Source organism: Bacillus sp. S2(2019) (assembly GCF_005144805.1).
In the GTDB taxonomy this organism is placed as follows: Bacteria; Bacillota; Bacilli; order Bacillales; family Bacillaceae; genus Bacillus; species Bacillus altitudinis.
Genome location: NZ_SWFL01000003.1, coordinates 56814 through 114484, shown reverse-complemented (window position 1 = coordinate 114484; position 57671 = coordinate 56814). Strand labels below are relative to the sequence as shown.

Genomic DNA, 57671 nt, shown 5'->3' with positions numbered 1-57671 from the left:
TATTTAGGCGCTTCAAGTACACACGCCATTGGTTTTGTTGGAGATGGTAGTAAAATCTTGGCTCAGTCTTCACAATTTCTTTTTGGCAGTTTAGGTAATATTGTGTTAGGCGCGGCGATTACGGTTGCCTGTTTAACCACAAGTATCGGTCTTGTGACATCGTGCGGAGAGTATTTCTCAAATTTATTACCTAAACTTTCTTATAAAATGGTCGTTACACTCGTCACATTATTCAGTTTTATCATTTCAAATTTTGGACTTGCTCATATTATCGCTTTTTCAGTACCTGTGTTAACTGCGATTTACCCGTTAGCAATTGTGATTATCGTTTTATCACTTGCTGACAAATGGCTTGGTCATAGAAGACCTGTGTATGTCCTTACTTTGATTTTAACTGGCTGCGTCAGTCTGTTTGACGGTTTAGCAGCGGCTAAACTGCCTATCGGTCCTGTGAAAGATCTCTTTCAAACGATCTTGCCGCTATATGACCTTGGCATTGGCTGGATTGTACCTGCCATACTCGGAATCGTGATTGGATTTGTTATCTCTCTATTCACTTCTTCTGCTTCAGAAGAACGCCAAAAGCAAGCTTCATAACATGGAAAAAGCTGAAGTCCTAAAATGGACTTCAGCTTTTTTATTGATGCTGATATTCTTTTTCTTGCTGAGTTAAAAGCTTCTGAACGGCTCCAGGTGATGCTTTTTCGACAGCAGCTGCTGCCACATCAAATGAATCGTTATAATCATAGGCATAAAATCTTCGTTCTGCCTCTTTTAATTGCTCTGAAAGAATATGGTTTTGACTTCTAAACCGGTTGCCGTATTGTATAATCCGTTCAATTTGATCCACTTTACGAAGCATGTCATGTGTTTCATCAACGACATGTCTAACTGTTTCAGAGGCTTCTTTTAATTGCTGGTTCACTGCTAGCATATTCAGCGGCAAATTCTCTAGCTGCTCCTGCACTTGCTGAATCATCTCCTGCGCTTTTTCAGCACGGTCTTTGATGTCAGCAGGCACACCTGGAATGTTGCTTTTGTGCAGCTGGCGCACTGTATCTGTCAGCATGGTTTTAAGTTCAGCCAATGTTTCTCTTGCCTGTAATTCTTCTTTTCGTAACGATTGAAGGTGATCTTTAAACGCTTCATGAAGCGTTTTGGCTTCCTCAATAAAGTTCTCAAGCTGATTGATTTCATCCATTAATAATGTGTATGCGACATGGTCACGATCAAGCTTCTCTCGTATTTGCTTCATGAGCTTTTCAATTTCTTCTAATCGTTTTTCGAAGGCTTTCTGCTGATCCAGTTCTCCTGCAGTCAGCTTGTAGCTTTCTTTCACAAGAGCCGTTTCTGCCTTAGTCTTCGTGTGGTCTTGTTCAAGTTTTTCAAATGCCTCGGTCAGCTCAGGCATTTTGCTCTTGATTTCCTGACCTGCTTCTACTTCTGCTTCTAGCTGATCATACAGCGTCTGAATCGCATCATCAATCATTTGCAGAATGCTTGATGCTTCATCTAAATTGAGTTCATCAATCAGCAGTTTCTCCGCCCGGGTCAGCTGTTTATTCAAGTTCTCCAGCTCTTTTGTGATCTGGATGTGCTCTAGCTTGTAGCCTTTGTCTGTCATTTCTTTATAACCGTCTTTCAGCTTCGTCAGCTGACCTGGCACCGTTTGTTTGCAGTCTGCGATGAGCTTCGGTACATCATTGATATATAATTGTAGCTGATCGAGTCTGCGGTCTTGCTCAAGCAAAATTTTCCTTGCTGTCATGTAGTTTCCGTTTTCTGTCTCTTCCTCGTACTGCTTAATCCCTTCCCAGGCCTCGTCCAAGTCCTGCTCCATTTTGTCATAAAGGGTGCCGTATAAATGGCTGTAAGCAAGTAGATTTTTTCGTACCGTTTGATATTGCTCTTTGACCTTCTCGATGTCTTTTCGGTTTTGCTCTTCACTTGTGACAAGGTCTGCAATCTCTTTTAAAATGTCTTCGATGTTTGAATCAGCAGCGGTGAGCAGATCTCCTATATGTGCAAGAACTTGCTTTGCTTTGGAGAATCGATATTTATCAGAATACTCCTCTGCATCATATAATAGCTCCTCTACCTTTGGAAGATGGGCTGTGACGATATCGTCCCACTCTGCACGCCATCTTTCAAAAAACTGCTCTGTTTCTCCGGTCATTTTTAAATGTTTGATTTTTGAAATTTCTTCTACAATTGATCTGTTTAAAATTTCAATTTTCCATGCTTCCAATCGGTCAATCTCTTTATATATATTTTTTCTGAGGAAATAACCGACTGAAAACAAAGCAAGCAAAATGACAATTAAACCGATGATAAACTCCATAATGAGCCCCCTTGTTGTGATCTAAGTGATGTCAGGGTAGTGTCCCGAGTAGACCTGAGAACCCTTTCGTGTCCGCTTTGCATTTGTTTTTTATAAGCAGGATTGTATTTTTTCCAATACGATCCATTCACCGTTTTATGTATGTTTTTTCAAGAAAGTCATTCAGGCTTTCTATCATTTGGCCACATGTATTGATGTGACCTGTTTTTATGTATGCGGAAGCTGTCGTTTTCATTGTTATTATGATACCATGTAACCAGCATTTTTGGTCATGATTTTTCATTATTTTCGCTGATAAACATGACGTTTTTCAAAATATCGACAAGAGGTGACGACATGTTGAAACAAGATGCACATTTACATACGCCATTTTGCCCGCACGGTACGCTTGATCCTTTTCATTCTTATATTGAAAAAGCAATGAAAAAGGGATTTGATTCCATCACCTTTACCGAGCATGCCCCGCTGCCTCCTTCGTTTCGAGATCCAACGCCTGAGCAGGATAGTGCCATGAAGCTTCAAGACCTTGAAGCGTATTTGACGAAGCTGGATCAGCTGAAACAGGAATACAAAGGACAGTTAATAGTAAAAACTGGGCTTGAGGTCGACTATATCAAAGAGTATGAAGAGGAAACAAGTGCCTTTTTAGACTGCTACGGCCCTGAACTAGACGATAGCATTTTATCTGTTCACTTTCTTCCTGCTGGCAATAATTATATTTGTCTTGATTTTGATGAGCACGCCTTCAAGCAGCTGATCAGTATCTATGGCAGCACCGAACACGTCTATCAAAGCTACTATGACCAAATTCATTCTTCTATTCTATCATCTTTAGGTCCATATAAGCCAAAGAGAATCGGTCATATCACCCTTGTCCAGAAATTCAAACAACTTTTCCCATACGAAATGTCGCCAGAACTATGTCAAAGGGTCACCCTTTGTCTTGAAGAAACGGCAAAAAAAGGCATGTCCTTAGATTTTAATACATCAGGTCTTCGTAAAACATATGCCAGAAGTATCTATTTAGATCAATGGATGATTGATCTTGCAAAACAGAAAAAAATTCCGCTCATATTCGGGTCTGATGCCCATCAAGCGGAAGATCTCGGATATGCGTATGATCAATTTGAAGACATCATGAGTTTCAGGTGAGGATCAAGTGCGGGTTCATTTGGTTCTAACAGATGATGAAGCGACCGGCTCAGTTCCTTATAGTACGTTTGATAAAAGTAAGGCTCGTTTGGGTTGATATAAAGCACCTCTGTTAAATATTGCGGCTGCAGATATGGCATCATCAGAAGTGATTTTAGCTGGATCATAAATGATGAGAGTGACAGCTGCTTACAAATCACATGGGTGCTTTTTCCTTTTTCAATGATGAGCTGAAACAAGTATTTTTCCTTTGTTAAATAGGTGGACATGATTTCCCTGATCAGCGTTGAATCAATGGTCACTTCTCGATAAACGAAACGGGTTAATTGACGATTTTCATGCTGATAAGATAAAATATCAAAAACCACATGAAGTAAACATTCTTTTGCATGACGGGTTTCCATGTGCTGGATGTGCGATTCAATCATCTGAATATAGCCTTCATAAAAATCGGATACGAGCTGCTCGAGCAGCCCTCCTTTTCCTTGAAAGTAATAAGATATATGGGCAACGTTGACGTTTGCTTCCTTCGCAATCTCACGGACAGAGGTTCCAGAAAATCCTTTTTGGTTAAAAAGTCTGATGGCAGCTTCAATAATACGGTCTTTTGTTTGCACGGTTGTTGATGTTTTCATCCGCTCACCCCTCTTCATGTGTACATACTTCAAGGTGAAGGCGGAAGTTCCTTTAATCATTGCTCGACAAATCCCACATGCGAAACGCAAGTTATGTATTTTTGAGATAGAAAGTAGGAGATTTTCATGTTTCATGTCGAAAAACAGTCTGGCGATCCATCGAAAGACTATCAATTACTCATCAAGCAAGTAGAAGCGATTACGGATGGTGAACCTGATCTCATTGCCAACCTAGCCAATGCTGCGGCGCTACTTTATCACTCGCTTCCTGAAGTCAATTGGGCAGGATTTTATTTAGCAAAAGGCGGAGAACTTGTGCTTGGTCCATTCAATGGACTGCCCGCATGTGTACGCATTCCTTCTGGAAAAGGGGTTTGCGGTACAGCATTTGCGACAGGTGATGTACAGCGTATCGCTGATGTCCATGCATTCCCTGGTCATATTGCATGTGATGCAGCATCGCAGTCTGAAATTGTGATCCCACTTAAAGTAAATGGACAAATCATTGGGGTACTCGATATTGACAGTCCAGTGAAAGATCGTTTCAATGAAATAGATGAAACGTACTTAGTTCAATTTACAGAGGTTGTCCAAAATGCGTTATCAGCCTCTACTGATGCGTCATGATGCTTGATAAAGCAGACAATGTGTCTGCTTTTTTGTTTTGCTTTCTTCCCGGATGAATGCCGACCACGTTTGACATTCTCCTCTTTAAATAGGTTGACTTCTCCTATCTGGCGTCATATAATAGAGTTTGTGTGAAATATGGCAGCCTTTTTGTTCGGCTTTTTTGTATCATTTTGTTCCTTCTATATGGAGGTGCATCTTGTAACTCCCTGCTGCTGGAGCGAGGATGCATGAAAACATAATGACGGAAAAGACAAAGAACAGACGGTTTTTATTTTTCACAAATAAAAACAATAAGGAGGAGTCACATTATGGCTCGCTATACAGGTCCAAGTTGGAAGATTTCCCGCCGTTTAGGCATTTCATTAAGCGGAACAGGTAAGGAACTTGAAAAACGCCCTTACGCTCCAGGCCCACATGGTCCAGGACAACGCAAAAAACTATCTGAATACGGTTTACAATTACAAGAGAAGCAAAAGCTTCGTCACATGTACGGTGTCAACGAACGTCAATTCCGTACACTATTTGACAGAGCTGCTAAACTTCCTGGTAAACAAGGTGAAAACTTCATGATCCTTCTTGAAACTCGCCTTGACAACCTAGTATACCGCCTTGGCCTTGCTCGTACGCGCCGCCAAGCTCGTCAGCTAGTAAACCATGGTCACATCCTTGTTGATGGAAGCCGTGTAGACATCCCATCTTTCTCTGTGAAACCAGGTCAAACGATTGCTCTTCGTGAGAAATCTCAAAACCTTGCAGTTGTGAAAGAATCAGTTGAAGTGAACAACTTCGTACCTGAATACCTTACTTTCGATGCTGAAAAGCTTGAAGGAACTTTCACTCGTCTTCCAGAGCGTTCTGAATTAGCGCCTGAAATCAGCGAACAACTAATCGTTGAGTTCTACTCTCGTTAATTTCATGACTCTCTCAGAGAGTGATCAAACAAACCCTAGAGACCTTGATTGTTCAAGGATTTCTAGGGTTTTTTGTTTGGTCTTTTGTACGATACTCTCTAGCTACAAATTTACACACAAGAAAATTAGAACACCGATTACTCTTTACTCTTTTTCGTTTTCCTCTTACAATTACATTTACTGGATAACTCACAACTTAAAACAATAATGTAAAGAACGTTAAGGAGGAAAGCAATTTGTCGATTATTTCATTTATGTTAGCACTTATGCTCATTTCAATTGTTATCTATGCGATTTTGAGAAAGACAAAAGTTGTCGATGAAGCGCCTGGAGCTATCGCTGAAATTCTCCTCATTTTACTCATCTTTTTTTCGATTAGTTTTGTCATCATCATTCCAAGTTCTGTACTTTATGTTGTTTCATTAGGAGTGAATTTTCTTTTTGGAGAATATATTACCTATGCATCATTTCTTTCATTATTGACCTTCTGTCTATTCGTCAGTGGGATTGTTCTTTTTTGGTCGATCTTTTTAGTATTCATTGGTAAAGGAATTTCCTCTTTGCTAAGATTTCCTCAATGGTTCACGTTTATCTTTGAATTTTTACTCTCATGGATCGTTGTGCATTTCTCAATTAAGTTTGTCCTTAATATGAACATAGTCAATGTCTCCATTTGGGAGCACGGCACACTCATTTTATCTTTCTTTGTCAGCTTCTTATTTATTGGAATTGATCTCATCTACTCAAGTATTGAACAACGAAAACAGCCGCTGGATGAACAAGCAAAAAGCTCCTAGAGATGATTCTAGGAGCTTTTGCTTGCCCAATTTGTGATCAGCTGCTCAGTTGTCAGGATAGTCGCAAATTCGTCATGCAGTGTTGCAAGTGAAAGGCGATGGATCGTTTCTGGATCATAGTATGTACCGGTTTGATCTGCGAGTCCAAAGGCGGCTGTTGCATCCGACATGAGGTATGTCTCAAAGCCTAGGTTTCCACTCATTCTTGTTGTGGTAGATACGCAGTGCGGTGTTGTAAGTCCAGCAATCACAACAGTGTCGATCTCGTTTGATCTTAGTTGTTCCTCTAAGTTTGTACCTATAAAGCTACTGTTGACTTTCTTTTGTATGACCGTTTCTTCATCTAGCGGTTTGGCGATCTCTTTGAAGGAGTGCCCTTCATTTGCTGGATGAAATAAGGAGTGCGGCTGATCCGATGTATGCTGAATATGAATGACTGTCCAGCCTTTTTCTCTCCAAAACGTCAATAGACGACTGATATTCTTCTCTGCATCTAGGTTATTCCGTTCTCCCCATTTTTCGTGCTCGAATGCTTTCTGTACATCAACCATAATCAAAGCCTTTTGATGTTGTTGCACAAATCCCCACCTCCAAAGAATCTGAATCATTACTTGTAGTGTAAGGAATGGTGGTTGATTTGTACATGTTTTTATTTGGCTATGTACGATGTTTTGTCTGTTTTTGCACTAAAAAGAGAAACCACACACTGGCTATCAAGTAATAGATGCCAATGATGGATGTACAATTAGATATGACTTCTGCCCATTGCACTGATTTGACGATTGCCATCCAGATCATATAGATAATCAGAAATGAACATGGGAAATAGAGAAAGTAGCCTAAGAAAGCATATTTGAGTTTTTGCGTCATCTTTTATCCTCCTAAAAATCTTCTTCAACACCTAGCAGCACCCATATAACCATGACATCAAAAAAGACAGCACAAATCGCTGTCTTTTTCATTTTTTAATTCGTATTCTGTCCTCCGCCATTCAATCCTTCTTTCACATAGCCTTTGACTTGGCTTGAGGTTAATAGACCGATATGTCCAACGCCGTGGATGAGGACGTTTCTCGCGCCAATTAAACGTGAGAGGCTGTTGACGACAATGAGATCGGCTGAACTATAGACAGATGTGTAAAGAATTTTTTGATTTGGATCGGTGCCTGGTAATGCTCTGAGTGATACGAGTCCATTCGCTCCACCAAGTGTGACGACGTTTTCAATTTTATCTCCGCCGTCTAGGTTTTTAATATAGTATAACGTGTTCGCACCACCCATACTATGAGCCACAATATCTACTTTTTTGGCGCCCGTTTTGGCTAGTACATCTTTCACGAATCTAGAGAGCCTCGGGCCATTGTTCAGGTTATTGCCTGTTTTGTCTATGAAATCGATTGCAAAAAGTTGGTTTTGATCCCAGCCCTGTGATACTAAGTATCGTTTGATCGAAGCAAAGTTATAAGACGCACCGCCCATACCATGCACCATCACAACCGGATTATGCGCAGCCGCTTTGACTTCTTTCGGCTGGATGAAGGCCATTGAACCTAGCACTAAGGCAAGGGCAACAAGAATTTGCAAACTCTTTTTCTTAAATCGAATCACTTTCATTCCCCCTTATTCATCTTATTCGACTCTATTTTATACAAGAAAAATATGTCAGAAAAGTGAACAAGGTAATGTTTTATGAGATGATTTTACAGAAATATAAATAATCATAAAGCACCTTGGACTTTTTTAAATTAAAACAAAAAGACTACGAGCCTCTCTATCTTTCATATATAATGTGAATAGACAAAAGGAGGTTCTACTAGATGCTATTTACCCAAACACCTGCACCACCTTACTATGCAGTCATTTTCACATCAAAACGAACGAATGTTGAGCAGAAAGAATACGCTGCTGCTGCTCAAAGAATGGAACAATTAGCGAAAGACCTAGACGGGTTTCTTGGAATTGAGAGTGTACGAGATGAGCATGGTGTTGGGATCACTGTATCGTATTGGGATTCATTAGCAGCAATTAAAGAATGGAAAGCACATACAGCACATCAGCGTGTTCAAAAAAAAGGAAAAAAAGATTGGTATGAATCCTATACAACCCGAATTTGTAAGGTAGAACATGCTTATACAAACGAAGATTCACTTCTTGAATAAGAAACAGACAAATGAGAGAAAACCGCTCTGTAAAAGCTTAATTCCTACTTCTGAATAAAAAAGAAAAGCACCTCAATGTATATGAACATTTGAGGTGCTTTTCATGATACTTACTGTTTCATAAGGATTTATTTATACGTTACAAGGAAGTATTTCTTTTTCCCTCTTCTTAAGACTGTAAATTGGTTTTCAATTCGGTCTTCAGCTGAAAGGACATAGTCTTTGTCGGTTTGTCTCTCTCCGTTGATGTAGATGGCACCGTTTGTGATATCTTCACGTGCTTGACGTTTTGATGGAGACAGTTTTGATTCGACAAGAACATCAACAAGTGTTAATTCTTCTGCACTGTCTTTCTCCATTGATGGCACATCTTTAAAGCCTACTTTCACTTCTTCTGCTGTAAGAGATTTGATCTCGCCTTTAAATAGCGCATTTGAGATGTTGACAGCCTGTTCTAGTGATTCACGGCCATGCACAAGTGTTGTGACTTCTTCTGCCAAACGGCGCTGTGCTTCACGCTTTTCAGGGGCTGTTTGCACTTTTTCTTCGTACGATGCGATCTCTTCTTTTGATAGGAACGTAAAGTATTTTAAGTATTTCACGACATCACGGTCATCTGTGTTAATCCAGAATTGGTAGAATTCATATGGTGATGTTTTTTCTTTATCTAACCAGATGGCACCACCTTCTGTTTTCCCAAACTTCGTGCCGTCTGCTTTTGTGACAAGCGGCATTGTGAGACCGAATGCTTTAGCCCCTTCTGCTTCAGACTTACGGATTAACTCAAGCCCAGATGTGATATTTCCCCACTGGTCACTTCCGCCGATTTGCAGCTTACAATTTTCATTTCTGTAAAGGTTCAAGAAGTCTAACGATTGTAGAATCACGTAGCTGAATTCTGTGTACGAAATCCCTGTTTCAATACGGGAGCTGACGATATCTTTTGCGAGCATGAAGTTGACACCGAAGTTCTTTCCAATATCACGAAGGAACGTGATGACATTCATTTGACTGATCCAGTCATAGTTATTCACGATGACAGCTGGGTTGTCACCTGCTTCAAAATCAAGGAATTGAGAGAGCTGGCCTTTGATTTTCTCTGACCACTGTTCGACGATTTCTGCTGGGTTTAGTGAACGTTCTGCTTTTTTGAAACTTGGGTCACCAATCAGTCCAGTTGCGCCGCCAACAAGTGCAATCGGATGATGACCTGCTTCTTGGAATCTGCGCAATGTTAAAATTGGCAGTAAGTGACCAATGTGCAAGCTGTCAGCTGTTGGATCAAAGCCGGAGTATAGCTTGATTTTTTCTTCTGCTAATAATTTTGTTAAACCTTCTTCATCTGTTTGTTGCTGAATTAATCCTCTGAACGATAATTCTTCCATCAATTGACTCATATCCAAATCTCCTTTTTTTACAATTCAACATAAAAAACGCCCCTTCGAATGAACGAAGGGACGATATATATCGCGGTACCACCCTGCTTAAAAGACAAAACAACACGTCTTTTCACTTACACTGATAACGGACAGATCCGTTCTTTCACTAATCAGATAGCATATGCTCCTTTTCGTAAAAGCGGTTCGTGAGGGTAATTCGAATATCTCTTTGTACTGACTCGCACCAGCCGTCAGCTCTCTTGGACAGGGAAAGATGATTCTACTGAATCTCAGTCAAAACCTTTTCATATTCAACTAAAGTCATTTTTAACATACTTTTGATATCAAGTCAACTGACGGAAGTGATTAATCTTCCATTGTCGAGAGATCGCCAGCAGGTAAATTCAGTTCCCACGCTTTTAGCACACGTCTCATAATTTTACCGCTGCGTGTTTTTGGCAATTTGTCTTTAAACTCAATTTCTCTCGGTGCTGCATGTGCAGCGAGTCCTTTTTTCACGAACGTACGAATTTCTTCTTTCAGGTCATCAGACGGTTCGTATCCGCTTCTAAGCGCTATAAATGCTTTAATAATTTCACCGCGCACAGGATCTGGTTTTCCGATGACACCAGCCTCTGCAATGGCCGGATGTTCCACCAGTTTACTTTCTACCTCAAATGGACCGACCCGCTCTCCTGACGTCATGATGACATCGTCGACACGTCCCTGGAACCAGAAGTATCCGTCTTCATCCATATAAGCAGAATCTCCTGAAACATACCAATCTCCCGGCATAAAGTAAGATTCATATTTTTCAGGATTGTTCCAGATCGTATGCATCATAGACGGCCAGCCTTTTTTGATGGCAAGGTTCCCCATCCGGTATGGCGGAAGTTCATTTCCGGCATTATCCACAATCGCAGCTTCAACGCCTGGAATTGGTTTCCCCATCGAACCTGGTTTGATATCCATGGATGGATAGTTACAAATCAGCTGTGCACCTGTTTCTGTCATCCACCAAGTATCATGAATTCGTTTACCGAATACAGCGTCTCCCCAGCGGATCACTTCTGGATTAAGTGGCTCTCCTACACTTAACACATGACGGAGTGAGCTGAGATCATATTTTTGAATGAGATCGTCTCCTGCTCCCATCAGCATTCTGAAGGCTGTCGGTGCACTGTACCAAACGGTCACACCAAGCGATTCAATGGTTTCGTACCACGTATCAGGATTGAACCTGCCGCCTAAAATCACATTCGTCGCTCCATTCAACCACGGAGAAAAAATACCGTACACCGTCCCTGTTACCCAGCCTGGATCAGCTGTACACCAGTAGACATCTTCTTCTTTCAAATCAAGTACCCATTTACCCGTCTGGCCTTGCTGCACCATTGCGCCATGAACATGGAGCACACCTTTTGGCGTACCAGTGGACCCTGACGTGTAATGAAGCAGGTATCCATCTTTTTCATCCATCCACTCAATTTCAAGTTCCTTCGCTGCCTGCTCAAATGCTTCTTCAAAGTGAATTGTCCGCACACCATCTGCATCCTCTTTTTCACCACCGACAATGATGACGGATTCAAGCTTTGGAAGTTCTGCAAACGGAATCCGCTCAAGCAGATCAGGCGTTGTCACAATCACTTTTGCCTCACTATTTTCTAAACGATCTTTGACGGCACCTTCCATAAATGCCTCAAATAACGGACCAACGATTGCACCAATTTTGACAGCACCAAGCAGTAGAAAATAGAGCTCAGGTGATCTTGGCATAAAGATAAACACGCGATCCCCTTTTTGCACATGTGCCTGTTCTCTTAATAGATTTCCTGCTTTGTTTGTCTTGATTTTCATATCCCTGAACGTATACTTTTCATCCCGCTGTGAATCTTTGTAGTGAAGCGCCACCTTGTTTTTACGAAACGAGTCCGCATGTCTGTCAATCGCTTCATAAGCTGCATTTACTTTTCCTGTTTCATACCAAGAGAAATTTTTTCTCGCTTCCTCCCATGAAAATTCTTTGTATGCTTGCTCATAATCATTTAAATGATAGTCCCCTTTTACTGATGGTAGCGTTTCCACTTTCATCAAACAGTCCCCCTTTGCATACGTTTACAATGACCATTATAGTATAGATGACTTTTTTTCTCAATTTTTAAAAAACTTCCGATGAAACCGTTTTAATTATTGCAAGATTTAAGATAGAATAGAGACGACTCACTAGAATTTGAGGCGGTGGATACGTGGAGCATCCTAAAACTTATTATTCAAAAACCATTGAGCGAGAAACAGGTTCCATCCTGATTGAAGGACCGGTACCTGCATCAGAGCTGGCGAAATATACGTTTCATGAAGGACTAACAGCATTTCGCACGCCTGAGGAACAGAAACAAGCACTTGTTGAAATAGCAGATCTTCCTGAAGGACGTATTATCATTGCTAGGGTGGATGAGCTTGTCGTAGGCTATGTCACGTATTTGTACCCTGATCCGCTTGAACGCTGGTCAGAAGGCAACATGGACAATTTAATTGAGCTCGGTGCCATTGAAGTCGCTCCTCCATTCAGAGGCTGCTCACTTGGCAAGCATTTACTGGATGTGAGCATGATGGATGAGCAAATGGAAAATTACATTATCATTACAACCGAATATTACTGGCATTGGGATTTAAAAGGGACGAAGAAAAACGTGTGGGAGTACCGCAAAATGATGGAGAAAATGATGAACGCAGGCGGTCTTGTCTGGTTTGCAACAGACGAGCCAGAGATTAGCTCACATCCAGCCAATTGTTTAATGGCACGGATCGGAAAACATGTGAGTCCAGATTCAATCGAGCGTTTCGATCGTCTTCGCTTCCATCAGCGCTTTATGTATTAACGTTCAATTCGTTTTTTTGGCAAAGGGGATTGGTAAACATGATGATTGAACAAATTATGGAGCGTGATGTGATCACGCTGCGCAAAACCGATACGATTGAAGAAGCCATTCAAAAAATGAGTGCACATCACATTCGGCATATTCCCATCGTATCTGAGCAGGGATCTGTCATTGGGATGGTGACAGATCGGGATATTAAAAATGCCAGTCCAAGTATTTTTGAAACAGAGAAAAGGCAGCTTTTTATTCAGCGGCCGGTTGAAGACATCATGGTGCTAGAGACGATTACCGCTCATCCGCTTGATTTCGTTGAGGAGATTTCAAGTGTCTTTTTTGAACACGGAATTGGCTGTCTTCCCGTTGTGAGACGTGGCAAGCTTGTAGGGATCATCACAAAAACAGATTTACTTCGTACGTTTGTAAGACTAACAGGTGCAGATCAGCCTGGATCACATTTAGAGGTTGAAGTAGCGCAAGTGACAGAGGGTCTTGCAGACATTACGGCCATTTTAAAAGAGCAGCATATTCAAATGCTGAGTGTACTCGTGTACCCACATGCCAATGAAGCCTCTAAAGTGCTCGTCTTCCGCCTTCAAACGATGCATGCAGATCATGTGATGAAGCTGATTCGTGCAAAAGGCTATAAGGTGCTCTGGCCTATGGAGCAGACGATCAAATGAAGGAAGCGACCTTTGTTTTTTCACCATCTTTTCAAACGTACCAGTTTCATCAAGATCATCCCTTCAATCAGCTTCGCGTCTACTTAACTTATGATCTTCTTCAAAAAATGAAGGCGTTAACGGATGATGAGATTGTCGCACCTCGGATGGCGACGCTGGAGGAGTTGAAGCTCGTCCATACAGCAGACTATATTCAAGCAGTACAGCGAGCAAGTGAAGGAAAACTGTCCACCGTAGAGGGGGAACGTTATGGTCTTGGCACTGAGGACACCCCGATGTTTGCAGGGATGCATGAGGCAGCTTCTCTCCTAGTTGGCGGGACATTAACAGCGGTTGATCAAGTGATGCTTGGGCATTCGCAGCATGCGCTCAATCTTGGCGGCGGGCTTCACCATGGATTTAAAGGGCGTGCTTCTGGCTTTTGTATTTATAATGACAGCTCTGTGGCCATTCAGTATATTCAAAAGACATATGGCGCTAGAATTTTATATATTGATACAGATGCTCATCATGGCGATGGTGTCCAGTTTAGCTTCTATGATGATCCAGAGGTATGTACTGTTTCCATTCATGAAACAGGGCGCTATTTGTTCCCTGGAACTGGACAAGTACAGGAAAGGGGTCATGATAAAGGCTATGGTTATGCATATAATATCCCGCTTGACGCATTTACAGAAGACGAATCATTTTTAGAAGCCTATCGAACAGCAGTGACAGAGATTGCTGCTTTTTTTAAACCAGATGTCATTTTGACGCAAAATGGAGCAGATGCCCACTATTACGACCCTTTGACGCATTTATCTGCTACCATGAAAATATATGAGGAAATTCCTAGAATTGCCCATGAGCTGGCGCATCAATATTGTGATGGAAAATGGATCGCTGTGGGCGGAGGCGGCTATGATATTTGGCGTGTCGTCCCAAGAGCATGGAGCCGCATTTGGCTTGAGATGAAAGGCATTACACCACCAGATGCGCTTCCTCAGGAATGGATTCGGGCATGGGAAAAACAATCTCCTGTTCCGCTTCCATCCACATGGCTAGATCCTGACGATTTATATCCACCGATTCCAAGAAGAGCAGAAATTACAGAAAAAAATGCGCAAACGGTAGAAAAAGCACTCATGCCTGTTAGACGAGAAAAGAAAAAGGCATAAAAAAAAGCAGGCGTCCACTGATCAAGTGAGCCTGCTTTCTTTTTTATTTCGTCGATTGTCTTTCTTCAATTCTATGTGGCAATTCAACAATTTGATCTTCTACTTGTTCTTTGTTCATGAGCTTTGTCAAAAGTCTCATCGCAACAGCGCCAATATCATAAGTAGGCTGAACAACTGTTGTCAATTGAGGGCGCACCATGAGGGATAGTCTTGTGTTATCAAAGCCAATCACTTCTAAATCTTCAGGAATTGATACGCCTCTGTCCTGCGCTCCATGAATGACACCTAGCGCCATTTCGTCAGTCGCTGCAATCACAGCCGTCGGCTTGTCAGATTGCTCAAGCAGATTAGCGAGCGCTTCAATACCAGAGTCATATGAGTAGTCTCCTTCAGCAACAAGCGCTTCGTCAAACGCGATACCAGCTTCTTCAAGCGCACGCTTATAACCAGCAAGCTTTCTCATAGAGTTAATTGGTTCTGACATTGGTCCAGATACAAACGCAATTCGTTTATGTCCTTTTTCAACTAATAGCTGAACTGAATCATAAATGGCTTGTTCATAGTTAATGTTGACTGATGGTGTTTGTGCCTGCTCTTCAACAGATGCTGCAAGTACAATTGGTACAGGAGAGCGCTTAAATTCTTCCACATGCACATCTGTAATGTTTCCGCCCATAAAAACGATTCCATCTACTTGTTTGCCAAGCATTGTGTTTAACAAATGAAGTTCTTTATCAGTATTTTGGTCTGAGTTGCTCAAAATAATGTTGTACTTGTACATCGTCGCAATATCTTCAATTCCTCGTGCAAGCTCTGAATAGAAGATACTTGAAATATCAGGGATGATGACCCCAACTGTTGTAGTCTTTTTACTTGCAAGGCCTCGTGCGACTGCGTTCGGACGGTAGCCGAGACGATCAATTGCTTCAAGCACCTTTTTTCTTGTTGTTGGTTTTACGTTTGGATTACCATTAACAACGCGTGATACCGTTGCCATACTTACGTTTGCTTCTCTTGCTACATCATATATTGTAACATTATTCACATAAATCACTCCTTCAAATACACTTCATATCTATAGCATTCACCAATTGGATAGAGACATGTCAGATACGAGGAAAATAATATCCTATTTGTCATTAAAACGATGAAAAGAGACACATAATTTTTCAATCTACATCAAAATGACCTTCTTTTATGAAATTATACACGTTTTTTCATCATATGAAAACGTTCCCTTTCTTTTTATAACTAAATTAAACAAACTTTAATGAGCTTGTTACCTGTAAATTGAATCATATTTCACCAAAAGTCGTCGTGAACGTCAGCTATGACAATGATCTTAGCAGATTCTATCGAATTTTAAAAATGAAAACATTGTGAACAAGCATATTTTTAGCTTGCAATGTGCTCTCTTCCTTTCATTGCCAATCTTAATCGTATTTTTTCATGAAAAAACCGCCGGGCTGTCATCCGGCGGCTTTTCTATTTATGATTATGCGTGAATGTTGACAAGTGGTCTTAACGCATCTAACCATTTTTCGAATTGTGGAATGTCCATTTGCTGCGCTGAGTCAGATAGGGCAACAGATGGATCTGGATGCACTTCTGCCATCACACCGTCTGCTCCAATCGCAAGAGCTGCTTTAGCTGTTGGAAGAAGTAGATCTCTGCGTCCTGTTGAGTGTGTCACGTCAACAAAGACTGGTAAATGTGTCTCTTGTTTCAAGATTGGCACAGCCGAGATATCTAGTGTATTTCTTGTGGCTGTTTCGTATGTGCGGATGCCTCGCTCGCAAAGGATGATTTGGTCATTTCCTTGTGCGATGATGTATTCAGCTGCATTGATGAATTCTGAAATTGTTGCTGCTAGACCGCGTTTTAAAAGAACTGGTTTGTTCACTGATCCAGCTTCTTTTAAAAGCTCGAAGTTCTGCATGTTACGTGCTCCAATTTGGATGACATCGATATGCTCAATCGCTTCTTCAATATGAGCAGGATTCACGATTTCACTAATAACTGCAAGACCGTATTCATCTGCTACACGTTTTAGAATTTTTAGACCGTCTACGCCAAGTCCTTGGAAGTCGTATGGACTTGTGCGAGGCTTAAATGCGCCGCCACGAAGAAGTTTTAGTCCCTGCTGTTTCGCTGCTGCCGCTACTTCTGCAACTTGCTCGTAGCTTTCAACGGCACATGGTCCAACGATGAAACGTTGTTTTCCGTCACCGATCGCTTCTCCATTGATATTTACAATTGTATTTTCAGGTTTTTTCTTACGAGAAACAAGAAGTGCTTTGCTGTGGTCATCTTCTTGAAGCTCTAAACCTGCTTTGAAAATTTCTTTGAAAATATGTTGAATCGTTGAATTTTCAAATGGGCCATCATTTTCTTCAAGAATTTGATTAAGCATTGTGCGCTCTCTGACAGGGTCATAACGGTTGACACCTTGCGCTTCTTTTGCCTTTCCAATTTCTTTTACAATGTTTCCTCTTTCATTGATCAGTTTTAAGATTTGAAGATTTAGTTCATCAGCTTGCTGTCTCAATTGTTCCAATTCATTGTTGCTCATTTTTGTCATCCTTTCCTCTGCCCGCTCTCGCTTTTTATTTTTGATCTCTTATAATAGGGTTTATTATAAACAAAGATTTCGGAATTGTCACGAAAAAATTCTTTATTACCCAAACGCTTTTAAGCGATAAAGTATTATGTGTAAGATTATAGCATACTTTTGATGCAAGTAAACCTTTTTTATAAAAAAAACGTCAGCTATCGCTGACGTTTCAGCGGGTAGACAAACCCTCGCATTCTTTGTCAGTCCTGCGCGCTGGTACTCACGAATGACAAATTCGCTCCGTGCCAGTGCTCGTCCTTCCTAGACTGCAAAGGTTTTCTATCACGCTGAAAAGAAGACAAAGGGCTAAAATAAAATTCATTTTAGCCCTTTGTCCACAATCTTGAACGTCAGCAATCGCTGACGTTTTTCTACATGTTATGTTCAAGCGCTTCTTTTGTAATGCTTGAGTGAGAAGCATGCCACTTTACTTTGCCACCGCTAAAGATGAGTGCCTGCGGGCTTTCGTGCTTGATCCCTGACTTTTCAGTCACATAGGATGAAAGCTCTCTTGTGTTTTGAATTTGCAAGAAATAAGCAGGAACATCCTCATGTTCTGACGCAAACGCTTCAAACTCTTGAAAAGCAGCTTGGCTGATTGGACATGTCAAACTGTGCTTAAAAAAGACAAAGGTTCCGTCTTGATTCGTTAGTTGATCAAACTGTTCTTCTGTTTCTATGAGTTGTTTAGACATGATGTGCTCCTTCCTAACTTAAGCAGCGAGTTAGCCTTTCGTAGATTGTTCTACTTTTTCTTTGACATCTTTGATGCCGTCTTCAATGTCTGCTTTTGCTTCTTGTGCTCTTACTTTTGCTTCATCTGCTACATCTGAAGCTTCATTTGCAATATTTGCTGCAGCATCTTCTGCTTCGCTTTTTACTTGTTTAGCTTTTCCAGCTGTACGATCTTTTATGTCTTTTACTTTGTCTAAAATCTGGTTTGACTGCTCTGCTACGAGCTGAGACAATTCAGATGTTTTGTCTTTCGCAATCGTCACATATTCAGTGCCTTTTTCCTTTGCATCTGTTGTGAGACGATCTGTTTTTTCTTTTAGGGCATTCGCTTGGGTGTTCAAATCATCGCGAAGCTCTTTCCCTGACTTTGGTGCTAAAAATAATGCCGTTGTTGCACCGATAATGCCACCGATAAGTGTTCCGATCAAAAAGTCTTTGCTATTGATTCCGTCTTTGCTCATGATTATTCCTCCTATGCGAAAATGGTTGATTATTGTTGTTTACGTTGTTTCCATTTTTTATAGATTTCAAGTGCTGCGTTACTCCAGCTTACCACATCCGTGACTTTCTCCTGATTTCGTTCAACGGATGAAGAAACCGCACCAGCTGCCTGCTTTATGCTTGTATTAAATTGGTTGATCGAGCCGCCAATTCCCTGCACCGCATCCACAACTGTGTTAAGTTTTGCCGATTTGTCTTGAATATCTTCAGCAAGCTGATTGGTCTTATGTAGCAACTGTGCTGTCTCTGTGGTGATGCCTTGCATCTGTCCTTCAAGACCTTCTAAAGTTGATGCGACATTCTTTAATGTCAGCTGTAAGGATTTCAATGTTTTGGACAAGTAGATGACAAGAATGAGGAAAGCGATTGCGATGAGTGCAACGCTTAAATAGAGAATAATAATCATCTGATACCTCCTTTGCTGCGGGCATATTCAATTCAATACCCTCTCGTTGTATCATTCAAACATCGCCTAGAATGACCGATTGAATAATAATTCTACACTTATTCGCCAATTCCTGTCCACAGCGAACGAAAAAAAGCGGCACATCTTGTCACATTTAGCCCCTTTGTCACATTTTATTCAAAATAAAAAGCGCCGATTGAATCGGCACTTTTTGACAGGCAATTATACTGCGACTTTCTCATAAGCACGAAGATACTTTTGAATATCTCCTGCTCCCATAAAGACCAAGATCGCATTTTCATGTGCTTTCAGCACAGATGTCTCTTCTTCTTCAATCAATTGGGCTTGCGGAATTTTTTCCCGCAAATCTTCAATGCTTAGTTTCCCAATGTTTTCACGAGCTGAACCGAAAATATCACAGAGGTATACATAGTCTGCTTTTTTCAGACTGTCCGCAAATTCACTTAAAAATTGCTGTGTACGAGTGAAAGTGTGCGGCTGGAAGACTGCTACAATATCACGGTCTGGATACTTTTGGCGAGCTGCTTCGATCGTGACTTCAATTTCAGTCGGATGGTGCGCATAGTCGTCAATTAAGACTTGTTCACCGACTACTTTTTCATTAAAGCGTCGTTTCACACCGCCAAATGTCGTTAAAGCACCTTTGATAAGCTCTACATCAATGGCCTCATAGTGGCATAATGCAATGACCGCTAATGAGTTAAGGACATTGTGGTTTCCGTAAGCAGGAATGTAGAAGGTATCATAAAACGTATTACGTACAAATACATCAAATGTCGTGCCTTCTGTGTTTTTCACAACATTTCGTGCTTGGAAATCATTTTCTTCATTGAATCCGTAGTACACAACAGGTACTTTTGCTTGGATCTTGAGAAGATGCTCGTCATCACCGCAAGCGATGATGGCTTTTTTCACTTGAAGTGCCATGTTTTGAAACGCATCAAACACGTCATCAATATCCGTGAAATAATCAGGGTGATCAAAATCAATATTGGTCATGATCGCATAGTCTGGATGGTAGCTGAGGAAATGTCTGCGGTATTCGCACGCTTCAAATACAAAATACTCGCTGTTTTCTTTCCCCATTCCAGATCCATCACCGATTAAGTAGGAAGTTGGTTTTGCCGCTTGCATCACATGTGCAAGCAGACCTGTTGTCGATGTTTTACCATGAGCACCAGTAATTGCAACGTTTGTGAATGAATCCATGTATTCTCCAAGAAATTTATGATAACGAATAACAGGAATCCCTTCAGAAAGAGCACGCTCAATCTCAGGGTGTGTATCTGGGAATGCATTTCCTGCAATCACCGTCATCCCTGGCTGAATATTATCTGGGTCAAATGGAAGAATTTTAATATTTCGTTCTTCTAATGCTTTTTGTGTAAAGATATGTTTTTCGATATCCGATCCTTGGACAGTATACCCAGTATCATGAAGAATTTGGGCCAGTGGACTCATACCTGTCCCTTTTATTCCAACAAAATGATAAACAGTCATAATTGTACCTCCAACAAACGTCTATCTGACTTACAGTATATGACGCTCATTTCAATTTGCAACTTGTGATTTTTGTCTCTAGCTGATCACAAATCGCAGCTCCAAATAAAGATTTTTTTCCGATCTTCCTATTCTAATCAATATTAACTATGATTAGTATCCGACAACTTTCCCATTTCTAACACCTGCTTTCGCTCATTTTCATTAAAAAGCGTTCAGACAGGCATGCGAAAAGCGTCCAATTCAAAAATTGCACCTATGTGCTATCATACCATGTTTATCAAAAAAATGAAGTGGTTTGTTTAGATCAATTGTTCTAAGTCACTCAGTGTCATGAGGACCTCTCTTGGCTTACTGCCTTTTGCCCCAGAGATCATTCCTTCACGTTCCATCATATCAATCAATCTTGCTGCTCGATTGTAGCCAATTCTAAATCTTCTTTGCAAACTGGATGTACTTGCACTATTTTGCTCGATGGCGAATCTGCATGCGTCCATAAACAATTCATCTTCGTCTGTAATGGCAGAGCCTTGGAGCATCAATTCTTCCTGTTCAAAAAGGAACACAGGTTTGCGCTGTTTTCTCACATGCGCTACCACTTCATCAATCTCTCGATCTGATACAAAGTTCCCTTGTAGTCTTGTCGGTTTGCCAGAGCCATTTTCTAAGAACAGCATGTCTCCTTTTCCGAGAAGCTTTTCAGCACCTGCCATATCAATAATGGTTCTTGAATCCACTTGGCTTGAAACAGAGAAAGCAATTCTTGTTGGGATGTTTGCTTTAATGAGACCTGTAATGACATCAACAGAAGGTCTTTGCGTCGCAATGAGTAAGTGAATCCCGCATGCTCTTGCTTTTTGGGCAATTCGGCAAATGCTTTCTTCGACTTCATTTGGTGCGACCATCATTAAATCAGCCAGCTCATCAATGACAACGACGAGATATGGCAGTTTTTCACCCATTTGTTTTTCTTTCACCAGTTCGTTAAATCGTTTGATTTCTCTCACACCAGAGTGTGCAAACAGTTCATAGCGTCTTTCCATTTCATCTACTACCCATTTCAAAGCAGCTGTTGCTGTCTTGGCATCGGTAATGACTGGGCTCACAAGATGCGGAATGTGATTATACGGCGCCAGTTCAACCATTTTAGGGTCGATTAACAGCATTTTCACTTCATCAGGTGAGGCTTTAAACATCAGGCTTACGAGAATGGTATTAATACAGACACTTTTCCCTGAACCTGTTGCTCCGGCAATTAAGCCGTGCGGCATTTTTTGCAAATCAACCACAACGGGCTGACCGGAAATATCCAATCCGAGCGCCGCCGTTAATGGAGATGGATTGTCTCTAAAGGCACTGCTTCTGATCATTTCTCTCAAGAAAACCATTTTACTGTGAAGGTTCGGCACTTCGATTCCAATCGTGTTCTTCCCAGGAATCGGCGCTTCGATTCGAATATCTTTTGCAGACAAACTGAGTTTGATATCATCTGACAGGTTTGTAATTTTGTTCACTTTCACGCCTGGTTCAGGATGCACTTCAAATCTTGTAACAGAAGGACCTTGTGTCACATGAACAACACTTGCTCTGACATTGAAGTTTTTCAGTGTGGCATTGAGCAGTTCTGCCCGTTCTTTCACCCATGTTCCGTCCTCTACTTTTTGTGCTGGCGGAACGTCTAGAAGAGCTAAACTCGGAAATACATATCCTTGTGCATCTGCCGTTTTCTTCTGTCCTTGCACGCGCTGATCACTTTTTAACATCATGACGTTAAAAGGAACGGTGGAGGTTTGACCGCTTGAGCGCTTTGGCTGTGGAGAAGACGGTTTTGGTTCTTCACGTTTTATTTCAGGCGTTTCTTCAGGTGTTTCCTCAAGCTCTTCTGCCATATCCGCAGCGATCTCTGCTTGTCCAGAGTCAGCAAATTCATCTGATGCTTCTTCAACTGACATGACTTCATCATCTGTTAATTTTTCTTCCGGCAGAGAATCATCATCTAGCGAATCTTGTATGATCATCGGTTCTTCTTGTTCAAATGCTGCCGCTGACACGTCTGCTTGACTTTCTTCTATCCATGCAGCTTCTGCTCTTTCCTCCATAGCCTCTATGTTCTTCTCTTCCAGCATCGCAGTTTCTTCTACTGGGCTTTCTATCTCCATGTCGAGTGCTGGTGATGGGCTTTCAGCTGTTTCAAATGTAAAGCTCTCTTTTTTCTGAGCATCATCTTCAAGCGGAATCATCGGCTCTTCTTGTTCAATGGTGACTGCCTGTTCTTGCTCCATCTCTAGAGGCTCGTTAGATGCTTCAGCTTGCTCCATATGTAAGAATGCTTCCCGATCGTCTTTGGTCTGTGACAAAGCTTGATCTTGATCCTCTGTCTCACTGAAAGGCTCGTCATATAAACGTTCCATCGTTGATTGAACGTGATCTTGATAAGCGAGTTCCTCTTGCAAAGTAAGCGGCGTCGTGACAGGTTGCCTCTCTGCTTGTTCTTCTGTTTGGGCTGACATCATGTCTTCCATACGTTGTTCTTTTCGTATAGACGGGATGTTCATTTGCTGTCTTACATTCCGTTCACGCTCTGCTTCTTCTGATAACAGTGTGACACGCTGTGACGTTTCTTCTGCCGATTTCATTTTGACAGAAGTTGTGTCTTCTTTGGCTGCTGCATGTTTTGGACGCATATCCTGGTGGTAGCCATAGATGGGTGAAGGGATTTGCTCTGGTTTAAAAGGCTTTTTATTGAGATCAGGCTGCACCGTTTGTTTTGGCTGATAGGTCGTCTGCTTTGCCTTTGGCTGACTTGGCCGCGTGCGCCTTCTTTCTTGTTGCTTTGCTGCCTCACGTGCAGGTTTATCTGGAACGAGAGGAAAGCGGAAATTGCCTTTTGGATATTCATAATACACTTTCGTATCTTCAACTTTTTTATATTCTTTATGCTGTTCAACAGCTGGCTGCTTTGGTGCAATCGGACCTGTTTCAGGCCTCTCAGCTTTTTCTTCTTTTTTTTCTTCTCCTAAAAATACACTAAAAAATTTATCTAACCAACTCATCATTTATCACTCACTTTAACTCCCCTTACGTTTTCTTGGGCGATTTTTAGTATACCATTGCTTTTTCATGCAGAAAAGCGAGAAAAGTGCTACGCTTTGCTGTTCATGCTGTCTGTAGATGAAAAAAAGTCACTAAGTGCGTACTTAGTGACTTTTGGTATAACACATTCTTCGCTCATTTGTACCCGTTTATGGGAGGTTACGCTTCAAATGGTTCGCCAGCTTGGCGACTTCCTTCTAGAACAAGGATTCCTTTTTCAGCAGGCGCATTCGGAAGATCTAATTCTTTTGCAGAACAAATCATTCCGCTTGAAGGAACACCTCTTAGTTCAGCATCTTTGATCACCAAACCGCTCGGCATCACAGCACCGACCTTTGCAACCACAACATATTGACCTTGATCAACGTTTGGTGCACCGCACACGATTTGTAAGGTTTCATCGCCAACATCTACTTGGCAAATGTTCAGTTTATCTGCATTCGGATGTTTTTCTTTTTCCTTCACATAACCGACCACAAACTTAGGTGATAGATCAACTGTTAATGTTTCACTGACACCGTTGCGGTTCAAAATTTCATTGATATCTTGAACAAGCGTTTCAGAAAGCGGTACAGATCCGTTTTCTTCAATTTTCATGTAAGTAGATGCATTGAAAATATTAAAACCTGTTGTTTCTTTTGTGTCTTGATTGAAGATTCTTACGACATCTCCAAACGTTTCATGACCTACTTCTTCTCTTGTTACATCTTTCAATGAAATAAGGAGTGTGTCGCCGACACCTTCTGCATTATAAAAAACGTTCATTCTTCAAAATTCCCTTCTACTGCTGTTTTGGTCTACTTTTTGCAAGAATAAAGATCGGTTCAAGCTTGCCTTCGTCATATAAAAATGACAAGGCCGTAATCGGAACCGTGCCGCTGGCGAAGAAGCTCATCGACATTTGCCCTAAAATATCATAGCCTGATTCATTGCGTACATCTGCAATGATGAACACATCTTGATGGGGAACGGAAATAGCCATTTGCCCCTCTACTTTTTGCGCGTATTCTTGTAAAATCGATTCATTTAATATTCTGCTTGCATCGTACCCGTCGTTTGCACGGAAGAAATAAAAACGGTTGCCCGCCACTTCATCCATCTTCACGACAGTCTTTAGTGAACGGACGTTAAAACTTGCGGTTTCTCTGATTCGTTCTTTTGTCCAGTTTTCCTTTTGCAGCATCTTCTCGTCAATTAATCTGTAGGTGCTTCCAAGGTCAAGTGCATAGTAGATTCTTGTCTCTGCTGTATGCTCATCAAAAACGAGCGGAATCTCATCACTCGATGTTTCTGGAAAGGACGTTGAACGAATGACCGGATAAATGTGCTTCTCTTTACCTGAGATGTGCTGCGCTTCACCTTTCATAGCGCTGAGCGCTTCTTTCACATAATAAACGATCTCATCCAGTGTTTCATCAGGCTTTACTTCCCACTTTGCAATAATCGGCGGGAGCTCAAGCGTGATGCCCTTTCCTGTATGTTTATCTTCCACACGAAGCGTATCTTTTTCCCTGTCAAACTGGTGGGTCCAGCTGTCGTTCGTCAGACGGCTTTTCAATTGATTGGCAAGCTGTCTTGATGTCATTTTCGCCATGATAAGACCCTCCTTTCGTTATTTAGAAAGAGAATCTGTTAAAAATGCTTCAATCTCTTCCTTTGTCTTACGATCTTTGCTGACAAAACGGTTGATCTCTTGTCCGTTTTTAAAGACTAAAAAGCTTGGAATTCCGTAAATTTCCCACTCTGCACAAGTGTCGATGAACTGATCTCTATCCACATAGAAGTATTCAAATTCTGGATAGTTTGCTTCAAGCTCTGGCAAAAACGGCTCAATAAATGTGCAGTCCGGACACCAGTCAGCTGAAAATAGTAATACGGTTAAGTCTTCTTGAATCACTTTTTGTAATTCTTCGTTTGATTCAATTTTTTTCATGTTTGATTCCTCCAGTTTGTATACTTAAATCTCCGAATTGTATATAGCCTTTCTTTCTCATCCATTCTGATACTACCAAACTAATCACTGCCGGGCCAACGATATGCAAAAGAGCAATTGCGAGGAAAACGGATGGATGAAATCCCATGACTGTGAGTGTCATGAGCTGGCCGACAAGACCGCTCGTTCCCATACCCGCTCCTGCCGCATTATTGACCATCCCAAAGCCAATAATACCAATTGGCGCAAGAATCAGTCCTGCAATCGTCGGCGGAATGAGAATGAGCGGATTTTTCACAATGTTCGGCAGCTGTAGTTTTGATGTTCCAATGCCTACCGCAGCAAGACCGCCAAAACGATTTTCCCTAAATCCTGCAGCAGCAAAGCCGACCATCTGCGCGCAGCAGCCAATCGTTGCCGCACCAGCAGCAAGACCGCTTAAATCAAGCATCAGCGCAAGCGCAGCACTTGAAATCGGTGAGCTAAGAGCAAGTCCAACAATGGTTGCAACCAGCATGCCCATGATGAGTGGACTTTGGTCAGTCCCCCATACGATCAGCCTGCCGAGCCCTGTCATCACCGCCTGAATTCCAGGGCCGATGAAAGCAGCGGTGAGAAAACCTGTGATAATCGTAACAAGCGGCGTTAAAATAATATCAATTCTTGTCTCACCACTGATCAGTTTGCCTAATTCCACACCAATGAGAGCAGCCACGAAGCTTCCAGCAGGTCCCCCAAGCTCTGCTCCAGCGGCACCTGACACAACACTTGCGAAAATAATTAAAGGAGAAGCGTTTAAGCGATAAGCAACCGCTACGCCAATTGCTGGTCCCATCAGCCCCATTGCGAGCGTTCCCATTTCCACGATTAGAGGAAATGATAACAGGCCGCCTGCTGTTTTTAAAATCAGCCCTACCACTAATGTAGCAAATAGACCTAAAGCCATATAAGAGAGTGCATCAATAAAATACACCTTTGGCGAAAGGGAAATACCCTTTCTTTTTAAATAAGTCATCAACGTCGTCTTCCTGCTTTCTCATAGGAAAGACGAAGAGGCCTGTCCTTCCCATTATATGTAGTCTTCTTACGATGAAAAATAGTCTCTACCATGAATATCATAATCATATTTTTTTTGCTTTATCAAGCACTTCTTGTGTAACATGAAAAGAAACAGGGCAAACCTTTACTAAGTTTGTGCACAAGGAGGAGATTGTTATGCAATTAACGGTTTATTTAGCTGGAGAAATTCATAGCCAGTGGCGCGATGAAATTAAGGAAAAAAGCCAGTCGTTGAAACTACCAGTAACGTTTGTTGGTCCAATGGAGAATCATGACCGATCAGATAACATCGGAGAAGATATTTTAGGCGGGCAGCCAAATGCCATCTTGAAAGACGATGCGGCTTCTGATTTGAACAATTTCCGCACCGAACTATTATTAAATAAGGCAGACGTTGTCATCGCCCGCTTTGGTGAGAAATATAAACAGTGGAACACGGCAATGGATGCTTCTTCTGCCATCGCCAAAGGGAAACCCCTTATTTTGATTCGTCCTAAAGAATTACATCATCCCCTAAAGGAATTATCAAACAAAGCAAATATCACTGTCGAAACAGTGAATCAAGCGATTAAGGCGTTGTCATACGTGTTTGAACAGGAATAAGAAAAAGGCTGTGCTCTTAATGAGGCAGCCTTTTTCTTATCGTTTACACTTGTTGATAAATCGAATCCACCGTGCTTTGATCACAATTTTTCACAAGACGAACAATTAATTCTTTTGCCGCTGCATAATCATCCACATGCAAGACAGAGTGACTTGTATGAATGTAACGCGCACATACACCAATAACAGCAGACGGTACACCTTGATTTGAGATATGAACACGTCCAGCATCCGTACCGCCTGGCGATACGAAATATTGATATGGAATATTGTTTGTTTCGGCTGTATCGAGGACAAATTCTCTCATGCCTCGGTGCGTAATCATCGTGCGATCATAAATACGAAGAAGTGCACCTTTTCCAAGCTGGCCAAATTGTGATTTGTCTCCCGTCACATCATTTGCAGGACTCGCATCTAGAGCAAAGAACAGATCCGGTTTAATCATATTCGCAGCTACCTCAGCCCCTCTGAGCCCTACTTCCTCTTGGACGGTTGCGCCTGAATATAGATGACATGAAAGAGCTTCGTCTTTTAATTCTTTCAATAATTCAATGGCAAGTCCGCACCCATAGCGGTTATCCCAAGCTTTGGCTAAAATCTTTTTCGGATTGGCCATTGGGGTAAAGACCGTTGCAGGAACGATTTGCTGCCCTGGGCGAACGCCAAGCTCTTTCGCTTCTTCTTCACTGTCTGCACCAATATCAATCAGCATATCTGACGGTTTTACTGGTTTGCTTTTTTGTTCTGGTGTCAGAAGGTGCGGAGGTGTGCTCGATACAACGCCCGGAATTGGCCCGTGATCCGTATGAACATCCACTCGCTGCGCAAGCATCACTTGACTCCACCAGCCGCCAAGTGTTTGAAAACGAATCATTCCATTTTTCGTAATGGATGACACCATAAAGCCGACTTCATCCATATGACCAGCCACCATAATCTTCGGCGCGTTCTCTGGGCCTTTGCGGACACCAAACACTCCGCCAAGACGATCCTGAATGAGTTCATCGGAATATTTCTCAAGTTCCTTTTTCATAAAAGCACGCACATGGTGCTCATTACCTGGAGTCCCTTGTAATTCTGTTAAATTTCGGAAAAGCGACATTGTTTCTTCGTTCATTTGACAGTTACCCTCATTTCTATGTAATGACCATATAAATTCCTATAAAAATAACACTCACTTTATACTATAAGAATTCTTTCGGTTTTCCAAGTATCTCTCCAGAAATTTTGAATATGCTTTCAAGTATTCGGATTTCTTAACATCGCTGGACAAGTTTTGTATAATGGAAAAAACAGCAATACGGAGGTGCAGCACGTTGAAGTTAAAACATGTTCTGATTGGTGCGAGTATTGGCGTAGCCGCTGCAATTGTTGCAAAGAAAGTCTTTTTCCCGACGTATATCTCGTCTGAAAAAGCGTTAAAAATTGTGAAATCCGCTTTTAAACAGCGCGGCCCGATTGATGGCTCTTGGATTTATACTGTACCAGAACCGTATACCGTAAATGGTGAAACGATTGATGTGTACAAATCTGGCATTACACGCTCCGCCTTTGGCGAGCTGGAACAGTATGAAGTCATGATTGATGCAAAAACAGGCATGATCGTTGATGTCATTGATTCTGTTGCTTAATAAGAAAGCTTCGCAAAGACAAGTCCTTGCGAAGCTTTTTTTAGATGGCTTTGATTTTTTTGTATACAGGGTGCCACATGGCGTCTTGCACAGCCTGAATGAGATCATCAGGGGTTTCTTCCGCAATTCCTTCGTCAATCGCTGCTTGTGCCACACGGACAGCCACTGTCGCTGAAACTGTTCTGAGCTGATCAACACTTGGAAGCATCGCAGCACCCGGTTTTCCGACATTGACCATGCTCGCAATCGCTTCAGCACTCGCAACAAACATGCTGTCTGTCATGAGGCGGGCTTTACACACAATCGTTCCAAGACCAAGCCCTGGAAACACAAGAGCATTATTTGCCTGCCCAATTTCATATGTCACACCACCATATTCAACCGGATCAAACGGGCTTCCCGTTGTGACAAGCGCACGTCCTTCTGTCCATTCAATGAGATCTTCCGGCTTTGCCTCTGAAAGAGGTGTCGGGTTTGACATCGGTAAAATCGCTGGCCGCTCTACATGTGACGCCATTTCTTTCACAATTTCCTCTGTAAATGCCCCACCTACAGTTGAGGTACCAATTAAGATCGTAGGTTTCGCCTGCTTCACGACCTCTAACAAATCAATTGAATGCTTTGGACCATTACGTGCATAATCCTTCACTTCATCAGAACGTCTTGCATACGGCTTTTGAAATGGCTGAATGTCGGGTGAATCATCTGTGAGCAATCCCGTTTTATCAATACACCAGAAATGATCATATGATTCCTCTTCTTTGACACCGTCTCGCACGATCGCATCACGAATTTGCTCGGCTATACCAATCCCTGCTGTACCTGCTCCAAAGATCACGATTCGGTGATCTTTCAGCGGAACCTTCGATGCTTTTGCACAAGCCAGAACGGCAGCAAGTGAGACGGCTCCAGTTCCTTGAATATCATCATTAAATGTACAAATACGGTCCTTATATTTTTCCAAAATGGCGCGCGCATTTTTTGTACCGAAGTCTTCCCAGTGAAGAAGTGCATTTGGAAAAGTCGCACGGGCAAGCTCAACATATTGATCAATAAACTGATCATAGCGCTCTCCTCGAACGCGGGAGTGCTGATTTCCCACATAAAGCGGATCATTTAAAAGGCTTTCCTGGTTGGTTCCAGCATCAAGCACCACTGCCAGCACACGGCTAGGATCAATACCTGCTGCGGCTGTATAAACAGCCAGCTTCCCGACTGAAATGGCGATTCCGCCTACACCCCAGTCGCCGATGCCTAAAATTCCTTCTGCATCTGTTGCGACAATGAGATCAATTGATTCATCCACTCCGTAAGATGCAAAAATTTCTTCCATTCCTTCTAGGTCATCAATGGATAAATAAATTCCTCTTGGCTTTCTATACTCGTGGCTGTAACGCTGAATCGCTGTTCCTACGGTCGGTGTGTAAACAATCGGCAGCATTTCTGCCAAATGCTCATTTAATAATTTATAAAAGAGCACTTCATTTCTGTCATGAAGCGCAGTTAAATAGACATTTTTCCCAAGTGCGTCTGGCTGTGCTTTGAACTGCTCATATGCACGCTTTGCTTGATCCTCTAGTGTTAACACCTTCGGCGGCAGAAATCCCTTTAACCCAAGCTCTTCCCGCTCTTCCTTTGTAAATGCGACCCCTTTGTTTAAATAAGGGACAGACATGACTTCCATCCCTCTTAACGGTGTCTCGATGACATCACCATGTACACGATAAAATTGATTCACCTGCACTCTTCCTTTCACAAGTTCATTTTGTCGTTATTTTGTGTGAAAGGCGAAAAAACATACAGATGATCTTTTATCTTCCGGTTTCTCTTTTGACCTCATGGGTCATTGCCCCGTCTTCATCCCACTTTACAGCACGGTAGATGGCATCATGATAAAACAAGTACCATGCATTGTTTTCTTCGGCGAATGCCTGCCATTTTTGCTTCGCTGGGATCGAGGTCATTGGATAATCATCGTATGCCAAGACCCATAGCGGGTTTTTATGAGCGTGTGTCGGCATGATATCCGCTAAATGAATAGCCGTTTCTCCCTGACTTGTGAGCGTTAAGATGCTATGCCCATCGCTATGTCCGCCTGTATGATGCAGGCGGATGCCTTCTGTTACTTCGATGCTATCTTCAAATGTCATGACTTGATCGGCAACAGGCTCCCAGTTTTCTTTCCAATATGTATTTCTTGAGCGAATGTTCGGCGCTCTCATTTCGTCCCATTCAATTTTGGACGTGATGATTTTTGCCTGCTGAAAAACAGACACGAGCTCATCGCCTTCACGTTTTGTCAGCCCGCTTGCATGATCAAAATGCAAATGAGTCATTAAGACGTAATCTATATCAGATGGGCGCAAACCGAGAGCCGCAAGTGATTCTTCTATTTTCGTTTCCTCTGTGACGCCATAATTGCGTTTTTGTTTCTCTGTCAGCTTCCCTGACCCGATGCCGGAATCTACTAACAGATGAAGACCGTTCCACCGTATAAGCATTGGATCACACCGTAATTCAATTTGATTTCGATCATTCACAGGGTATTTTTTTGACCATAATGGCTTTGGCACCACGCCAAACATGGCACCGCCATCCATGTGTGTATCTCCCCCATTTAACCAGAACAGTTCCATTTCACCTATTTTCATTGTCTCCATTGCTGTCATCCCTCCTTTTTCTATCGTAGCAAATACAAAGGAAAATCGCATGTGCTAATCTTTTCATCAAAAAAGCTGACCGCAATCGTTCGTTGCAGCCAGCTTTGTTCGCTTTTTATTCAGGGAATTTTACTTCTGATCGATAGATCGGTTGTCCCATGGAAGAGAATTTCTCTTCATATTCTGTCATGACATTTCCTTCGAGACCATCCTCATGTAAATCAAGGCTCACATACGTTAAAAGGAGTCCGTAAGACGAAAAGCTTTTCAAGGAATATTCAAATAGTCCGCGGTTATCGGTTTTGAAATGTAATTCACCGCCTGGACGGAGGATCTGTTCATATCGCTTTAAAAAAGCTTTAAATGTCAATCTCCGTTTTTCATGCCTTGATTTTGGCCACGGATCAGAGAAGTTCAAATACACCCGATCAATCTCATTTTCCGCAAAGACATCTGTCAGTGTCTCTGCGTTGATGTTTAGAAGCTTTACGTTTTCTACATCTGTTTCTTTGATTTTATCGACTGCCGTCACAATGACACTTTTAAATAATTCAATGCCGATATAGTTTATCTCAGGATGAAGCTTGCCCATTCCGGCAATAAAACTCCCTTTTCCTGTACCGACTTCGATATGGATTGGATGATCATTTCCAAACAGCTCATGCCATTTCCCTTTGTATTGTTCAGGGTTGGCTAAAGCAATATGAGCATTTTCAGCTAAGTAATCATCCGCCCACGGTTTATGTCGCATTCTCAATTTGATACACCTCTATTTTCTTTACATTTTATCAAGATACCATGAAACATAAAGAGCCGCAAGACAGCAACTTATCCGCACATATGAAAAAGACCAGCTGCTATTTGGGCTGGTCTGCTTCATGTATAAAATCAAAGCTGAATGCACAGTTTAACCACATAAATGACACGCTTGAAAGGAGCATACGTATGGGATTAAACCGCCAACATCAGCTTCAATTAATCAAAGATATTTTAACTGATCACCAGCTGGATTGCTGCGGGACTGTTGCAGAATATGAACAGGTGGGACGCGTGATTCAATTAATGCTGGCAAAAGAAGATTTGGATGCTGACGTTCGTCAGCTACTAACCGATATTTATGATTACAGCCAAAAAGGCACCTCTGTCAGTTCAATTGATGCACATATCGAAGCGCATCAATCTCATCTATCTAACTGGGTCGAGAACATTCCACTGTCTTAATGGATGTTTAACCGTTTTAAGAGTGCATGTAGCTCGGCTTGCACTTCTTTTTGCGCCTTTTCATTTCCTTTTCTTTTATGCCAAACGACAAACGAGACAGTTTCAGCCAGCACATACCATGCCATGCGTTTTCGCAAGTTGTCGGTCAGCGGAGCACCATACATAGAGAGCCAGCTTTCCCAGTTCTCTTCTTCAACATAATGGTATAAGAGCGGTCCAAGATCAATCGCTGGATCTGCAATCATTGCCCCGTCCCAATCAATTAAATAGAGCTGATTTTCATCTGTCAGCAGCCAATTATTATGGTTGAGGTCACAATGGCATACGACCTTATCCTCGAAATGAACTGCGTCCACATGTTTCTCTAAATACTGGATGGCGCGCGTGATATCATGTGAGTCAATCTGCTCTTTTAAGATCGATGCCTTGAGATGCATCAAGATCGATGCCGGGTCAAGCGAGTGCTTTTCTAATCGTTTCAGCATATCGAGCAGCTCTTTTGATGTATGAATTTTTCTTAGCTGCTCCGCTACAGGACGGTCATTCATGTCCTTTGGCTTCAGCTCTCTGCCGCTCAGCCAGTGCTGTGCAGTGATGACATCCCCATTTTCCATCCGTTTTGTCCAGACAAGCTTCGGCACAATGCCTTCAGCTGACAAAACCGCAAGAAACGGTGACGTATTGCGTTTTAAAAATAGCTTTTGGTCATTGTGTGTTGCGAAGTACGCATCTCCCGTAGCGCCTCCAGCAGGAGAGATGTGCCATTCGCTACCTAATATTTGTCCCAACCAGTTCATATCAATTTTCAACCCATCATTTCTTAAAATATTTTAAATCATGCTTTTTTAGTCGACAAAATTCAGCCGATTGAGATCAATTGGCTGTTTATTTTTTATTTATATGATCATAAAAACAAAAAGGACAGCTATTGAGAATGAGATGCTAAACAATAGCCGTCCTATAGATTTTATCGCTACCTTCTTATACTCGTCAAGCAAAACTAGAAAATCAGGACAAGAACCTTATGAAAAGGGAAGTCTTTTTTCATGTTTCTTTTGCTCGTGCGCACACTGGCTGCTTCTTAGCCACGTAATTTTAACGATCGCTCACTAGCCTTAACAAACACTGGAGTGGCGCCAATCACTTCTCCATCGGCATGAAATAGGATTTTTTCATCTGCCTCCAAGTAGGCTTCTTCATGCTGAAAAAGGGTGACTCCCTCCATTACAAGGTGCTTTTTAAAAACCATTGCACTTAAAAATAAGAGGACTTTCAATGGATTCAAATCAGTGACAACGATTGTTTGAAATCCTGATTGCCTCGCACTTGCTTCCGGCGCTGCTTCCAGCCCGCCTCCATAATATGGGTGATTACATACGATCACAAACCACACTTGGCGAAAAACTTTTCTCTCATTTTCAATAAAAAGAGCAAGGTCAAACGGTTTGAATGACCATAAAGAATGTAGAAAAGACAGCGGGTAGATGATAAACCCGAGTTTGAGTCGATTGAGCCACTTTTTCCCTCTAAAATGGACCGTTCTCTTCAAGACATGTGCATCAAACCCTACACCAATATGATTGAGAAAAAGAACAGATTGCGGACTTTCTGCATGATCTTGAAAGGAGCCGAGAGAAAATGTTTTCGTCAACATCCTCTTTTGTTTTTTCACTTCTTTGATCACATCATGACGCTGGATGCCCAGCCCCTTCGCTGCATCATTCCAATGACCTGCTGGGACAAAGCTTAGCTGCACATGATCGATTTCTTTTAAACCATTTAGCACTTCATGAAATGTGCCGTCACCGCCAATGACGATCAGCCGTTTCAATCTGTCGTCTTGCATAGCGCTAATCTGTCTCGCCAAAACTTCGGCATGTCCTTCATGCTGGGTAAGAAACGATCTGTAGGAGATCTCTACCTTTTGTAATTCTTTCTCTATGCTTCTCCAAGTGCGGAGTCCTTTTCCTTGTCCTGCTGCTGGATTGACGATAAAGTACCATTCATTCATATATTAGCTCCACTCAGGTCTCATTTTTTTGGTGACCTTGATATGCCTTTAATCGAGCCATTCCTGCCTTCTTTTGCTGTCTGATTCACCATAAGCGAGCAATGCCTTTGTCGCTTTGAATTGCTGGTGCTTTGTCGGCGCGGTGTTTTTCCGCTGCTTTTCAAACCAATCCTCCGCTTTCTTCTTATCGACAACCTCCATCCCGAATGGAACTTCGGGCAAATCAATATACGAGGTGCGGCTGATGAGGATTTTTTTCACAGGAAGCTCTACACCACTTTGCTGTAAAATTTTTGACACAACAGTTCCAGAGCGCAGAAGACTTGCGCAAGGGTTCAAGACGGATTGAACAGCTTTTCCCGTCGCCCGTTTTTCCCAAAAACGTTCCTTCGATCCAATATATACGCTGTCTGGCTCTGCTTCTAAGAAAGATAAACAGATGACTTCAAGCGGCGTAATGAGCACTGGACACAATTCCATCTCAGCTTTTTGAATGAGCAGCACCGGCTTGTACATCACAAAATAAGAATCTGGCAGCTGCCTTGCAAGCATCCGCAGCTTTTCATCATATCGAATGTGGTGAGAGACAGTTGAAATATGAGAAATCGTCGAGCTGGCCCATTTTAACTGAACATCGTAAAGATGATCTTTAAAAAAGTGAATCAGCTTCGTTTCATCGGTAGGAACGTTTGTAAAAACACCTTGTTCTATATCTGTTGGCTCGTTAAAAAGACTCAGGTCCCGTTCCTTTTTCATATCGGCTTCTTTTTGCTTTCTTTTTAAGGAGAATTTCTTTCTCTTTTCTTCCTCTTGTTCAGGTGCTTGCTCGATGGCTTGGTCAGCCTGCTTTTGCACCTGCTCTTTTGAAGCCTTTTTTAACTCGTCCCACCTTTGTTTTTTCAACCGAATAAATTGATTGATGTAATGATGCGGGTCTTGTTCATATCGTGATATATAATCTTGGATTTTAATAATTTGCGCCATCTGCTGCTCACTCCAACCTCTAGAATCATTTATGTAGTGTAAATTGTTTGATCGCGTGATAACGTGGGGTTTCTTTTAGACGAATTTCAAATAAAGCGATACTAGAAACCTCCATCGAATATGGTTCTTTCCGTAAGGGCGCTTGTTCTATATAGGACTGTTCTCTATTCCATTTGCGCGCAATCGTCATATGTGGATGAAAGGGTCTCTTTTCGACAGGATGACCTGCTGTCAAAACGGCTGCTTTCACCTTTTCTCTTAAATCCATCAAAGGCTTACTTTCACTAGGCTTTGCAAAAAAGACTCTCGGGCGCTCCTTTTGACCAAATACCCCTATCTCCTTCAGCTTCAGCGGGAAAGCAGACACCTCATGAGACAGCTGTGCAAGTAGCTCAGATATCTTATTTAAACGGTCTTCTGGAATCGCGCCTAAAAACACAAGGGTGACATGATAATCAATGGGTGCTGTCCATTTTTGAAAGGAAAGTCCGCTCCTCTTGTCTATATCCGCTTTCATTTGATACGCGAGTTGTTCAGGGATTGGAATCCCGATAAAATAATGACGGCTTTCAGTCATATCTTCACCTGTCCTTTTTAACAAACTTTACGAATCCCCATTGATGATAGTATAACTAAAGTAATGCGGAATGAGAAGAAAGGGTGTCACATGATGAAGGTTGCACAAAATATAGCTGAATTAATAGGTCATACACCACTTGTAAAATTACAGCGCCTTCAGCCAGAACATGGCGCTGCTATTTATTTAAAATTGGAATCATTTAATCCTAGCGGAAGTGTAAAAGATCGGGCTGCTTACAATATGATCCTTGAGGCAGAAAAACAAGGAAAACTCACAAAAGGGGCAACGATTATTGAACCAACAAGCGGGAATACAGGAATTGGCTTAGCGATGAACGCTGCAGCAAGAGGCTACAAAGCCATTCTGATCATGCCTGATACAATGACCCAAGAAAGAATCAATATTTTAAAGGCATACGGCGCACAGGTCGTCTTAACCCCAGGAGAGGAAAAAATGCCAGGCTGTATTCGCAAGGCAGAAGAATTAGCTGCTCAAATTCCTAATAGCTTTATTCCCATGCAATTTGACAATGGTGCGAACCCTGATGCTCATAGAGGGACAACGGCTGTAGAATGGATGCAGTGCAACAGATTGGGCAGCCGCTTGCCGCTTTTGTCGCCACTGCTGGAACGGGCGGAACCATTACAGGCACTGGAGAGGAACTCAAAAAAGCATTCCCGGAATTGACGATACATGTGGCAGAGCCAAAGGGGTCTCCTGTTTTATCAGGCGGGAAACCTGGCAAACATAAGCTTGTTGGCACAAGTCCAGGATTTATCCCACATATTTTAAACGAACAGGTGTATGATGAGATTGTGCAAGTGAGTGATGAAGATGCTTACGACATCACACGAAAGCTCGCCCGTCTTGAAGGTATTTTAGTCGGTCCATCATCTGGCGCGGCATGCTATGCAGCGATTGAAGCAGCCAAGCAAATGCCAAAGGATCACATTGTCATTTGTATGACAGCAGACACGGGTGAACGTTATTTATCAAGTGATGTGTTTCAAGATTAAAAAAGGAACAGGGCGTATGCTCCTGTTCCTTTTTCATCGTCATATGAACAACTCAGACCGTCTTGACCTCAGTCTGTTCGCCTGTCACAAGCAAAACTTGTTCATCAGTGAGCGGGCATAAAGAGAGCGTATTTTGATCTTTCTCTATGATATGCTGCGCGGCTTCACCTAAATAAGGATTGTTTATATGCGGTACCGGATAGCTGCTAATCTCATTGAATCCTTCAAAGGAAGATAATTCTAGCGCTTTCTCCTGATCATCCATCAGTGAGATGTATTCAATGCTTGGCGCCATGATAATACTCCCCGCGGATTCTCCGATATACAGCTTGCCTTTGCTGATCTCTTCTTTCAATACACGATCGAGCCCGTGCTTTCTTAATTCTTGCAGCAAATAAAAAGTATTGCCGCCAGATACATACATGACATCATTCTTCCTAATGATCTGTGTGATCTCCTGAACCGTTTGCCCGGTCAGCTGAACAGTCTCTACACGCATTTCTAATTGATGAAAGGCTTCTTTTGCTGCATCGACATAGTGCGTGACTTCTTCCACTTCACTGGCTGCCGGAATGAATGTCACACTTTTTCCTTTTAAGGTGTCACCTGCAAAGTCAGACAAGAGAGAATAGCTGTCTTTGAATGAAGAGCATAAGAACATTTTTTTCACGGTGAATCCCCTCTTCTCTTTTCTTTCTTATTTCGCCAATTCATACATGGCTTGTGCATATAGCGCAGTTGCTCTTAGTAAATCATCGATTTCGATATATTCATCCTTTTGATGTGCGCAATCAGGTCTTCCTGGGAATAGAGGACCAAAGGCAACACCTGCTTCTAATGACCTTGCATACGTTCCTCCCCCAATTGCAATAAGATGGGCAGGATCTCCTGTTTGTTCTTCGTAGACACGCTGTAATGTTTTCACAAGTGGATGGTCTTTTGAGACGTGATGAGGTGGACTGTCATCAAATTTCTCAATCGCTGCCCCTTTTATTCGTTCAATCCCTTTTTTGACTTCCTCACCGTCCGCAGTTACGGGATAGCGGACATTCAGCCCAAGCTTCGCTTCTTCGTTTTGCGAATAGCGGATTGTGCCAACATTCAAGGTCAAGTCACCACTAATATCATCCTTACAAGCGATGCCGAGTTTTTGTCCTCTTGTGTCTTGATCAAATAAAGCCTTTATTTGTGATGTAAATGCGAGCCCTCTTTCATCTAATTCATGCTCACATAAGAAATTCGCCATATGAATGCCCGCATTTGTGCCATTCGCCGGCTCCATTGCATGAACTGATACACCTTTTAATGTGAATGTCAGTCCATCTGCTGTATGGTTTGCCTCACCGGTTAACTGATTTTCCGCAAGATAGGCTGCAAAAGCCGTTTTTAATGCTTCAGCATCGTGATCGTTTGCTGCTGCCACAATTGCGCGAGCCTCATCTGGGACCATATTGAGACGCATGCCTGATGTGAATTGCTTGAGGATGTAACGCTTGTTTTCTTCTGATTGTTCGTATGTAAAGGATACGATGGCATCTATGATCCCTTTTTCAGCATGAATAATTGGAAAATCAGCATCTGGTGCAAACCCAATTTGTGGCATCGCCTCATGCTTGAAATAGTGATCGACGCAGCGCCAATCGCTTTCTTCATCTGTGCCAATGATGATTCGAATCTTTTTCGACAGCGGCAGACCGGCATCTTTTAACATTTTCAATGCGTAAAACGCCGCCATGGTCGGCCCTTTATCATCAATGGCTCCTCTTGCAAAGATTTTATTTTCTCTTATGTCCGCTGAAAATGGTGGGGTTGTCCAGTCGTCACCCGCAGGCACGACATCCACATGGCATAGCACACCGACGATGTCTTCGCCTTCTCCATATTCAATATGACCAGCATAACCATCAACATTTTTCACTTTGAAGCCCTCGTCCTGCCCTTTTTTGAGCATATACTGAAGAGCCTCATCCACTTTTTCACCGAACGGTTTTCCTGCTGTGCCGCCTTCTTCATCCAAGACACTTTCAATTTGTAAAAAAGATTGTGTATCCTGAATCAAACTGTCTTTTTTTCGTATGACTTCTGCTTCCCAATTCATTTTTCCATTCCTCCTTGAAAAAAGGTTGCAATCCACCCTTAAAACGAATATTATATTAAGTGTTTTGTAATAATGTTCGTAAATGGAGGATTTTATGTTTCAGTTAAAAGAGAACCAAACCAACATAAAGAAAGAATTACTCGCTGGTATGACGACATTCTTTACGATGGTATATATTGTAGCCGTCAATCCAGGAATCCTTTCAGATGCAGGCATTCCTTTTGACCAAGTCTTTACTGCAACCATTATCGCTGCTGTTGTCGGTACACTTTGGATGGCACTCTTTGCAAACTATCCAATTGCCATTGCACCAGGTATGGGGCTGAATGTCTATTTCACCGTCACTGTTGTCGGTGGTGGGGGCCTCAGCTATCAAACAGCATTTAGTGCGGTATTTGTTGCTGGAATACTCTTTATTATTTTATCGTTAACATCCCTTAGAAAACAACTCATTGAGGCGATTCCAGATAATTTAAAGTACGGGATTACAGCAGGTATCGGATTATTTATTGCATTCATTGGGCTAAGACAGTCTGGAATCATCACTGCTGATCCACAAAATCTTGTGAAGCTTGGCAATTTAAGCTCACCTGTTGTCATTTTGACACTCGTTGGTTTAATGATTTCTGTCATATTAATGGTTCTTCAAGTGAATGGAGCGCTGTTTATCGGCATGTTAGCAACCACATTAATTGCACTTGCAACAGGCCAGCTTCATTTTCCTAAAGTGCTAGTGGATACCCCAGCACTGCCTGAAGGAATGCTGATTACAAATCCATTCGCTGCGTTTGGCGATGTATTTTCCCATCACTTGTATGCTGTTGTCTTCTCCTTTTTACTTGTGACGATTTTTGATACAACAGGAACAATGATCGGGGTTGCGGAACAAGCAGGTTTAATGAAAAATGGTCAGCTCCCAAAAGTACGCAGAGCCTTACTTGCTGACTCTGCTGCAACGACAATTGGCTCAATGTTTGGAACAAGCCCAACCACAGCTTACATTGAATCATCATCAGGAGTTGCTGCTGGCGGAAGAACTGGACTGACCTCTTTAACCGTTGCTGCATTGTTTATTGTGGCCTTGTTTTTTGGTCCACTCGTTCAAGCCATTTCGTCTTTGCCGTCCATCACTTCACCTGTCTTAATCATTGTCGGCTGTTTGATGATGAATTCAGTGTCACGTATTCGCTGGAATGAGCTTGACGAAGCATTTCCTGCTTTTCTTGTGATTCTTTCCATGCCGCTGACATCTAGCATCTCTACTGGGATTTCACTAGGATTTATTTCATATCCTCTTGTGAAGCTGGCAAAAGGAAAATGGAAAGAAGTGCATATTCTTGTGCTCATTTTTGCCGTCTTATTTTTCGTGCAGCTCTTTTTCTTAGAAGGATAACCAAAATAAAAAGACACATTTCTCATTTGAATGTGTCTTTTTTGTATGAATGATTTTTTATTTTGTAAATTTTCTGTGTTTATTTTTTGATCTTTCTTAAGTGGCAAACTTCTTTATACGCCTTGTGTTTATTGGGTTGTAACCGGATTCAAATCATGATATATAACATAATTTCATTCATGAAGACAAGTTTAAAAACACGTAAAGTTGACTTTTTGGTGGAACTAGATGCATAATAACGTGTATAATAGAATAAAACATTAAGAAACACGAACATTTACCATTGTTGCATGTCCTTATGTCGCAGTTTTAGTGTAGTAAGTTGTGGTTAGTCAAGTCCATCCGATCTTATTGATAGGGAGTGGTTTTTTGAAACCTTCAACAAACCGTATGATGACTCGAATAAAATCAGTTTATATGTTCATTCAAGAGAAAGGTCTTGTGACGACACAAGAGCTGGTTGATGAATTCGGGATCACACCTAGAACCATCCAAAGAGACTTAAACGTGCTTGCCTATAACGATCTTGTTCATAGTCCAAGCAGAGGCAAATGGGAAACAACGAGAAAAAAAGTAAAAATATCATCATAAGCGAATAATGAACTTCCATATAACAAAAAGAACCGGCGATATCGCCGGTTCTTTTCATTTTCTCTATATTAATCACGATTGATTAAGCTGTCTAACTCTTCCTCCGTCAATTCACGGTATTCTCCGGGCGCCAAATCTTCGTCTAATGAAACAGCCCCCATCGAGAGCCGTTTTAAAAAGATCACTTCATTGCCCACTGCTTGTGCCATCAGCTTCACTTGATGGTACTTCCCTTCTGTAATCGTTAAACGGATTCGTGTATCTGCCTCTTGGTTGGCATCTACTTCAACCTTCGCCGGCTTCGTTCGGTAGTCGTCTAAAATCACAACTCCCTCTTCAAGACGAGTGATGTCTTGATCTCCAAGCGGGTATTTTAGATGAACTTCATACGTTTTCGGGACATGCTTTTTCGGAGATAACAATTGATGAGCAAGCTGGCCGTCATTTGTAAGGAGGAGGAGACCAACTGTATCCTTATCCAGTCTCCCTACAGGGAATGGCTCCCTTGCAATATCCTCTGGCTCTAGTAGATCAACAACCGTCTCATCTCGCAGATCCTCCGTTGCTGAAATGACACCGTCTGGCTTGTTCATCATGAGATAAATGAATTCTTTATACTCTACACGCTCTCCATGCACGAGCACTTCATCATTTGTTGGATCGAAATGATCTTTCACCTGCTTCGCCACTTCTCCATTCACTGTGACGGCCCGGGCCTTGACCAGCTTCTTTACATCTTTCCTTGAACCAAAGCCGGTATTGGCCAGCAATTTATCAAGCCTCATGCTTCTCCACCTCTTCTTAACTCTTTTTTCTTAAAAATGACGGCATCCGGCTGCCAAGTACACGCTCTAACAATCCAACTTTATAAGATAAGAACATATACACACCGCCGCCAGTGATCATTGAAATCAAAATAACAATACCAGCTTGTACGATTCCACCTTCATATGAAATGACTTGACTCACAAGCTGACATGTCACATAAGCCACTACAGCCATGATTGCCGTTAAAATACCAATTAAAATAAACCGTTTGAAAATCCTGCGGAACGAATAGCCTGCATGGCGTTTGATCATGATGAACATATACAAAATCGAGGCACTGTAGCCTAATGCCGTTGCAAGCACAGAACCGTTTCCTTGCAGCCAGCTAATCAGCGGGATATTGAGAACCGTTTTAATGATAATCCCTAACAAAAGACTGACGATCGCAAATTTTTGTTTGTTAATCCCTTGTAAAATCGCTGCGTTAATGGTGAATAAAGAAAACAGTAACGCAACAGGTGCATACCAAAACAAAATAGAAGTCCCAATCTCAGGATGCACAGACGGATAGAAAAACCAATAAACTGGTCCAGCCAATGCCGAAATACCAAATGAAGCAGGCAACACGAAGAATAAAATGACCTGCATCGTTTGATCAATTTGCCGATTCAGCAGCTTGTAATTTCGCGCTGTAAAGGATTCCGTTATGGTTGGAATCAATGTTAAACCAAATGCAGTTGCAAGTGACACAGGAATCATGACAAGCTTCGGTAAATATAACGTCACAATAGACAGAACCGCTGTACTAATATCCTGATGTCCTGATGCAATCATCGCTCTGTTAATTGTATTTGTATCAATATAAGAATAAATCGGAATGGCAAGTCCAACAAACACATAGGGTGCTGCATAACTGAAAAGCTCTGTAAACATTTGCTTATAAGATAATCCAGAATAGTCCCCTGTATTCGGCTGCATTGCCAAAAGCCGATCTTTCCGCTTCAGCCAATATAAATAAAGCGTAAATAGACCGCCAAACGCACCAATGAGTGCGGCAAATGTGGCATAACCAACCGCAATAACAAGACCGCCGTCAAGCACTTTTAAAATGATAAACGTCGCTGTTAATAGGAAGATGATTCTGACAAGTTGTTCGATGACTTGGGAAACAGCTGTCGGGCCCATCATCGAGTGGCCTTGGAAAAACCCTCGCACAAGACTCATAATGGGTACAACCAATAGACCCAAACTGACCATCCGAATCACATAAACCACTTGATCAACCGTCAAACCGCCAGTTTCATTCGATCCTCCAAGCTGAATCTTGGCAAAGATCGGTGCGGTCAAATATAAAATAGAAAAGGCGATAATACCGGTGACAAGCATGACCGACATACCCGCCCTGAACATTTTTCTTGTTGTCTCATAATCGCCGATTGCATTATATTTAGAGACGAATTTCGATACCGCTGTTGGAAAACCGAGCGTAGCAATACTTAAAAAGATCGTATACTGATTGTATCCATATTGGAATAGCGCACCACCAGTCGCTCCGACCATTGCGCTAAATGGAATTAAGTAAATCATACCAAGAATACGAGAGAGATAAGTCCCTATCGTTAAAACCAACGTACCACGAAGCAGTTTATTAGACATGCGCTTAACCACCATTTTTCTAATGAATATTCAACTTAACTATTTTAACACATCATTTCATCGCACAGGTAACAAATCCAATACAGAAGTCACAAAACCAATCAATTCATATTTCAGCCTTCCCCAATCTTCGTTATAATAGAGAAATGACTGAAAGTAGAAAGAGGAATGTAACATGAAACATTATGATGTCATTGTCATTGGCGGTGGACCTTCTGGACTGATGGCCGCGATTGCATCGGCAGAACACGGTGCATCGGTTCTGTTAATTGACAAAGGAAACAAACTTGGCAGAAAGCTCGCCATTTCTGGCGGTGGACGCTGCAATGTGACCAATCGCCTTCCAGTAGAAGAAATCATCAAGCATATTCCCGGAAACGGCCGTTTTCTATATAGTGCATTTTCTGAGTTCAATAACGAGGATATTATTTCGTTCTTTGAAAATCTAGGTATTGAACTAAAAGAAGAAGACCATGGACGTATGTTCCCTGTCTCAAACAAAGCACAATCTGTTGTGGATGCCCTATTGGATAGGCTCCGCGCGCTCAATGTGACCATTCGAACGAATGAAAAGATTAAAACCGTTCTGTATCAAGACGGACAAGCAGCTGGAATTGTTACAAATAATGATGAAAAAATTTCAAGTCATGCCGTTGTCATTGCTGTTGGCGGGAAAAGTGTGCCGCATACAGGCTCTACTGGCGATGGCTATGCATGGGCAGAAGCCGCTGGTCATACCATTACAGAGCTCTTCCCAACCGAAGTACCCGTCACGTCAGACGAGCGTTTTATTAAGGACAAAGTGCTTCAAGGTCTTTCATTAAGAAGTGTGGCCGTGAGTGTTTTAAATAAAAAAGGAAAACCCGTCGTCACTCATGTCATGGATATGATCTTTACACACTTTGGCTTATCAGGTCCTGCCGTTCTGAGATGCAGCGGATTTGTTGTGAAGGAACTGAAAAAGCAACAGGCCGTCCGTCTTCAAATTGACTTATACCCAAAGCTCAATGACGAGGAGCTTTTCCAAAAACTTCATCGCGATCTAAAAGATGAACCAAAAAAAGCCATTAAAAATGTCCTGAAATCTTGGATGCAAGAGCGCTATTTATTGTTCCTTTTAGAACGAAATGGCATTGATCCGCAGGAGACATTTTCTGGTCTCGCTAAAGATAAACTACGCGCTTTTGCTCATGATTGTAAACATTTCATCGTCCATGCAAATGGGACGCTTTCTTTAGATAAAGCCTTTGTCACAGGAGGCGGCGTTTCTGTCAAAGAAATTGAACCGAAGAAAATGGCATCCAAAAAAATGAACGGTCTTTATTTCTGCGGAGAAATTTTAGATATTCACGGTTACACAGGCGGTTACAATATTACGTCAGCACTTGTGACAGGCAGGTTAGCTGGCATGAATGCCGCACTAGAAGTAAAGGAGAGATTCCAATGATTAGACGCGCACTTCCGATTGTCCTTGCAGTTGTCATTAGTTTGACAGCCGCTTTCTTTATGAAGCTGTCCATTACCCCGTTAAAAGTCGCCATTGTTTTAGCGTTTACGATTTTCGCTGTTTGTTTAAAAGAATATGTCTACCGTCTGCGCAAACGAATTGAAGAAAAGTCATCTTCACATATCGATGGTTGATAAATGGAAGGAAAACATGTTACGGTAAAATAGAGGTCGAGTGAGAAACTCGCCTCTTTTTGTTTGAAAATAGTTGAGACAGGGGATATTAAATTAAATCCTCTGCTTAAACGTGTAGAACAACAGGAGAGTGAGATGGTGTGAAAAACGTATCAAGTGTATTTTGGATTGTGATTGCTATCACATTTATTGCCGTTCTATGGGGAGCCCTTTCTCCAGATACGCTGCAAAATGTGACAGATCAAATTCAAACATACATTACAAATGACTTTGGCTGGTATTATTTATTAGTCGTATCGCTGCTAGTCGGCTTTTGTCTATTCTTTATCTTTAGCCCTATCGGAAAAATTACGTTAGGAAAGCCAGGTGAAGAGCCTGAATTTGGTCTTTTTTCTTGGTTCGCCATGCTGTTTAGTGCTGGAATGGGCATTGGGCTTGTTTTTTACGGAGCCGCTGAACCGATCAGCCACTTTGCCATTCAATCCCCAACAGGCGAGACGGAAAATGCACAAGCCTTCCGTGATTCCCTTCGTTATACCTTTTTCCACTGGGGACTTCATGCATGGGCCATTTATGCAATTGTCGCCCTTTGCATTGCATACTTTAAATTTAGAAAAGATGCACCTGGATTAATCAGTTCCACCTTATACCCAGTATTCGGAAACAGAATTCATGGATGGATTGGAAAAACCATTGATTGCATCGCAGTATTTGCAACGGTGGTCGGTGTAGCTACTAGTTTAGGACTAGGTGCCGCACAAATTAATGGCGGATTAAACTATTTATTTGGAATTCCAAATAACTTCCTGACTCAGCTCATCATTATTGCAATCGTCACGGTCCTGTTCCTTCTCTCTGCTTGGAGCGGTATTGGTAAAGGGATTAAATATTTAAGTAACACAAACATGATTCTTGCTGCTTTACTCATGTTCTTTTTACTCATTGTTGGACCAACTGTGTATATTTTAAATTCATTTACTGATTCAATCGGACAATACTTATCAAATATTGTACAGATGAGCTTTAGATTATCACCAAATGATCCAGAAAAGAGACAATGGATTAATGGATGGACCATCTTCTATTGGGCATGGTGGATCTCTTGGTCGCCATTTGTCGGTATTTTTATTGCAAGGGTTTCACGCGGGAGAACCATTCGAGAATTTTTAATTGGTGTCTTAGTGGCTCCTTCCATCCTCGTGTTCCTTTGGTTCTCGATCTTTGGTGTATCTGCAATGGACTTACAACAGAACAATATCGTCGATGTTGCAAACATGTCTACTGAAACGATGCTGTTTGGTGTTTTAAATGAATACCCACTCGCCATGATTACATCCATTCTGGCACTGATTTTAATTGCGGTATTCTTTATCACATCAGCAGACTCAGCTACATTCGTTCTCGGAATGCAGACAACCTATGGATCATTAAATCCAGCGAATAGTGTAAAGATCAGCTGGGGTATTATCCAGTCAGCAGTAGCGGCAGTGCTCTTATTTTCAGGCGGTCTTCAGGCCTTGCAAAACACAGCCAAACTCGCTGCTTTACCGTTCTCTGTTGTCATCATTTTAATGATTGTATCCCTGTACAAATCATTAAATGAAGAACGAAGAGCGATTAAACAAGCAAATAAGTACAATAAACCAAGAAGTCCAAGAGTAAAAAAAGCATAATCATCACAAGAGAAAAGTCGTTCCTCATCCGAACGGCTTTTTTTCTCGTTGAAATAATTGAAGATTGTCATGACATCGCGTATTCCGATAAAATAGTGTTGAATCATCACTTTTCTACATAATGGAGGTTTATATGACGTTACCTACGTTCAAGTACAACCCAGACCCAGTTTCATTACATGTGATTAAAAAAGAGCAGACGATATGCCCCGTTTGTGCGAAAGAACGAGATTATGTATATCATGGTCCTTTTTATTCTGTTGAAGACGTTTCTGGCATTTGTCCTTGGTGCATTAAAGATGGATCAGCTGCTCAAACATATAATGGAATGTTTCAAGACGATGCGAGTTGTGATGACGTCGATCATGAAGAATATATAGATGAACTGATCTTCAGAACGCCGGGTTACCGCGGATGGCAGCAGGAATATTGGTTAAGCCATTGCGGGGATTTTTGCGCGATTGTGCAGTATGTTGGATGGAAAGAGATTGAGCATTTAGAGGAAGAACTCTCAGAGGATATTGAAGAGATTTGCAGTGGTGGACATTTCACAAAAGAGAACTTGAAACAATGGCTCGTGAACGGAGGAGACTTGCAAGGCTACCTCTTTCAATGCGTTCACTGCAAAAAGCATCGTTTACATATTGACGCTAGTTGATCATGGCAAAAGGACCTTCAGCAGGTCCTTTTATTTTTTATATAAAATGAGCGCTGAAAAACAGTAGAGCTGCTCTCCTCCTTGCTCACAGATCACCGCCACATTGTATTTGATGTCAATAATTTGGTCGTCGTCCATTCCTTTTAAAAAAAGATTGATTTCGCTTTGCAGATCTTTCTCGTGTTCTTCATCAAATACAGCTACCTTCAGCACATATGCCACTCTCCCTTCTCTTGCTACTCTATTTTTATGCAAATAGAGACGGACATATGAACAAAAAAAAGCCTTCCATCTTGTCGATGAAAGGACTTCTTTTTACAGCTTCGGTTTTGTTTCTCCTGTCCATGCAAGCATGCCGCCAACGACATTGGTTGCTTGATAGCCTTGGTCTTCTAAGAAATAGCAGACATTCTCACTGCGTTTACCAGAACGGCAAATAATATAATACTCTTGCGTCTTATCAAACGCATCTAGCTTCTCAGGAATATCGCCCATTCGAATATGGACTGCCTCTGGAATCATGCCTTCTGCTACCTCTTCATCCTCACGCACATCGACGAGTTGAATGGCTTCTTCTTGCGCTAGCTTTTGCTTTAATTCTTCTATTGAAATTTCTTTTACTGACACGACTCTCATCTCTCCTTTTATTCACGGTGACACCATTATAGCAAATCATACACATCACTGCGTATTCACCCGCTTGGATTGTAGGAAAGACGGGAATCGTTTCTTCACATCAACTGCCGGCTGCTCGCTTTCAAACTCTATCTTTTTAAATACTTGATAGGCTAGCCACATGTGGACATATGCGAGAATGCTGATGCTAAAAAACGGCACGATCCCTGGCAAATAAGCAAATAGGATAAAGAGAATAGCCGAGAAAACGAGCATAGAGAGCGTATATTGCAAATACGAGATGCCAAGCAGAAGGGAAAATTTCAAATAAAGACGCTTTTTCCAATCATAATGAGCCAGCAGCGGAAAGATATAAAACAAGCTGACAATAAACAGAAAACCAAAGATATAGATCGCAAAGCGAAGCACGTGTAAAAACCAACTCGTTGGATAAATATAAGCAAGGTCTACATAAATAATTGTCCCGATGATGACCAGCACCACTCCAATGACATTAGAGCGTACAAATTCTTCGCGGTATACTTTCCAAAAGGTTTGAAAGACGCTGAGTTGCTCATGCCCTTGTATCCACTTTCTCATCACAGAAAATAACGCTGTTGTTGCAGGCATGAAGCCAAAGATTCCAAGCCCAAGTAAAGTGAACAAAAGCCATAACAAATTCGTATAGGCAAGTCTCATCACCCACTCACACATGCGCAACATTCTGCTCATTGATCCATCATGGTCCATCTCTCTTCCCTCCTCTCTTTCTCGTTACACCGTCTCTTTTTGAAACAATTCTTCTATTTCAATCGGACGTTTTTCTGCAACTGAGCGCCACATGCCTTCGCCAAGTGCAATGGAATAAGCACCCGCCTCTGCTCCTGCCGAAATGTCATAAGGAATGAGCAGATCTTTTCCTAAAAATAAATCTGCTAATAATAGCGGATCTCCGCCTCCATGACCCCCTGATTGCTTCACAACTTCAATCGTTTCTTTTCCACCAAACATCGGGTAGTATGCAATGGTCTGTTCAGGGAATTGAAAAGGGATTCTCGATGGCACATGAAACTCATTTGTTTCAATCCGTCCCTTCGTCCCGTTAATCGCAAGCCGGTAGCCTTCATATGGCGCTGAAAATTGAATCGAGTAACTTAACAAAGCCCCCTGATCATAAGCCACTGACGCCACATATGTATCCTCAATATCAATTTCTTGATCAAAAATACAGGCATCAGGACGATAATTCGAGTATTGCTTTGACTGCTGCTCACCTGATTCAATATGGTCATCCTCCACCTTTGTGCGCTCTACCCGCGGATTCCACCTTGCTTCATAATGACAGGTATCTCTTACATGACAGGTTCCACAATATCGATTCTCTTCACCCTGCAAAGGATTCCAAGGACTTTCATCCCCATAATAATTCAGTGCGCCATAGGCAAATACTTGCTTCGGCTTTTGATCAATCCACCAGTTGACCAAGTCAAAGTGATGGGTCGATTTATGAATAGACAGACCGCCTGAATATTGACGCGAGCGGTTCCACCTTTTAAAATAACTGGCTCCGTGATACGTATCAATGAGCCAGCTTAACTCAACAGACGTGACCCTCCCAATCTTTCCATCTAAAATGAGCTCTTTTATCTTTCGGTGGAATGGATTGTAGCGATAATTAAAGGTGACGGTGACCTTCCCTTTGCTTTCTGCCTCTTTTTCCATCACCCGTTTGGCGTCTTTTGCTGTTGTGACCATCGGCTTTTCCGTTATGACATCCAGATCATGATCCAGTGCCTGCAGGATATATGTGACATGTGTATCATCTCGCCCCGCCACAATGACGATATCTGGTCTTGCTTCCTTCACCATCTGACCAAATGCATCCTCATGAAAAAATGAGACGCCCCTTAGTGATGGAAAACGCTCCTGACAAAGTGTATACCGCTTCTCATCTACATCTAAGAGCCCTGTAATCCTGTAATGCTCGTTAAAATCCTCGGTGAGCGGTTTGATAAACATATTGAAAGCACGGTGACTGAGCCCGCAAACGGCGACCCTTTTCACATTCCCCCACCCCTTTTTCTATTGGTTTTCACGAAGCTGCTTCATGAGAGACAGTGCCACTTTAGATTTCTCCGCATACACAGGTATGAAGGCGACCATATCTCGGTGTAATCGAAAGGTATAGCCATTTAGCTGCTTTGTTCCTTTCTTGATTTGGACCGCATAATCGACTGTATTTCCCGTCTTTGCATCTTCCATCGTATATGGTCCTGCCCCTTCGCCATCTACCCGCATCTCTTCAAGCAGCTGAAAGCTTTCAGGGTCATCATATGTTCTAAACATTTCTTCGGGGACAAACATCACGTCCCCCTCTTTTGCAGTTATTTCAACAAGAAGTTTTTCAGGAATTGCAGGGAAGATGTGAACATCGTATGTCTCCTGATTTGGTTGAAAAGCTTTCTCCACTAATTGGTCTTTCATTGCTTTTGACATGTCAGAAAAAATAAGGACATCAATCCCCTCTGTTTTCCCCTGACAGGCGGACAAATAAAAGGCAGCGATGAAGCTGAGGAGCCATGCCGCAGCCCTTTGATGCCGCCTCATACCTTTTGAAACACAGACAGCTTTTCTAGTTCAGTTAACGCCATAATAAAAGCGCCTGCTCCATGCAAATCATTCGTGCTCCGCTCTCTGCCAACGTAATAGTCATAAAATCCCGCAGATGTTCCAATACAAATATCGTTCACCGTAAAATCGCCGTTGTCTTTTTCCTCCGTTTTATATTCAATCAACCCTTGATACGCTTTGACCACGTGATCAACATATCGAAGACTGACATATCCTTCATTCATGGCTTTTGCCATCGCATACATGAATAGACATGACCCTGAGCTTTCAAGCCAGTTGTCGCTATGACTTCCTTTATCAATGATTTGATGCCATAGACCCGTTTCGTCGTCCTGATATTTTGCCACACTTTCCAGCATATCTGTCAGTGTGTCCTTCCACACTTTTCGTCCTTCATGTCCTTCTGGTAAATCTTCGATCATATCGGCTAACGCAAGGACATACCAGCCAAAGGATCTTGCCCAAAATTCTGGGGAACAGCCCGTCTGTTGATCAGCCCATGGCATCACTTTCCGTTCATCCCATGCGTGATAGTAAAGGCCCGTTTTTTCATCTTTGGTATGCTTTCTCATGAGATGCTCTTGATGGATGACCATGTCCACCAGCTCCAATTCTCCTGTCAACTGGGCATACTTTAAAGCAAAAGGTCCACCCATATAAAGACCATCTAGCCACATTTGATAAGCATAATTGTCTTTATGCCAGAAACCGCCCTCAGACGTGCGATTCAGCGTCCGATAAAGCCCCCGAAGCTTTTCTGCTGCCTTCACATACCGCTTCTCTCCCGTTCTTTCAATCAGCGGGAATAAAATGAGCCCTGCTTGAATGGCATCAAGCTCGTCTCTGCGGAATAACAGATTCCCATGGTCATCAATGAGTGAGTCTGCATAATTTTTCACATAATCAAAGTACGCCTCGTTTTCTGTTGCTTCGTAAAGCTTCATCACTCCGCAAAGGAAAACCCCTTGATGATAGTGCCACCTTCCAGCTGGCGGAAGTTCAATCGGTGTATACGCTTTCATTATTGTTTGTGCTAATTTCTCTGCATGCTCAAGCGGTGATCCCTTTTCAATCGATAATGTCATTGGTCTTCATCTCCCCTTTTAATAAATCCCTTCTTCTCCAAACTTCTTCGCTAAACGGTTTGCCATCATGACCAAAATAAGTCCAACGGCTGCTTTAAATAAACCAACAGCGGTACTATAGCTGAATTGTCCTTGCTTCAGACCAGCTGTATACACATACGTATCAAAAATCTCTGCGACTTCCCTGTTGGTCGCATTGAGTAATAAATAGACATGTTCAAATCCAAGCTCTAATGTATCACCAATTTTTAAAATGAGCAGTACAACAATGACACTTTTAATCGCAGGAAGGGTGATGTGCCACATTTGTCTGAGTCTGCCGGCTCCATCCATTTTTGCTGCTTCGTATAGCTGCGGATCTACTGCTGTAATCGCTGCAAGATAAATAATGGTTGACCAACCCGCTTCTCTCCAGATTACCTGCAAAATGTACATGGGTCTAAACCATTCTTGACTAAGAAGGAAGTTAATCTTTTCTCCTCCAAAGAAAGCAATCAATTCATTGATCAACCCGCCATCTACCGTTAACAAAACAAAAGATAAGGACACGACAATCACCCATGACATGAAGTGAGGAATATAAATCATTGTCTGAACAAATTTCTTAAACAGTGCCAATCTGACCTCGTTTAAAAGAAGGGCTAATAAGATCGGAATCGGAAAGAAAATCACGACATTCATGGCAAATAAAATGAGCGTATTTTTTAATAAGATGAAAAATGTTGGTTCTGTAAATAAGCGAATAAAGTGTTTGAAGCCAACCCACTCACTGCCAAGAATTCCGAGAAATGGCTGGTAATCTTGAAAGGCAATGATCAGCCCCCACATAGGGACATATTTAAAGACAAGAAAATAAAGGAGCCCTGGCAAAATCATTAAATACAGAAATTTTTGACTAAGTAATTGATTAAGTAAGCGCTTTCTCTTTTCTTTTTTCAAAGCTGCCGCAGGCACACCCTTGGCAGTGACATCCTGTGTTTTCACAGATAAAGCCTCCCCTCATGCTGATGCATGTGTTAACTGTATCTTAAGGATGAAAAATCCGTCTACAATCATATCATCAGATCATATTTACTCAGGGGAAGCTACTCAAAACGTTACATAAAACATAAGAAAATGATCCTAATCTCAGAAAATGATTATTGACAAACCTACCAGATTTTTGGATTAATAAACTAAGGGGAAAAGATTGTTTCGTTTGAAATGGGGGGTTTTATGAAAAGAAAGCAGTATAAATTTTATTACAAGCTGGTGACGTTTTTTTTCGTGCTTAGTACGATTCCTGTTATTATTGTCGGTATTTTTTCTTATCAGCATTCGCAAAAAACTGCACTCGAAAATATTTCAAATGAAAAGCTGGACAGCGTCAAACAAACGCAATCCAATATTGAGCATATTCTAAAGACAGTAGATCATTCTCTCACTCACTATGTCAGTTCGCCGCCTCTCCTTCAAACACTGGCAGAACCTTTAAATCCAGACCAATTCCAACTTTATAATCAAGTCCAGCAAGAACTGAATTACCTACAAACCTTCGACACCGATCTCTCCAATATTACACTTGTTAGTAAAATGGAAGATTGGTATATGAACAATTCTGGTCTTTATCATGTCTCAAACGGGGATCAAGAGAAAGCGTTAACCTCTTACCTCAATATTCCGAGTCATTCCAGCTGGGCACTTGAAGAAAATAATCCACTTGTCTCAACAAAAGAAGGAAAGACATCCTTTTGCAAATACAATGTGAATTTAATCAAGCAGCTTCCGATGAACAGTGTCCAAAAGAAGGGGATCGCCGTCGCCAGCATTCCAAGCTGCGTGATTGCTGACAACATGCCTGACTTCTCTCAATCTGATAGTATGTTTGTCATTGATACAAACGGAAAAGTGCTGCTACATAATCGAAAAGAACAAATTGGTGACTCGTTAAAAAATCAAGATTTCGTCAAACATGTCCTGTCACTTGAAGAACGATCCGGACAATTTGATATGAAAATCGATGAACTAAACTATCAAATTACGTTTCAAAAATCAGATTATAACGAATGGACATACTTATCCTTTGTCTCCATTCCAGAACTAAAGCAGCAAACGAAATCAATCGGGTGGATCACCTTTATTATTTGCTTTATTTTGTTAGCGCTTTCATTATTATTTTCATGGTTTGGCTCTAGACACTTTTATAAACCGATTCGCTTATTATACGAATCCTTTGCACGTAATGAGTCGTTTTTGCATAAACAGCCTTTCCAAAATGAATTTGAGCTCATCGAATCGAGCATTAAACAAATGAAAGATCAAAACAATGATCTAGAGGAACGGATTGAACAGCAAGTAACACACTTACAGCAATACTTTATGGTGCGGCTGCTGCTTGGCAAGCTGACGGAAGAAGAGATTCACAACCGATTTCAAAGTCTAGGCTTTCCTCGTGACTGGTCCCATTTATCCATGCTTGTGACCCAAATCGATACACTAAAAGGAACGCCGTATGAAAAAAAGGATGCAGACTTGCTTTTATTTGCGATAAATGGACTGATTGAGCAGATTATTCCGCTAGAGGAGCACCTTCAGCCGACCGTTGTCAATCAGCATCAAACGACGATTGTCCTCAATCAATCGAAGTCAGAAGAGGAATTTACTGAATATTTAAATCAATTAGCCGAAACAATTCAGCAGCGGATTGAGGAAGAGCTGGGCTTGTCGATCAGCATTGGGATCAGTCGCTCATTTAAAGAGCTCTCTATGGCCAAACATGCTTATATTGAGGGAAAAGAAGCCTTAAAATACAGGCTCAAAGCAGAGAAAAAATCCATTCTTTTATACGAGCATATTCAGCAAGGAAAGACGTTTAAGACTCATTTCCCAAAACAACTGCAGCATGATTTATTTGATGCCATTAAAGCAGGCGATCAAGGCAAGGCAGATCACTATTTACATGTCCTTCTGCAATCCATTTTTTCTAAAAATGCGGGACCACATGAGTACCAGATTGCTCTCGCTCGTTTTTTAAACAATCTCATTGAGCTGATGCATTTGCTAGGCATTGAATTGTTTGAAGTCGAAGATAATAAAATGCTCTATGATACGATCTTTGAGTTTAAAACGTTTGAAGATACAGAAGCGTGGCTGAAACATGAGATCATTCGACCCATCATTAATCAGCTCGGCGCGCGTGAAGACTCTCAATATAAAAATATCTCAGAGAAAATCATTCATATCATTCATCAAGAATTTGACTCAGATCTGACATTGGATGAAATCGCTACACGCCTGCACTACAATCCAAATTATTTAAGTAGTATTTTTAGAAAAGAAATGGATATCTCCTTTAGTGAATATCTCTCGTCTTACCGACATCATGTCGCCAAAAACTGGTTGGTAGAGACGGATATGTCGGTGAAAGAAATTTCGGAAAAGCTAAAATACAAAAATCCGCAAAATTTCATCCGCTCCTTTAAAAAGCTGGAAGGCACGACGCCTGGAAAATACCGTGATCAGAAAAAAGGCACATAAAGCAAAGTCCCGCTCTCACAAGAAGCGGGACTTTTTTATTTAAACTGTTCATTTAGGATACTGTCTTCCAGCACTGAAAGCGGCTCGCCATACACTCGTTCAATATGGGCTGCTCCCCAATCACATAACGCATTCAAAATTCGCTCAAGCGACTGTCCGTATTCACTTAATTCATACTCCACTTTAGGCGGCACTTGTTCATATACAATGCGGTTAATCACACCGTCATTTTCAAGCTCTCGCAGCTGCTGTGTGAGCATTTTTTGCGTGATATTTGGCATGAGGCGCTTCAGTTCACTCGTCCGCTTTTTCCCATGTGTTAAATGACATAAGATGACACACTTCCATTTCCCGCCGATCACTTCAAGCGTTGCTTCCACAGAGATATTATATTTCTTCTTTTCCAACGTCGCTTCACTCCTTTTGATGCTGTACAGGCACTTTTTAGTACCTATATTACAAAAAAGTACGTACTTTTTTTTCTGTCATCTATGTTAGATAATAACTCTTGCCGATCGGCTTCGTCTATCAAAATGTCATGAAAGAAGGATGTGAATCACGATGCAAAACAAACAAAATCACTTTGCCCTTCTCGCACTAGCGATTAGTGCATTTGCTATAGGTACAACTGAATTTATCTCTGTAGGTCTCCTGCCGATGATCTCAGAGGACTTTGGCGTGAGTGTCAGCCAGGCCGGCTGGACCGTTTCTTTATATGCGCTCGGTGTTACTTTTGGCGCACCAATTCTAACCTCACTTACGTCAACGATGAAAAAAAGACATTGCTTTTGCTCATTATGCTCGTCTTTTTGATCGGAAATACACTCGCCACGATTGCCCCGACTTTTTCTGTACTCTTAATCGGACGAGTGATTTCAGCCCTATCACATGGCGTATTTATGTCGATTGGCTCGACCATTGCCGCAAGCCTTGTGGTGAAAGAAAAGCGGGCAAGCGCTATTGCCTTTATGTTCACTGGTTTAACAGTCGCTACTGTGACCGGTGTGCCATTCGGTACGTTTCTTGGTCATGAGCTCGGCTGGCGGACGTCATTTGGTGTGATTGTCATGATTGGCCTAATCGCACTGATTTCTAACTATTTCCTTGTTCCGTCTCAATTGAAACAGGGCGTGAAAACAACGTTTAAGGATCAAGCAGCCTTATTAAAGTCGAAAAGAATGTTGCTTTTATTTGTCATTACTGCTACAGGGTATGGAGGAACCTTTGTCGTCTTCACCTATTTATCCCCTCTCTTACAGCATGTGACAGGTCTTGCGCCTGGAACAGTTGCCTTGATCCTGCTGTTATACGGGATGACCATCGCCGCTGGGAATGTCATTGGCGGAAAAGCAGCGAATAAACAGCCAATGAAAGCACTGATTTATATATTTATCATTCAAAGTCTCATCTTGTTTATCCTTAGCTTTACTGCTGGATTTATGGCACTCGGGATTGGAACTGTAATGCTGATGGGACTGTTTGCTTTCATGAACGTACCCGGCCTTCAAGTTGCCGTCGTTGATTTTGCAGAAAGGTATACACCCGGAGCTGTCGATGTTGCTTCCGCTCTTAATATCGCTGCCTTTAATGCAGGTATCGCCATTGGTTCATTTTTAGGCGGCATCGTGACAGATACCCTTGGGCTTGTGCATACCGGCTGGGTTGGCGGCATCATGGTGCTCATGGCGGCCATACTCACGATGGTGAGTCATCAAATCGAACAAAAAGAATACAAACAAACCATGTAAAGGAGTCTTTCATATGAACGATTTACAAAGTACAAAAACATTAAACAACGGCGTCCGCATGCCAGGATTTGGTCTTGGGGTCTTTCAGGTTGAAGAGGGAACGGAATTAATTGAAGCTGTTAAAACAGCCATTCAATTAGGATATCGCAGTATTGATACAGCTTCTATTTACGGCAATGAAGAAGGTGTTGGACGAGGCATACAACTTGGTCTAGCAGAAACAGGCCTTCGCCGCGAAGACATCTTTGTGACATCCAAAGTGTGGAATGCCGATTTAGGATATGAAGCGACACTAAAAGCATACGAAGACA

Annotated in this window: 58 protein-coding genes, 2 pseudogenes and 1 other annotated feature (2 of these 61 cut by a window edge); of the genes and pseudogenes, 22 read left to right on the top strand and 38 right to left on the bottom strand. The window is 41.8% G+C overall.

Features of this window, described 5'->3' with window-relative positions; translation table 11 throughout:
- A protein-coding gene (gene brnQ / locus FBF75_RS10745) for a branched-chain amino acid transport system II carrier protein (RefSeq protein WP_017367859.1) crosses the window boundary here: on the top strand, positions 1-597 show its end. 747 nt of this gene lie to the left of the window's left edge; 597 of the gene's 1344 nt are visible here — the last part of the coding sequence; its start codon lies beyond the left edge, outside the window; it ends in the stop codon at positions 595-597.
- A 40-nt stretch (positions 598-637) separates the two neighbouring features.
- Here brnQ and ezrA read toward each other — a convergent pair whose 3' ends face one another.
- Positions 638-2341: a septation ring formation regulator EzrA gene (gene ezrA / locus FBF75_RS10740; RefSeq protein ID WP_099496679.1), complete on the bottom strand. Its 1704-nt coding sequence runs from the start codon at positions 2339-2341 to the stop codon at positions 638-640.
- A 336-nt stretch (positions 2342-2677) separates the two neighbouring features.
- On the opposite strand from ezrA, the gene hisJ reads away from it, so the two are divergent.
- Positions 2678-3493 carry a histidinol-phosphatase HisJ gene (hisJ, locus tag FBF75_RS10735; protein ID WP_129547763.1) on the top strand — a complete coding sequence of 272 codons (816 nt, stop codon included), beginning with the start codon at positions 2678-2680 and terminating at the stop codon, positions 3491-3493.
- On the opposite strand, the gene refZ is transcribed toward hisJ, so the two are convergent.
- The gene (refZ, locus tag FBF75_RS10730) at positions 3463-4128 is read right to left on the bottom strand and encodes a forespore capture DNA-binding protein RefZ (protein WP_008343081.1); all 666 of its coding nucleotides are present in this window, start codon (positions 4126-4128) and stop codon (positions 3463-3465) included. The two genes, hisJ and refZ, sit on opposite strands and share 31 nt — an antisense overlap.
- Before the next feature lie 126 nt (positions 4129-4254).
- On the opposite strand from refZ, the gene FBF75_RS10725 reads away from it, so the two are divergent.
- The 3 genes from FBF75_RS10725 (at position 4255) to FBF75_RS10715 (ending at position 6466) form a co-directional block, all read left to right on the top strand.
- Positions 4255-4755 (top strand): GAF domain-containing protein, encoded by a 501-nt coding sequence (locus tag FBF75_RS10725; protein WP_046344223.1) that lies wholly within the window; start codon positions 4255-4257, stop codon positions 4753-4755.
- Between the two features lie 311 nt (positions 4756-5066).
- Positions 5067-5669: a 30S ribosomal protein S4 gene (gene rpsD, locus FBF75_RS10720; RefSeq protein ID WP_007501777.1), complete on the top strand. Its 603-nt coding sequence runs from the start codon at positions 5067-5069 to the stop codon at positions 5667-5669.
- A 236-nt stretch (positions 5670-5905) separates the two neighbouring features.
- A complete protein-coding gene (locus tag FBF75_RS10715; RefSeq protein WP_035702040.1) occupies positions 5906-6466 on the top strand; it encodes a hypothetical protein in 561 nt (186 codons plus the stop codon).
- Between the two features lie 8 nt (positions 6467-6474).
- On the opposite strand, the gene FBF75_RS10710 is transcribed toward FBF75_RS10715, so the two are convergent.
- From FBF75_RS10710 to FBF75_RS10700, 3 genes are all read right to left on the bottom strand, one after another.
- Complete coding sequence (locus FBF75_RS10710; RefSeq protein ID WP_135226564.1) at positions 6475-7074, bottom strand: cysteine hydrolase family protein; 600 nt, start codon at positions 7072-7074, stop codon at positions 6475-6477.
- Positions 7075-7123: 49 nt separating this feature from the next.
- Positions 7124-7336, bottom strand: coding sequence for a hypothetical protein (locus FBF75_RS10705; RefSeq protein ID WP_135226563.1), 213 nt, complete (start codon positions 7334-7336; stop codon positions 7124-7126).
- Between the two features lie 95 nt (positions 7337-7431).
- Positions 7432-8010 (bottom strand): esterase/lipase family protein, encoded by a 579-nt coding sequence (locus FBF75_RS10700; protein ID WP_370648336.1) that lies wholly within the window; start codon positions 8008-8010, stop codon positions 7432-7434.
- 272 nt (positions 8011-8282) lie between these two features.
- Here FBF75_RS10700 and FBF75_RS10695 point away from each other — a divergent pair, with 272 nt between their 5' ends.
- Positions 8283-8624: an antibiotic biosynthesis monooxygenase family protein gene (locus FBF75_RS10695; RefSeq protein ID WP_017358308.1), complete on the top strand. Its 342-nt coding sequence runs from the start codon at positions 8283-8285 to the stop codon at positions 8622-8624.
- A 128-nt stretch (positions 8625-8752) separates the two neighbouring features.
- Here the strand turns inward: FBF75_RS10695 and tyrS are convergent, their stop codons facing one another.
- Both tyrS and acsA read right to left on the bottom strand, forming a co-directional pair.
- Positions 8753-10021: a tyrosine--tRNA ligase gene (tyrS, locus tag FBF75_RS10690; protein ID WP_017358309.1), complete on the bottom strand. Its 1269-nt coding sequence runs from the start codon at positions 10019-10021 to the stop codon at positions 8753-8755.
- A gap of 53 nt (positions 10022-10074) precedes the next feature.
- Positions 10075-10310, bottom strand: a binding site (T-box leader).
- Positions 10311-10369: 59 nt separating this feature from the next.
- Positions 10370-12094, bottom strand: coding sequence for an acetate--CoA ligase (gene acsA / locus FBF75_RS10685; RefSeq protein ID WP_136944732.1), 1725 nt, complete (start codon positions 12092-12094; stop codon positions 10370-10372).
- A 155-nt stretch (positions 12095-12249) separates the two neighbouring features.
- On the opposite strand from acsA, the gene FBF75_RS10680 reads away from it, so the two are divergent.
- From FBF75_RS10680 to FBF75_RS10670, 3 genes are read left to right on the top strand one after another with little or no spacing between them, the layout of a single operon-like run.
- Positions 12250-12882, top strand: a complete 633-nt coding sequence (locus tag FBF75_RS10680; protein WP_056705495.1) for a GNAT family N-acetyltransferase — start codon at positions 12250-12252, stop codon at positions 12880-12882.
- A gap of 38 nt (positions 12883-12920) precedes the next feature.
- Positions 12921-13562, top strand: a complete 642-nt coding sequence (locus FBF75_RS10675; protein ID WP_041092583.1) for a CBS and ACT domain-containing protein — start codon at positions 12921-12923, stop codon at positions 13560-13562.
- Entirely contained in the window at positions 13559-14719 is a 1161-nt protein-coding gene (locus FBF75_RS10670) for an acetoin utilization protein AcuC (RefSeq protein ID WP_008343057.1), read from the top strand. Before FBF75_RS10675 ends, FBF75_RS10670 begins: the two co-directional genes overlap by 4 nt.
- A gap of 43 nt (positions 14720-14762) precedes the next feature.
- Here FBF75_RS10670 and ccpA read toward each other — a convergent pair whose 3' ends face one another.
- From ccpA to FBF75_RS10615, 11 genes are all read right to left on the bottom strand, one after another.
- Positions 14763-15764: a catabolite control protein A gene (ccpA, locus tag FBF75_RS10665; protein WP_008343056.1), complete on the bottom strand. Its 1002-nt coding sequence runs from the start codon at positions 15762-15764 to the stop codon at positions 14763-14765.
- A gap of 450 nt (positions 15765-16214) precedes the next feature.
- Positions 16215-17291 (bottom strand): bifunctional 3-deoxy-7-phosphoheptulonate synthase/chorismate mutase, encoded by a 1077-nt coding sequence (locus tag FBF75_RS10660; protein ID WP_017358315.1) that lies wholly within the window; start codon positions 17289-17291, stop codon positions 16215-16217.
- Positions 17292-17704: 413 nt separating this feature from the next.
- Positions 17705-18028, bottom strand: coding sequence for a bacillithiol system redox-active protein YtxJ (ytxJ, locus tag FBF75_RS10655; RefSeq protein ID WP_007501805.1), 324 nt, complete (start codon positions 18026-18028; stop codon positions 17705-17707).
- Between the two features lie 30 nt (positions 18029-18058).
- The gene (locus FBF75_RS10650; protein WP_007501807.1) at positions 18059-18529 is read right to left on the bottom strand and encodes a YtxH domain-containing protein; all 471 of its coding nucleotides are present in this window, start codon (positions 18527-18529) and stop codon (positions 18059-18061) included.
- A 29-nt stretch (positions 18530-18558) separates the two neighbouring features.
- A complete protein-coding gene (locus tag FBF75_RS10645; protein WP_017367864.1) occupies positions 18559-18975 on the bottom strand; it encodes a DUF948 domain-containing protein in 417 nt (138 codons plus the stop codon).
- 222 nt (positions 18976-19197) lie between these two features.
- Positions 19198-20496: a UDP-N-acetylmuramate--L-alanine ligase gene (murC, locus tag FBF75_RS10640; RefSeq protein WP_008343047.1), complete on the bottom strand. Its 1299-nt coding sequence runs from the start codon at positions 20494-20496 to the stop codon at positions 19198-19200.
- A 302-nt stretch (positions 20497-20798) separates the two neighbouring features.
- Positions 20799-23552: a DNA translocase FtsK gene (locus FBF75_RS10635; RefSeq protein ID WP_136944731.1), complete on the bottom strand. Its 2754-nt coding sequence runs from the start codon at positions 23550-23552 to the stop codon at positions 20799-20801.
- Between the two features lie 196 nt (positions 23553-23748).
- The gene (ytpR, locus tag FBF75_RS10630; protein ID WP_007501813.1) at positions 23749-24354 is read right to left on the bottom strand and encodes a YtpR family tRNA-binding protein; all 606 of its coding nucleotides are present in this window, start codon (positions 24352-24354) and stop codon (positions 23749-23751) included.
- A 16-nt stretch (positions 24355-24370) separates the two neighbouring features.
- Positions 24371-25183, bottom strand: a complete 813-nt coding sequence (locus tag FBF75_RS10625) for a DUF1444 domain-containing protein (protein ID WP_008343044.1) — start codon at positions 25181-25183, stop codon at positions 24371-24373.
- Positions 25184-25201: 18 nt separating this feature from the next.
- Positions 25202-25522, bottom strand: coding sequence for a thioredoxin family protein (locus FBF75_RS10620; protein WP_003217665.1), 321 nt, complete (start codon positions 25520-25522; stop codon positions 25202-25204).
- Positions 25509-26537, bottom strand: coding sequence for a PTS sugar transporter subunit IIC (locus FBF75_RS10615; protein ID WP_019743715.1), 1029 nt, complete (start codon positions 26535-26537; stop codon positions 25509-25511). Before FBF75_RS10615 ends, FBF75_RS10620 begins: the two co-directional genes overlap by 14 nt.
- 200 nt (positions 26538-26737) lie before the next feature.
- Between FBF75_RS10615 and FBF75_RS10610 the strand changes: the two genes are divergently transcribed.
- Positions 26738-27184: a YtoQ family protein gene (locus tag FBF75_RS10610; protein ID WP_007501817.1), complete on the top strand. Its 447-nt coding sequence runs from the start codon at positions 26738-26740 to the stop codon at positions 27182-27184.
- A 43-nt stretch (positions 27185-27227) separates the two neighbouring features.
- Here FBF75_RS10610 and FBF75_RS10605 read toward each other — a convergent pair whose 3' ends face one another.
- Positions 27228-28301 carry a M42 family metallopeptidase gene (locus FBF75_RS10605; protein WP_136944730.1) on the bottom strand — a complete coding sequence of 358 codons (1074 nt, stop codon included), beginning with the start codon at positions 28299-28301 and terminating at the stop codon, positions 27228-27230.
- 199 nt (positions 28302-28500) lie between these two features.
- Here FBF75_RS10605 and FBF75_RS10600 point away from each other — a divergent pair, with 199 nt between their 5' ends.
- Positions 28501-28815 (top strand): PepSY domain-containing protein, encoded by a 315-nt coding sequence (locus tag FBF75_RS10600; protein ID WP_003217759.1) that lies wholly within the window; start codon positions 28501-28503, stop codon positions 28813-28815.
- A 40-nt stretch (positions 28816-28855) separates the two neighbouring features.
- On the opposite strand, the gene FBF75_RS10595 is transcribed toward FBF75_RS10600, so the two are convergent.
- The 3 genes from FBF75_RS10595 to trmB form a co-directional block, all read right to left on the bottom strand.
- The gene (locus FBF75_RS10595) at positions 28856-30553 is read right to left on the bottom strand and encodes an NAD-dependent malic enzyme (protein ID WP_008343042.1); all 1698 of its coding nucleotides are present in this window, start codon (positions 30551-30553) and stop codon (positions 28856-28858) included.
- A gap of 73 nt (positions 30554-30626) precedes the next feature.
- On the bottom strand, positions 30627-31475 hold the full coding sequence (locus tag FBF75_RS10590; RefSeq protein ID WP_008343041.1) for a YtnP family quorum-quenching lactonase: 849 nt from the start codon (positions 31473-31475) through the stop codon (positions 30627-30629).
- 115 nt (positions 31476-31590) lie between these two features.
- On the bottom strand, positions 31591-32232 hold the full coding sequence (gene trmB, locus FBF75_RS10585) for a tRNA (guanosine(46)-N7)-methyltransferase TrmB (RefSeq protein WP_025207815.1): 642 nt from the start codon (positions 32230-32232) through the stop codon (positions 31591-31593).
- Positions 32233-32420: 188 nt separating this feature from the next.
- Here trmB and FBF75_RS10580 point away from each other — a divergent pair, with 188 nt between their 5' ends.
- Positions 32421-32696 (top strand): YtzH-like family protein, encoded by a 276-nt coding sequence (locus FBF75_RS10580; protein ID WP_017358323.1) that lies wholly within the window; start codon positions 32421-32423, stop codon positions 32694-32696.
- On the opposite strand, the gene FBF75_RS10575 is transcribed toward FBF75_RS10580, so the two are convergent.
- From FBF75_RS10575 to thpR, 4 genes are all read right to left on the bottom strand, one after another.
- Positions 32693-33493, bottom strand: coding sequence for a phosphotransferase family protein (locus FBF75_RS10575; RefSeq protein WP_026050132.1), 801 nt, complete (start codon positions 33491-33493; stop codon positions 32693-32695). The two genes, FBF75_RS10580 and FBF75_RS10575, sit on opposite strands and share 4 nt — an antisense overlap.
- Before the next feature lie 284 nt (positions 33494-33777).
- On the bottom strand, positions 33778-34707 hold the full coding sequence (locus FBF75_RS10570) for a YegS/Rv2252/BmrU family lipid kinase (RefSeq protein WP_046344241.1): 930 nt from the start codon (positions 34705-34707) through the stop codon (positions 33778-33780).
- Positions 34708-34755: 48 nt separating this feature from the next.
- A complete protein-coding gene (locus FBF75_RS10565) occupies positions 34756-35691 on the bottom strand; it encodes a hypothetical protein (RefSeq protein WP_024719289.1) in 936 nt (311 codons plus the stop codon).
- Between the two features lie 25 nt (positions 35692-35716).
- A complete protein-coding gene (gene thpR, locus FBF75_RS10560; protein ID WP_046526519.1) occupies positions 35717-36268 on the bottom strand; it encodes an RNA 2',3'-cyclic phosphodiesterase in 552 nt (183 codons plus the stop codon).
- A gap of 93 nt (positions 36269-36361) precedes the next feature.
- On the opposite strand from thpR, the pseudogene cysK reads away from it, so the two are divergent.
- Positions 36362-37287 (top strand): annotated as a pseudogene (gene cysK, locus FBF75_RS10555) (cysteine synthase A).
- Positions 37288-37339: 52 nt separating this feature from the next.
- Here the strand turns inward: cysK and FBF75_RS10550 are convergent.
- Together FBF75_RS10550 and pepV are read right to left on the bottom strand one after the other, a co-directional pair.
- Positions 37340-37957, bottom strand: a complete 618-nt coding sequence (locus FBF75_RS10550) for a Type 1 glutamine amidotransferase-like domain-containing protein (protein ID WP_136944729.1) — start codon at positions 37955-37957, stop codon at positions 37340-37342.
- 27 nt (positions 37958-37984) lie between these two features.
- Positions 37985-39385 carry a dipeptidase PepV gene (gene pepV / locus FBF75_RS10545; protein ID WP_136944728.1) on the bottom strand — a complete coding sequence of 467 codons (1401 nt, stop codon included), beginning with the start codon at positions 39383-39385 and terminating at the stop codon, positions 37985-37987.
- A 94-nt stretch (positions 39386-39479) separates the two neighbouring features.
- Here pepV and FBF75_RS10540 point away from each other — a divergent pair, with 94 nt between their 5' ends.
- Together FBF75_RS10540 and FBF75_RS10535 are read left to right on the top strand one after the other, a co-directional pair.
- Positions 39480-40778 (top strand): NCS2 family permease, encoded by a 1299-nt coding sequence (locus tag FBF75_RS10540; protein ID WP_017358329.1) that lies wholly within the window; start codon positions 39480-39482, stop codon positions 40776-40778.
- A 369-nt stretch (positions 40779-41147) separates the two neighbouring features.
- A complete protein-coding gene (locus FBF75_RS10535; protein WP_008356419.1) occupies positions 41148-41369 on the top strand; it encodes a DeoR family transcriptional regulator in 222 nt (73 codons plus the stop codon).
- A gap of 68 nt (positions 41370-41437) precedes the next feature.
- On the opposite strand, the gene FBF75_RS10530 is transcribed toward FBF75_RS10535, so the two are convergent.
- Positions 41438-42154: a pseudouridine synthase gene (locus tag FBF75_RS10530; protein ID WP_136944727.1), complete on the bottom strand. Its 717-nt coding sequence runs from the start codon at positions 42152-42154 to the stop codon at positions 41438-41440.
- A 16-nt stretch (positions 42155-42170) separates the two neighbouring features.
- A complete protein-coding gene (locus FBF75_RS10525) occupies positions 42171-43793 on the bottom strand; it encodes a putative polysaccharide biosynthesis protein (RefSeq protein ID WP_019743707.1) in 1623 nt (540 codons plus the stop codon).
- Between the two features lie 175 nt (positions 43794-43968).
- Between FBF75_RS10525 and FBF75_RS10520 the strand changes: the two genes are divergently transcribed.
- From FBF75_RS10520 to FBF75_RS10505, 4 genes are all read left to right on the top strand, one after another.
- A complete protein-coding gene (locus tag FBF75_RS10520) occupies positions 43969-45240 on the top strand; it encodes a BaiN/RdsA family NAD(P)/FAD-dependent oxidoreductase (protein ID WP_136944726.1) in 1272 nt (423 codons plus the stop codon).
- Positions 45237-45434 (top strand): hypothetical protein, encoded by a 198-nt coding sequence (locus FBF75_RS10515; protein WP_019743705.1) that lies wholly within the window; start codon positions 45237-45239, stop codon positions 45432-45434. Before FBF75_RS10520 ends, FBF75_RS10515 begins: the two co-directional genes overlap by 4 nt.
- A 140-nt stretch (positions 45435-45574) precedes the next feature.
- The gene (opuD, locus tag FBF75_RS10510; RefSeq protein ID WP_135226554.1) at positions 45575-47107 is read left to right on the top strand and encodes a glycine betaine transporter OpuD; all 1533 of its coding nucleotides are present in this window, start codon (positions 45575-45577) and stop codon (positions 47105-47107) included.
- Positions 47108-47240: 133 nt separating this feature from the next.
- Positions 47241-47765, top strand: coding sequence for a CbrC family protein (locus FBF75_RS10505; RefSeq protein ID WP_136944725.1), 525 nt, complete (start codon positions 47241-47243; stop codon positions 47763-47765).
- 30 nt (positions 47766-47795) lie between these two features.
- Here FBF75_RS10505 and FBF75_RS10500 read toward each other — a convergent pair whose 3' ends face one another.
- The 7 genes from FBF75_RS10500 to FBF75_RS10470 form a co-directional block, all read right to left on the bottom strand.
- Complete coding sequence (locus tag FBF75_RS10500) at positions 47796-47978, bottom strand: sporulation protein Cse60 (protein ID WP_003217582.1); 183 nt, start codon at positions 47976-47978, stop codon at positions 47796-47798.
- Positions 47979-48080: 102 nt separating this feature from the next.
- Entirely contained in the window at positions 48081-48392 is a 312-nt protein-coding gene (locus tag FBF75_RS10495; protein WP_008343023.1) for a rhodanese-like domain-containing protein, read from the bottom strand.
- Positions 48393-48446: 54 nt separating this feature from the next.
- On the bottom strand, positions 48447-49130 hold the full coding sequence (locus FBF75_RS10490) for a YesL family protein (RefSeq protein ID WP_136944724.1): 684 nt from the start codon (positions 49128-49130) through the stop codon (positions 48447-48449).
- A 24-nt stretch (positions 49131-49154) separates the two neighbouring features.
- Positions 49155-50444 carry a Gfo/Idh/MocA family protein gene (locus FBF75_RS10485; protein ID WP_017358337.1) on the bottom strand — a complete coding sequence of 430 codons (1290 nt, stop codon included), beginning with the start codon at positions 50442-50444 and terminating at the stop codon, positions 49155-49157.
- An 18-nt stretch (positions 50445-50462) separates the two neighbouring features.
- Entirely contained in the window at positions 50463-50987 is a 525-nt protein-coding gene (locus tag FBF75_RS10480) for a hypothetical protein (protein ID WP_017358338.1), read from the bottom strand.
- Positions 50984-52096 carry a glycoside hydrolase family 88/105 protein gene (locus FBF75_RS10475; protein WP_076822457.1) on the bottom strand — a complete coding sequence of 371 codons (1113 nt, stop codon included), beginning with the start codon at positions 52094-52096 and terminating at the stop codon, positions 50984-50986. The genes FBF75_RS10480 and FBF75_RS10475 overlap by 4 nt, the downstream gene beginning before the upstream one ends.
- A gap of 18 nt (positions 52097-52114) precedes the next feature.
- Positions 52115-53080 (bottom strand): ABC transporter permease, encoded by a 966-nt coding sequence (locus FBF75_RS10470; RefSeq protein WP_008343019.1) that lies wholly within the window; start codon positions 53078-53080, stop codon positions 52115-52117.
- A gap of 231 nt (positions 53081-53311) precedes the next feature.
- On the opposite strand from FBF75_RS10470, the gene FBF75_RS10465 reads away from it, so the two are divergent.
- The gene (locus tag FBF75_RS10465) at positions 53312-55612 is read left to right on the top strand and encodes a helix-turn-helix domain-containing protein (protein ID WP_136944723.1); all 2301 of its coding nucleotides are present in this window, start codon (positions 53312-53314) and stop codon (positions 55610-55612) included.
- Positions 55613-55647: 35 nt separating this feature from the next.
- Here FBF75_RS10465 and FBF75_RS10460 read toward each other — a convergent pair whose 3' ends face one another.
- A complete protein-coding gene (locus FBF75_RS10460) occupies positions 55648-56019 on the bottom strand; it encodes a winged helix-turn-helix transcriptional regulator (RefSeq protein WP_008343017.1) in 372 nt (123 codons plus the stop codon).
- 154 nt (positions 56020-56173) lie between these two features.
- Here FBF75_RS10460 and FBF75_RS10455 point away from each other — a divergent pair.
- Both FBF75_RS10455 and FBF75_RS10450 read left to right on the top strand, forming a co-directional pair.
- A pseudogene (locus FBF75_RS10455) lies at positions 56174-57360 on the top strand (MFS transporter).
- 13 nt (positions 57361-57373) lie between these two features.
- Positions 57374-57671, top strand: the 5' end (the start) of a protein-coding gene (locus FBF75_RS10450) for an aldo/keto reductase (RefSeq protein WP_136944722.1). It continues 542 nt past the right edge of the window; only the first 298 of its 840 coding nucleotides appear in the window; it begins with the start codon at positions 57374-57376; its stop codon lies beyond the right edge, outside the window.

Coding starts and splice junctions, on each gene's coding strand:
- FBF75_RS10490 (WP_136944724.1), bottom strand. CDS start 49,130: ATGGACCATGATGGATCAATGAGCAGAATGTTGCGCATGTGTGAGTGG.
- FBF75_RS10620 (WP_003217665.1), bottom strand. CDS start 25,522: ATGAAAAAAATTGAATCAAACGAAGAATTACAAAAAGTGATTCAAGAA.
- FBF75_RS10520 (WP_136944726.1), top strand. CDS start 43,969: ATGAAACATTATGATGTCATTGTCATTGGCGGTGGACCTTCTGGACTG.
- FBF75_RS10670 (WP_008343057.1), top strand. CDS start 13,559: ATGAAGGAAGCGACCTTTGTTTTTTCACCATCTTTTCAAACGTACCAG.
- FBF75_RS10480 (WP_017358338.1), bottom strand. CDS start 50,987: ATGAGGCGGCATCAAAGGGCTGCGGCATGGCTCCTCAGCTTCATCGCT.
- FBF75_RS10515 (WP_019743705.1), top strand. CDS start 45,237: ATGATTAGACGCGCACTTCCGATTGTCCTTGCAGTTGTCATTAGTTTG.
- FBF75_RS10475 (WP_076822457.1), bottom strand. CDS start 52,096: ATGACATTATCGATTGAAAAGGGATCACCGCTTGAGCATGCAGAGAAA.
- FBF75_RS10590 (WP_008343041.1), bottom strand. CDS start 31,475: ATGGAGACAATGAAAATAGGTGAAATGGAACTGTTCTGGTTAAATGGG.
- FBF75_RS10610 (WP_007501817.1), top strand. CDS start 26,738: ATGCAATTAACGGTTTATTTAGCTGGAGAAATTCATAGCCAGTGGCGC.
- FBF75_RS10710 (WP_135226564.1), bottom strand. CDS start 7,074: ATGATTCAGATTCTTTGGAGGTGGGGATTTGTGCAACAACATCAAAAG.
- FBF75_RS10605 (WP_136944730.1), bottom strand. CDS start 28,301: ATGAACGAAGAAACAATGTCGCTTTTCCGAAATTTAACAGAATTACAA.
- FBF75_RS10675 (WP_041092583.1), top strand. CDS start 12,921: ATGATGATTGAACAAATTATGGAGCGTGATGTGATCACGCTGCGCAAA.
- FBF75_RS10625 (WP_008343044.1), bottom strand. CDS start 25,183: ATGGCGAAAATGACATCAAGACAGCTTGCCAATCAATTGAAAAGCCGT.
- pepV (WP_136944728.1), bottom strand. CDS start 39,385: ATGAATTGGGAAGCAGAAGTCATACGAAAAAAAGACAGTTTGATTCAG.
- acsA (WP_136944732.1), bottom strand. CDS start 12,094: ATGAAAGTGGAAACGCTACCATCAGTAAAAGGGGACTATCATTTAAAT.
- FBF75_RS10570 (WP_046344241.1), bottom strand. CDS start 34,707: ATGAATGAATGGTACTTTATCGTCAATCCAGCAGCAGGACAAGGAAAA.
- FBF75_RS10575 (WP_026050132.1), bottom strand. CDS start 33,493: ATGAACTGGTTGGGACAAATATTAGGTAGCGAATGGCACATCTCTCCT.
- thpR (WP_046526519.1), bottom strand. CDS start 36,268: ATGACTGAAAGCCGTCATTATTTTATCGGGATTCCAATCCCTGAACAA.
- FBF75_RS10615 (WP_019743715.1), bottom strand. CDS start 26,537: ATGACTTATTTAAAAAGAAAGGGTATTTCCCTTTCGCCAAAGGTGTAT.
- murC (WP_008343047.1), bottom strand. CDS start 20,496: ATGACTGTTTATCATTTTGTTGGAATAAAAGGGACAGGTATGAGTCCA.
- FBF75_RS10660 (WP_017358315.1), bottom strand. CDS start 17,291: ATGAGCAACAATGAATTGGAACAATTGAGACAGCAAGCTGATGAACTA.
- hisJ (WP_129547763.1), top strand. CDS start 2,678: ATGTTGAAACAAGATGCACATTTACATACGCCATTTTGCCCGCACGGT.
- ytpR (WP_007501813.1), bottom strand. CDS start 24,354: ATGAACGTTTTTTATAATGCAGAAGGTGTCGGCGACACACTCCTTATT.
- FBF75_RS10635 (WP_136944731.1), bottom strand. CDS start 23,552: ATGATGAGTTGGTTAGATAAATTTTTTAGTGTATTTTTAGGAGAAGAA.
- FBF75_RS10650 (WP_007501807.1), bottom strand. CDS start 18,529: ATGAGCAAAGACGGAATCAATAGCAAAGACTTTTTGATCGGAACACTT.
- FBF75_RS10540 (WP_017358329.1), top strand. CDS start 39,480: ATGTTTCAGTTAAAAGAGAACCAAACCAACATAAAGAAAGAATTACTC.
- FBF75_RS10580 (WP_017358323.1), top strand. CDS start 32,421: ATGGGATTAAACCGCCAACATCAGCTTCAATTAATCAAAGATATTTTA.
- FBF75_RS10700 (WP_370648336.1), bottom strand. CDS start 8,010: ATGGCCTTCATCCAGCCGAAAGAAGTCAAAGCGGCTGCGCATAATCCG.
- FBF75_RS10725 (WP_046344223.1), top strand. CDS start 4,255: ATGTTTCATGTCGAAAAACAGTCTGGCGATCCATCGAAAGACTATCAA.
- tyrS (WP_017358309.1), bottom strand. CDS start 10,021: ATGAGTCAATTGATGGAAGAATTATCGTTCAGAGGATTAATTCAGCAA.
- FBF75_RS10530 (WP_136944727.1), bottom strand. CDS start 42,154: ATGAGGCTTGATAAATTGCTGGCCAATACCGGCTTTGGTTCAAGGAAA.
- ezrA (WP_099496679.1), bottom strand. CDS start 2,341: ATGGAGTTTATCATCGGTTTAATTGTCATTTTGCTTGCTTTGTTTTCA.
- rpsD (WP_007501777.1), top strand. CDS start 5,067: ATGGCTCGCTATACAGGTCCAAGTTGGAAGATTTCCCGCCGTTTAGGC.
- refZ (WP_008343081.1), bottom strand. CDS start 4,128: ATGAAAACATCAACAACCGTGCAAACAAAAGACCGTATTATTGAAGCT.
- FBF75_RS10705 (WP_135226563.1), bottom strand. CDS start 7,336: ATGACGCAAAAACTCAAATATGCTTTCTTAGGCTACTTTCTCTATTTC.
- FBF75_RS10465 (WP_136944723.1), top strand. CDS start 53,312: ATGAAAAGAAAGCAGTATAAATTTTATTACAAGCTGGTGACGTTTTTT.
- ytxJ (WP_007501805.1), bottom strand. CDS start 18,028: ATGTCTAAACAACTCATAGAAACAGAAGAACAGTTTGATCAACTAACG.
- FBF75_RS10695 (WP_017358308.1), top strand. CDS start 8,283: ATGCTATTTACCCAAACACCTGCACCACCTTACTATGCAGTCATTTTC.
- FBF75_RS10645 (WP_017367864.1), bottom strand. CDS start 18,975: ATGATTATTATTCTCTATTTAAGCGTTGCACTCATCGCAATCGCTTTC.
- FBF75_RS10525 (WP_019743707.1), bottom strand. CDS start 43,793: ATGTCTAATAAACTGCTTCGTGGTACGTTGGTTTTAACGATAGGGACT.
- FBF75_RS10505 (WP_136944725.1), top strand. CDS start 47,241: ATGACGTTACCTACGTTCAAGTACAACCCAGACCCAGTTTCATTACAT.
- FBF75_RS10565 (WP_024719289.1), bottom strand. CDS start 35,691: ATGGCGCAAATTATTAAAATCCAAGATTATATATCACGATATGAACAA.